The organism is Cytobacillus oceanisediminis (assembly GCF_007830235.1).
Taxonomy (GTDB): Bacteria; Bacillota; Bacilli; order Bacillales; family Cytobacillaceae; genus Cytobacillus; species Cytobacillus oceanisediminis.
The window spans coordinates 384,648-442,170 of record NZ_VLKI01000002.1 but is presented as its reverse complement, the minus strand read 5'-3'; the positions used below and the strand labels follow the sequence as shown (position 1 = coordinate 442,170).

Below are 57,523 nucleotides of genomic sequence, written 5' to 3'. Positions count from 1 at the left end.
TTCATAATATTTTATCACACAAGGCAGATGAAAAATTTATCGAACATATTTTTCTTCGGCTCTGTTAACTATTCCTGTTCTTCTTTGTCCTCGCTTACTCCCTTTTCCATTGCTTTCCATGCCAATGTGGCACATTTGATTCTCGCAGGAAACTGGGACACGCCTTGAAGAGCTTCGATATCTCCTAAATCTAAATCATCTTCATCATATTCTTTTCCCAGCATCATGTCAGAGAAAACTTTGGAAAGCTTTAATGCTTGTTCAATATTTTTGCCCTTGATGGCTTGAGTCATCATCGAAGCCGATGACATGGAAATGGAACATCCTTCGCCCTCAAACTTCGCATCTGCTACTTTGCCATCTTCAAGCTTTAACGTCAATTGAATTCGGTCTCCACATGTAGGGTTATTCATATTGATTGTCAAGCTGTCATCTTCGAGTACACCTTTATTTCTCGGATTTTTATAATGATCCATAATAACCTGACGGTAAAGGGTATCTAAATTTTTAGAAGACATCGCTGAAATACTCCTTTGTTTTGACAAGCCCTTCAACAAGCTTATCAATATCTTCTTCCGTATTGTACAGATAGAAGCTTGCCCGCGCAGTCGCTGAAGCCTTGAGCCACTTCATCAGCGGCTGTGCGCAGTGGTGGCCGGCACGAACAGCAATCCCTTCTGCATCCAATACAGTAGCCACATCATGAGGGTGAACATCATCAATGTTGAAAGTGACAAGCCCTGCACGCTTTGATGCTTCTTTAGGGCCGTAAATGGTCATTCCCTCAATCGTTGACATCTTTTCCATGGCGTAAGCAGCAAGCTTGTGCTCATGGGCTTCAATTTCATCCAAGCCAACTTGCTCAAGGAAATCGATTGCTGCACCTAAGCCGATGGCACCAGCAATGATTGGCGTACCGCCTTCAAACTTCCAAGGAAGCTCTTTCCATGTGGATTCATAAAGGCCGACAAAGTCGATCATTTCTCCGCCAAACTCGACCGGCTCCATCTTCTCCAGATGCTTTTTCTTTCCGTACAGAACACCGATGCCTGTAGGGCCGCACATTTTATGGCCGGAAAAAGCAAGAAAGTCGCAATCCAGATCCTGAACATCAATCTTCATATGTGGAGCGCTTTGCGCGCCATCCACAACCATGATTGCTCCATTTTCATGGGCAATTTTCGCAATCTCCTTAATCGGGTTCATGACGCCAAGCACATTTGATACCTGCATAATAGACACGATTTTGGTGCTGCTCGTTACAGTTTCCCTTACATCTTCTAGAGAGATTGTTCCATCTTCCTGAAGAGGAAGGTATTTAAGTGCAGCTCCAGTTTGTCTCGCAACCTGCTGCCAAGGGATAATGTTGCTATGATGCTCCATATAGGAAATAACAATCTCATCGCCTTCTTTCAGGTTATCACGCCCATAGCTGGCAGCAACCGTATTAATGGCTGTTGTCGTTCCTCTTGTAAAAACAATTTCCTCAGTCGACTTTGCGTTAATGAACTTGCGGACTTTTTCCCTTGCGCCTTCATAGCCATCCGTTGCTCTTGTTCCGAGTGTATGGACGCCTCTATGAACGTTCGAGTTGTATTCCCGATAGTATTTATCAAGCGCTTCGATTACAGGAACAGGCTTTTGGGAAGTAGCCGCACTGTCTAAGTAAACAAGAGGCCTTCCGTTGACTTCCTGATCCAGGATGGGAAACATTTGCCGAATATCCCCGACATTCATTATTTAACTTTCCTTTCAATGACGGCTGTCAGCTGCCTTTTAACTCCTTCAATTGGAAGAGCATTAACAACCGGTGCAAGGAAACCATGAATAACAAGGCGTTCTGCCTCTTTTTGTGAAATCCCGCGGCTCATTAAGTAGTAAAGCTGCAAAGGATCCACACGTCCGACTGAAGCTGCGTGTCCTGCAGTAACATCGTCTTCGTCGATCAATAGAATTGGGTTGGCGTCTCCGCGCGCTTTTTCACTTAGCATCAGTACGCGTGACTCCTGCTCGGCATTTGACTTCGTAGCGCCATGCTCGATTTTCCCGATTCCATTAAAGATGGAAGATGCAGAATCTTTCATAACACCATGCTTCAGAATATATCCTTCTGAATTCTTTCCAAAATGGATGACCTTTGTAGTGAAGTTTTGCGTTTGTTCTCCGCGTCCGACTACAACTGTTTTTGTGTCTCCAAAGGAGCCATCGCCAACAAGGTTTGTCGTATTTTCAGAAACCGTGTTGCCATCATTCATAAGGCCAAGAGCCCATTCAATGCGTGCATCGCGCCCAGCAACACCGCGGCGGTTCACATAAGCAGTTGTGCCTTTTGCAAGTGTATCAACTGCACCGTATTGAACTTTAGCGTTTGCATTGGCAATCACTTCAGTCACGATATTGAAAATTCCGTTTGCTTCTTCAACAGTTGAAACATAGTTTTCGACATATGTGACAGAGCTGTTATCATCAGCCACAACCAATACATGGTTGAAAAGGTTTGCTTCTTTATTATCGTGGATATATACAGCCTGAATAGGTTCTGCAATTTCCACGTTTTTAGGAACATACAAGAAAGCTCCGCCGTTTAAAAGGGCTGCATGCAGCGCAGTCAAACGGTGCTCATCTGTTTTCACGCCATCCTTCATGAAATACTTCTGCAGAAGGTCGCTATGTTCTCTTGCAGCAGTAAAGATATCAGTGAAAATAACGCCTTTTCCCTGAAGCTCTTTTGAAACAGACAAATGTGTCGGTCTATTATTGCGCTGAATGTAAAGATTCTGGTCGCCAGCTTCCAGGTCAATCAGATTTCTGACATCCTCAGGAAGGTCATTTAATGAAGCAAAGTCTTCGCTTCCTACAATGTGTTTTTCGAACTGTGTGAAGTTCCATTTATCTATTTTTGTTTTATCAGGCTTTGGCATTGCCAGGTTTTCCGCGTTTGCAAGCGCATTTAGACGGAGTTCTGTCAGCCATGCCGGCTCGCCCATATCTTTTGAGAAGGAACTAACATATTCCTTGTCAAATGGTAGTTTTATTTCCGTTGTCATAGTGATCCCCCTAACGCTTACGCTTCTTGCCCAACTGTTTCGTCTTCAATGCCCAATTCTTGTTTAATCCAGTCGTAACCCTCTGATTCTAGACGCTGTGCAAGCTCAGGACCGCCTGATTTTACAACGCGTCCCTGCATCATCACGTGTACATGGTCAGGAGTGATGTAGTTAAGAAGGCGCTGGTAGTGAGTGATGATTAAGCATCCGAAATCTTCTCCGCGCATTTCGTTAATTCCTTTAGAAACAACTTTCAAAGCATCGATATCCAAACCTGAATCGATTTCATCAAGGATGGCAATTTTCGGTTGAAGCATCATTAATTGAAGAATCTCATTACGCTTCTTTTCTCCGCCTGAGAAACCTTCATTTAAGTAACGCTGAGCCATATCAAGATCCATTTCAAGGAATTCCATTTTGCTGTCCATTTTACGGATAAATTTCATTAAAGAAATTTCATTGCCTTCTTCCATGCGGCTGTTGATTGCTGAACGTAAGAAATCGGCATTTGTTACACCGCTGATTTCACTTGGATATTGCATTGCAAGGAATAGGCCAGCTTGTGCACGCTCGTCAACTTCCATTTCAAGAACATCTTTACCATCTAAAGTAATGCTGCCCCCAGTCACTTCATATTTAGGGTGGCCCATGATTGCAGATGATAATGTAGATTTACCTGTTCCGTTAGGCCCCATGATTGCGTGGATTTCTCCGCCTTTAATTTCAAGGTTTACACCTTTTAATATTTCTTTCCCCTCAATAGCTACATGAAGGTCTTTGATAGTTAGTACTGATCCTGCCATAATATATACCTCCGTCAATAAAAGAAGATTTGTGTAAATCGGCTGTCTGCCGCAAATCTCTATTCTCATTTTATTCTCATTACAATCTTATAACAAATGAAATTGCATAGCAACTCTTTAAGACCCTTTAACAAACTTTTCAAACAAAAATGTTTAGAAAGCCTTTAAATGAAGATTTTATCATAGAACCTTTCCTTCTTCAAAGAGTGCCTTCTTTATAAAACAGGCATGTCCTATTTATTTTTTCCTCCGATGGTTGATTCATGTATGGAAAGCTTAAATGAGAATGGATTGAAGGGTTAAGTCAAAATATTTATTAAAAAAGCTCTGTTAGACTTGCCTGCTGATTTTTCCGCTCAGGCACAAGTAGTGAGGAGTAGTTAATTTCTCCAAGATGCTCAGCGAAACGCGGGGCGGTCGGTGAGCCTCCCGCAGGACTTTGAATAAGCATCCTCGAAGCATCACTGCACGAAGGAAATCCGAATGCATTTTCGAGGATCTCGCACATTAAGCTCCAATCAACCAACATTATTTATCCATGTTTCAATTACAAAATCTATTTAAAAACAACAACCTTTTAGAAAAGAGCTTTTATAAAAAAGAAAACCAGCGCATATAGCAGCTGGTTTCCATTTTTCTACTTAATTATATATAGTTTAAACCTAGGAATGAATTTTTCTTTCGAGATCCGCCACTAAACGCTGGCTTTGCAGATAATCTTCTTCACGCTTCTTTTCAACTTCCATACGAATATCATGTTTCCGGCTGTACACTTCATATCCAACTCCATGGGCAGCTTGCATCGCTTTCTCCATTTCACTCGTGTAGTTCAGCTGTAACTGACTGATAATGAATCAATCCTTTCAGTTTTTATGCTTTCGCATTTAGTTTTTACATCTAAAATCTTAACACTCACCATATACCCTGCACAAAGCGGAAAAAACCTGATTTTTTTAGCAAATTAAGGAATCAGAAGTGGTGAAACGCTTTCATCTCGCCTATTCTTAGAATAATGGCTATTTCCTCCTGATAAATGGTTGTTTCAAAAATTTTCTGAAATTATACATGCTATTTCTTTATTTATTATCTCTGTTAAAAACTTGTCCGTTAATTTCCGCTCCAATCAACAAGTCCAAAAATCAATAAGGAGCACTAACAAAAAAACTCCCGCTTTTGGGCAGGAGCTGAAAGTTTATTTATTGTTTAAGCTGATTTAATTCGGTCATTGCTTCCTGGACAAGAGTAACTGCCTGGCTCATCGCTGCACCGCCGCCGAAAGCTGCCGTTACACCCACCGCTTCAAGAATTTCTTCTTCTGAAGCTCCCTGATCCAGACACCCTTTTGTATGATAGATAATGCAGTATTCGTCCTGTGAATATAAGCTGATTCCAAGTGCAATGAGCTGTTTTTGTTTTTGGCTTAATGTCCCTTCTTTAAAGCAAGCTTCCGTAAATGCATTATAGTGTTGGGCTAAATCAGGCATTTTTTCAGTGAATACGCCCAATCCTACTTTATAATCATGAAGAGCTGCTTCGATTGAGTTTGAAGGTTCGTGATAATGTTCCATTTTGCTCCACTCCATTCAAATTAATATCAACGTTAGTATGTTTGATTGCTTTTCAAACTATGCGGATCAATAAGGCAATAGCCTGGGCATATAATGGAAACTAAAAGCATACAAAAAAAGCAGGCATTGGTGCCTGCTTTTTTAGCCGTATTATTCGGATACCGGTACAACGGCTCCTTCGTATTTTTCAAGAATGAAATCCTGGATTTCCTTGGAACGGAGCACTTCTACAAGAGCTTTAATTCCTTCTTTTTCTTCATCGCCGCTGCGGACTGCAATCACGTTTACATATGGTGATTCTTTATCCTCGATCGCAATTGAATCTTCTAATGGATTCAAGCCTGCATCAATCGCATAGTTGGAGTTGATTAGTACAGCATCGCCTTCACCATTGTTGTAAATTTGCGGAAGGAGGGAAGCTTCATATTCTGTATCAAACTTTAATTTCTTAGGGTTATCTTTAATATCTTCAAGAGTTGCTTCTGTTTTTTCTACATCTTCGTTTAAAGTAATAAGACCTTCTGCTTCAAGCATGGATAAAATACGGCCATGATCTGCTACAGAGTTGCTCATGATGATTGTTGCGCCTTCAGGAAGCTCTTCAAGGTTCTTATATTTTTGAGAATACACACCGATTGGCTCGATATGGATACCGCCTGCACTTGTAAAGTCATAGCCATGCTCTGCTTTTTGTGACTCAAGGTAAGGAATGTGCTGGAAATAGTTAGCATCAAGCTCTTCAGACTCTAAAGCCTGGTTTGGCAGGACATAATCCTGGAATGTAACAACATCAAGTTCAAAGCCTTTTTCTTCAAGAAGCGGTTTAGCTTCTTCAAGAATTTCCGCGTGAGGTACGTTGGAGGCTCCTACAGTAATTTTCGTGCTTTCTTTGCTTTCTCCGCCTTCACCAGCATTATTGCCTTCTTCTTCTGATGTTCCGCAAGCTGCAAGTACTAGTGCCACTGCTAGCGCAAGAACGAGTGATAACCACTTTTTCATGTTGATCTCTCCTATCGTTTGTCTAGTTTTGTTGTTATTAAATCACCTATAAACTGGATGATAAATACGATGATAAGAATAATGATGGTCGCCATCAGTGTGACATCATTACGGCTTCTTTGGAATCCTTCAAGGTAAGCCAGATTTCCAAGCCCTCCCGCACCGATAACCCCGGCCATGGCTGTGTAGCCAACAAGGGCAATGGCTGTTACGGTAATACCTGAAACAAGGGCAGGCATGGATTCAGGAAGAAGAACTTTCCAGATAATCGTGCTTGTTTTTGCTCCCATGGACTTGGCCGCTTCAATGACGCCTTTATCAATTTCTCTTAATCCAATCTCAACCATACGCGCATAGAATGGCGCAGCACCAATAATCAATGCAGGCAATGCTGCATCCTCCCCGATCATGGTTCCGATTAGGAACTTGGTAAAAGGTATTAAAAGAACAATCAAGATAATGAACGGAATAGACCGAAAAATATTGACGAAAGCTGAAATCACTTTATTGACCGCAACGTTTTCCCAAATATTCCCCTTGGAGGTCAGGAAAAGCAAGAGCCCTAAAATCGCTCCCAAAATAAATGTTGCGATAACAGAAATGGCAGTCATATAAAGGGTTTCCATGGTAGCTTCCCACATGGAGTCCCATTTCACATTTGGAAACCATTCGTTAAGCATTGGAGATCACCTCCACGCCAACCTGCTGGGATTGGATATAATCAATCGCTTTGGCAACTTCCTCTGCATCTCCATCAACATGGATGAATAAAGTTCCGTAAGAACCATTTTGCGTCTGAGAAATCTTCCCTTGAAGGATATTGACCGTAACTTGGAATTTTCGGATCAAATTCGTGATCAATGGCTGTTCAGCCTCTTCACCGACGAATCCCAATTGCACTACTTTTCCGCGCGGATATAAATCCACTAAATGATCAATCGTTTCTTTTGTCTCCTCAGGCTCTGTGACCTGCTGGACAAAACGTTTCGTAATCGTAGCTTTAGGATTTTTAAATACATCCAATACAGGGCCAATTTCAACAATCCGGCCGCCTTCCATAACAGCAACACGGTGGCATATTTTACGGATTACGTGCATTTCGTGGGTAATCAGAACAATTGTTAAACCTAAACGCTCATTGATATCAACAAGCAAATCGAGAATCGAATCAGTTGTTTGCGGATCGAGTGCAGATGTCGCCTCATCACAAAGCAGTACTTTCGGATTATTGGCAAGTGCTCTTGCAATCCCGACCCTTTGCTTTTGCCCTCCGCTCAGCTGAGAAGGATACGCATCCTCTCTGCCATCCAAGCCAACCAGCTTGATGAGCTCGTCCACTCTTTTCAGCCTTTCCTGCCGCGGAACACCTGCAATTTCAAGCGGAAATGCAATATTGTCCCTAACACTTCTGGACCATAACAGGTTAAAATGCTGAAAAATCATGCTTATTTCCTGGCGTGCTTTTCTTAATTTACTGCCTTTTATTTTTGAAACTTCATTGCCTGCCACGATTACACTTCCCTGCGTTGGAAGCTCAAGGCCATTCAGCATGCGTATTAAGGTACTTTTACCCGCGCCGCTATATCCGATCACACCAAAGATTTCTCCCTCTTTAATCTCCAGGTTTACTTCATCTACTGCTTTCACCTGGCCCTTTTTAGAAGAATAAATCTTCTTAACATCTTTTATGGAAATCAACGTGTTGTTTCACCTCTTTAATTGAAGATACAGATTATAATTAATAGACCGCTTATATTTCTCTAGTTTTCGACTGCTTTGCCGCTTTCATTCATGGGCAGAAGAACGGGCTGAGACCCGAAAAATAAAAATGCCTTTCTGCACATGAGCAGAAAGGCATTAAAATTTAAGTCCTTTCTCTCATCTATCAAAGCTATGCTTTGAGTGAATTGGCACCATTTCAAATTAATGACGGTTGCCGGGCTTCATAGGGCACTTCCCTCCACCTCTCTTGATAAGAGCGTAACGTTTATATTAAATTAACACTTTAAATGATGTAAGCAGCTTTTTAATTACGTTTGCTATCGTATCATAGCTTTTAAAAAGGTGTCAACGGTGAACTATTAATCTTTTTAAAAAAATGGACGGTAAATATTTCTTGCTGTGATTAAGCTTTTGCAGCCAAAGAAGTTATCCCTGTTGCAGCTTCAATAGCTTGCTCCAAATCCTCAATCAAATCCTCCACGTTCTCGATGCCAATAGAAATGCGAATTAAATCTTCTGGTACCCCCGCAGCCTTTAATCCTTCTTCATCCAGCTGCTGGTGGGTCGTGCTGGCCGGGTGAATGATTAAGCTCTTTGCATCCCCGACATTGGCAACATGGGCCCAAAGCAGAAGACTATTGATCAGCTTTGCACCAGCTTCCCTGCCGCCTGCAATTCCGAAAACAGCGACAGCTCCTGCTCCTTTAGGCAAATACTTATCTGCCAGAGCTTTATCCGGATGGCTTTCATGGCCTGGGTAAAGCACCCAGTTAACCGCAGGGTGGGCTTCCAGGAATTCAACCACTTTCTTCGTATTGGCAATATGTTCCTTCATTCTTACATGCAAAGTCTCAAGTCCCAATGTGAACTGGAAAGCACTTTGGGCACTCATAGCAGGCCCCAAATCTCTTAAAAGCTGAACTCGCGCTTTAATAATATAAGCAGCCTCACCAATTGCTTCACTATAAACAATATCATGGTAGCTTGGATCCGGTTCTGTGAAGCCAGGAAACTTCGGTGAATTCCAATTAAACTTTCCGCCATCAACGATAATGCCGCCCATTGTTGTTCCATTGCCAAGCAGCCATTTAGTCGCTGAGTGAATAACGATATCAGCGCCATGCTCAATCGGCCTGCATAAATATGGTGTTGCAAAGGTATTATCAATGATTAGTGGAACACCATTTTCATGAGCGATAGCAGCCACCTTTTCAAGGTCAAGAACTTTCAAACTCGGGTTTCCAATCGTTTCAGCAAAAACGGCCTTGGTTTTATCAGTAATGGCGCTGCGGAAGTTTTCAGGATCTTTTGGATCCACAAACTTAACCTCAATCCCATACTTGGGTAGTGTGACTGCAAACAAATTGTAAGTACCGCCATATAGATTGGAGGCAGCCACAATCTCATCACCTGCCTGAGCAAGATTAAGGATTGCCAGGGTGATAGCGGACTGGCCGCTCGCAAGGGCTAGGGCACCAACACCGCCTTCTAGCAAAGCCACTCTTTCCTCAAATACACTTACAGTCGGGTTATGTATCCGGCTATATATGTATCCAGGTTCCTTTAAAGCGAAAAGATCTGCCGCATGGTCTGTATTTTTGAATTGGTAAGCATTGTTCTGGTAAATTGGTACAGCCCTTGCGCCTGTAACCGGATCAGGCTTCAGTCCCCCATGTACTCCTAGTGTTTCAAAACGGTAGCTATTTTGTTTGTCAGTCATGTTCTCTCTCCTCTATTAAATATTTTTTAAAAAATAAATTCAGGCTCAAAAAGGAGGACTTCTATTTTCCCTGACTTTTTGAACTTCCCTTTAGAAGAGCCGAAAAAACCCTCTTCACAAGAAGAGGGTTCTACCATCTCTTCTTATCTTCCAGAGCCAAATTGCTCTGCTGGATTTGGCACCGTGTAAACTACCGGTTGCCGGGCTTCGTCGGGCCAGTCCCTCCGCCTCTCTTGATAAGAATATTCAGTTAATTTTTAAAGTTAAGGTGATATTATCATACTTTTTAAAAAATGGTCAAGTGTTTTCATATGAAATCTTTCCCAAACAAAAAAAGGACTCAAGCAGAAGTTTTTTTCGGAAGGTAGTGTCTATTGCTATATCTTTTCGGGATAGGGCTTCTCTAAGCTTGACCTTGCCGGCCATTATCGAAAGAATGGCCTCTTCAGAACCTGTTATCATAACATCAAATTTTTTTATTCGGCTAGCTTTCTTGATTTCCCCATTAGAGATCTGCAGAGGGATGTTTATATTTCCCGCTTGGATAAGCATCGAAAAAGTGGATTTTCTTAATAAATATCCTACATGGCCTTTTGCTTGGTTCTCCCTGATAAATACATCTGATAAATTTTCCATAGCCTCACCTCTCATAATGGGTCACTCCCTTTTATATTCAGTAATTATGTTTTACAGTCCTTTTATTTTTGTTCGACAAATACAGCATAAAAAAAATGACAATACCCCTTTTTTAAAAGGCATTGTCTTTTCATTTCCCAAGAAATATGTCAAATCATACTGCTTTCACTGCAGGATTTGCAGCTTTTGTCTTATTGTACCTTCTAAACATGAAAAAAAAGTAAAGAGAGCCTATTAGATACAGTGACGCAGTTATCGAGAATACAAGTGCGTAGCCCCAGTAAGCACCATATTTAATCACGATTCCGGTTGATACCGGCCCCATTCTCTGTAAAACGCCAACTTGATCCCATCCCTGCAATGTATGTAAAATATTTTTGATTTTATTTCGATTCCCTAAGTATCATACTCCTTTTCAAAAGGTGTTGTAAATATATTTTGAATATTTTAAAAGGTGAGTCACACCTGATTGTAAAACAGCAAAAAACCAGGTGTACTGAGCACCTGGCTTTTAACAATATTCGGGCGATGCCACGATCTGGAATGAAGTTACTAATGGCACCTATATACTCCTGATCTTCTCCAATAAGTAGGGGACAGACCGGAAGGCATAAAGCTTTTCGTGGATTTTTCCTTCTTTAAAGATGATGAGGCAAGGGACGCTTTCGACTCCCCACTGTTCAGCGATTTCCGGCAAATAGTTTAAATCCGCTTTCCCCATTTCTTTGTCTGGCACCAATTCAGCTGCTACAGCCAGCATCTTGCCTGCCATTTGGCAGGTTCCGCACATAGGCGTATACAAATATAAGAGAGCGTTTTTTTGCCCATTTACCGCTTCCTCAATCTCATGCTGCGACCATTCCTGCATTTTATCATCCTTACCTATCTAAGTACTGTGTGTAAATGTCAATATTGGCTCCCAGCAAAACCGTAGCCAAATGATGTTCCGGAGCTGTAGCTACCTCTCTGTACATCCTGTCGATGTAAAGGTGCTCTGCCTCGGGAAACTCCCTTTTAAACTGTTTTCTCAGCTTTTCCCCGGCTGAGTCAGCATCCACCAATATATATACATCCTTATCAAACAGTGTGTCAATTAATTCGTCCAGTTTCGTAATACTGATTGTTCCGTTGGTGCAAATAATCTCAACCGGCTCTCTTATGATATTTTTAACCTTCGTTTTATCCGACTTTCCCTCAACAATAATAACTTTTTCCGGAATTGCCTCATTCATCGTCATCACCTGAAAGGAGTTATTTTGAAGCTGAAATGCTTTATTTCCAAAAAACAGTAAAGCAGTTGGTATTTATCCTAATATATTCATTATTCTCGATTATGGTGTGAATCTCCTGCCTATTTTGAGCAGAAGGATCTGCTGATTTATTATATTAGATGCCCTTTGTCGGTACGGAAATGCTTTTTGAGTAAAATAATCATTTTACTGGCTCTGGTTTTTCAAACTATAATCCGTTCTTTAATTTATCAAGAGTGAAATCAAGTTTAACTAACATTTTTACGACTTTTTTAACTTAATCTTACATGTTTCGGAATTTATCGCTTATTTTCTTCTATTAGGGCTGCTTGTCTGATGTTATGTTCAATTTTTCGGTTTTGGTCCAATTCCGGATATAAACGCCCACTTTTCAGATTTATGAACTAACCTGGGGAATTCATGCACCAATTTTAAGAGTTATGAACCGGTTTCTGCAATTTATGTGCAACTTCCTAATCTGACGGGTTTCAGATACCTCAGCTACTCTAATGTATGCTCTTCCTTAATGCTTTAGCATATTAAATAAACAGCGGAAATACTCCCGCTGTTTACGAAATTAGCACCAGCCGCCTTCGTCACAGTCAGTGTAGCGCGCTTGCGCATCGTCTGTAACGGAAACGTTCTGATAAATTTTTTGCTGGTCAGTTTCGAAATGATGGTCCAGATTAAAAGAAGAGCCTTCAGGCAGGCTTATTTGGCCTATTTTTTCATTTTCAAGGTAAAGCTCTATTTGGTCATTTTTCAGCTTGCCGACAACCCGGTCTGTAATATCGATTTTTTGCTGCTTCAATGTCATGTTAACCAATCCTTTCATGCCTTTTCGTACTCATAGTTTTTCCCTATCTCTTAAAAAGAAATATAGCAATTAAAGGCAAGGGGGTTATTTCAGCAGCAAAAAACCGGCTCATATTGAACCGGTTTTTCAGTAAATTAATCTTCGTTTGTCATTTCCTCATATTGCTCAGCAGTCATAAGCTTGTCTACTTCGCTTAAGTCTGAAGGCTCAACAACGACCATCCATGCTTTTTCGTATGGAGATTCGTTTACGAATTCAGGGTTGTCGTTAAGGTCTTCGTTAACTTCAACTACTTTTCCGCTGACAGGTGCGTATAGCTCAGAAACGGTTTTAACAGATTCAACGCTTCCGAAAGGCTCGTCTGCAGTTAGCTCATCGCCAACCTCAGGAAGCTCAACGAATACGATGTCCCCCAGTTCCGATTGCGCAAAATGCGTAATCCCAATGCGGACTTTCCCATCTTCTGTTTTTACCCACTCATGCTCTTCTGAATAACGTAATTCTTTAGGTGTGCTCATAATGTATCCCTCCACTTTTTATATTTCAATTTATGATCGTAAAATCGATCGCTTCATTCATGATGGCCTAAAGGAGCATAATACAGCCCTTAAGATAGCCATGCCTTTTCATAATCCTCTTCTTTGAAGCCGACTGTTACCTTTTGGCCGTCTGTCAGAACCGGACGCTTAATCAGCATGCCGTCTGTTGCCAAAATATCAAACAACTCTTCTTCTGATGAGGTTTTCACCTTGTCCTTTAAGCCAAGCTCCCTATATTTCTGGCCGCTCGTATTAAAGAATTTTTTTATGTCTAATCCGCTGTTCTTATAAAGCGTTTCGAGTTCGCTTCGCGAAGGCGGATTCTCCACGATATGTACTTCTTCATAAGACAAGTTATGTTCATCGAGCCATTTCCTGGCTTTCCGGCATGTCCCGCATTTGGGATACCAGTAAAAAGTCAACGCCATTTTTTCACCACCCCATGTTAGCATATCCAGGCTTACTAGAAAAGCGCAAGGCGCCTGCCTATCGGCGACAAGCATAAGACAGCCGGCATGAAGGATGATTTTTACCTTCTTGAGGGATTGGCTTATGACCTCGAGCCGATGGCGCCTCCTCCTAAAAGCTAACGCTTTTAGTCGTGCGAGGTTTATGCTGCCGAAGCATTCCCTGTGGAGCTAGACACTATCTGGCTTCAGAAAGGTAGACTTGTCTTCTAAAAATTGCTGCCTTTTAATTGAATACTACCATAAATGGATAACAATTCATAACAATGAACACCAAGATAATATTCGACATTTTTCTTCAGATTCCTGCCGGCAGATTAAATTTCTTAAAAAGATTGGCTCTGTTACCCTTGGATGTTGATTTTCGCTGCAGGCACTCAGTGAACAGCTGGCTTCCGCTCCTCAGCGTTCTACGCCTGCGGGGTCTCCCTTGGTATGCTTTTTCTGTAAGACTTTGAAAGAGCACTCTTTATTAAACTCCGCACGGAAATGCCAAATGCATTTTCGAGGAATCTCACGCCTACACAGTGCCAAATCAAAAATAGCTTTAACAAAGCAAAAAAATTAAAGCCCCCTTCACAGGGAAGGGGGCCAATTTATAATCAAACGACGAAACGTTCAGCGTCAGTTAGCTTCTCGGCAGCTTCACGCTTTTTAGCAATAACATTGATTGGCGTGTGGCGCGTAAATTTGCGGAGCGCGGATATCATCATGCGAAGAGCATCGCCATTTTCAACCGCAACTAGCGTTTCTTTAGCATCCTGTTCGATTTTGTTGAACGCTTCCTGACAGAAAATTTGTGTGTAAAGAAGCTTTTGCTTGCTCTTTTCAATGCCCGATTTTTCAATGGCCTTTTCTGTACGAAGAACAACTGATTCCATTGCATATGCATTTGAAATAATATCAGCAATGTTTACAAGAACTTCTTGTTCTTTATCAAGAGCCTTGCCGTATTTCTGAGCAGCTAAGCCTGCAGCAAGCAAGCCAATCTTCTTCGCGTTTTTCACTAAATATTTTTCCTGTGCCAATGGCTCATCGCCAGGCTCTTCAGGCATCATCATCATGAGCTCTTCCTGCAGTGCTTGAGCTTTTTGGAATAATGGAAGCTCACCTTTTAAAGCTTTGCGAAGGTATGTGCCTGGCACCAATAGACGGTTGATTTCGTTTGTACCCTCAAAAATACGGTTAATGCGGGAATCGCGGTATGCTCTTTCGATTTCATACTCTGCCATGAATCCGTACCCACCATGGATTTGAACGCCTTCATCTACCACATAGTCAAGAACTTCCGTGTTGAAGAATTTGTTCATGGAGCACTCAATGGCATATTCAGCAATTGAATTGGCCACTTCTTTACCATCTTTCACTTCTTCATCAGTCAGCTTGCTCATACGATCTTCGAATAAACCTACTGTACGGTACACAGCACTTTCAGCTGCATAGATTTTGGAAGCCATTGTTCCGAATTTTTCTTTCGTCAGGTTGAACTGGGCGATAGGTGTTTTGAACTGCTGGCGCTGGTTTGCATATTGAACAGCTAGTTCGAATGCACGCTTTGCACCGCCTACAGCACCTACTCCTAACTTGTAACGTCCGATGTTTAAAATGTTAAAAGCAATCACGTGGCCCTTGCCGAACTCGCCCAGCAGGTTTTCTTTAGGTACTTGTGCGTCTTCAAGGATTAATGTGCGGGTAGAAGAGCTCTTGATACCCATTTTCTTTTCTTCTGCCCCTACAGATACACCAGGGAACTCTCTTTCAACAATGAAAGCGGAGAAGTGCTCTCCATCAATCTTTGCATATACAACGAATACATCTGCAAAGCCTGCATTTGTAATCCACTGCTTTTCACCGTTTAAAACATAATGAGTGCCTTCTGCATTCAGTTTTGCAGTTGTTTTTGCACCTAGGGCGTCTGAACCGGAGCTTGGTTCAGTCAATGCGTATGCAGCCAGCTTTTCGCCTGTCGCCAATGCAGGAAGGTATTTTTGCTTTTGATCTTCGTTACCGAAAAGTACGATTGGTAGGGAACCAATCCCTACGTGTGCACCATGGGAGATAGAGAACCCGCCGGCACGCGCCATTTTTTCAGCGATTAGGGCAGAGCTGACTTTATCCAATGCAAGCCCGCCGTATTCTTCAGGGACGTCCGCTCCTAAAAGGCCAAGCTCACCAGCTTGCTTTAACAGCTTAACTGAACGGTCAAATTCATGGTTTTCCAAATGTTCGATCTGCGGAACCACTTCATTTACGACATAGTCTTCTGTCGTTTTAGCAATCATAACCTGCTCATCTGTGTAGTCTTCTGGTGTAAACATACGATCATAGGAAACATCTTCGATTAAAAAGCTCCCGCCTTTAATTAGGTTATCAGTTTGATTTGCCATTTTTATTTCCTCCATTCTATTTGGGGGAGAAAGCCTGTAGAGGCTTTTCTCCGTTATTTTGTAAGTTGACCTTTATTCGGGGCACTCAGCGAACAGCGGGGAGAAATGAGAGCCTCCTCGGCTTCGCCTGTGGGGTCTCCCACTTCCTCTCCGCCCGCAGGAGTCAAGTGCCTTCCGCTACAATCAACTCAGGTGGTTAAAGTTAGTTAGCAGTTGAAAAGCAGCAAACTTTACGAAAACCGCCTTTAAGTATTATAGAAGTTCAAATACGCCAGCTGCGCCCATTCCGCCGCCGATACACATTGTAACGACACCAAATTGCTGGTTGCGGCGCTTCATTTCATGGATAAGGGATAAAGTCAGCTTTGCACCTGTACATCCAAGCGGGTGTCCAAGAGCAATCGCTCCGCCATTCACATTTACTTTTTCTTCGTCCAATCCTAGCTCTCTGATAATCTGGATGGATTGGGAAGCGAATGCTTCATTCAGTTCGAATAACCCGATATCGGAAAGCTCAAGTCCTGCCAGCTTAAGCGCTTTAGGAATTGCTACAACTGGTCCGACCCCCATGATTTCTGGAGGAACTCCGCCTACTGCGAAACTTCTGAATTTAGCCATCGGCTCCAATCCTGATGATTCTGCTTTTTCACGATCCATAACCATTACCGCTGCAGCCCCATCACTTGTTTGTGAAGAGTTTCCTGCTGTAACCGTACCGGTAACAGAGAATGCAGGGCGAAGCTTGCCTAGCGTTTCAACTGTTGAACCAGGACGCACACCTTCATCCTGGCTGAATTGGATTGTTTTTTCTGTTAGGTTATTGTCTTTTCCTACAGATCGTAAAATGACATCGACAGGAACGATTTCATCTTTAAATCGGCCTTCCTGAATGGCTTTTGCTGCCCTTTGGTGGCTTTTTACAGCAAAAGCATCCTGGTCTCGTCGTGAAATGCCATATTTCTTGGCAACTTCTTCTGCTGTATGGCCCATGCCCATATAATATTCTGGAGCAGTTTCCGCCAATTTGGCGTTCGGGCGGACCACATGCCCCATCATTGGCACAAGGCTCATCGATTCTGCTCCGCCAGCGATGATCGTATCTGCATGGCCGATCATGATTTTTTCAGCCGCATAAGCAATTGACTGCAAGCCTGAAGAACAATACCGGTTGATCGTAATTGCCGGAACCTCGTGGGATAGTCCTGCAAGCGCTCCGATATTCCTTGCCATATTCAAGCCCTGTTCTGCTTCGGGCATTGCACAACCAATGATCAAGTCATCGATATTTCCTTCGTAATTCCCCGCACGTTTCAATGTTTCCTTTACAACAAGCGCACCTAAATCATCCGGCCTTACATTCGCAAGCGTACCTTTTTTGGCTTTCCCGACCGGTGTCCGGGCCCCTGCAACAATTACCGCTTCTCTCATCTTATTCCCTCTCTTTCTCTCAATCTATTATCTATTAGTTGCGTAAAGGCTTACCTTTTAATAGCATGTGCTGCATACGCTGCTGTGACTTTGACTCAGCAACCAGGCTTAAAAAGGCCTCACGTTCAAGATCCAGCAAATATTGTTCATCTACTTCCGTTCCGTATGGCACTTTACCGCCGGCAATCACATATGCGAGTTTTTTTGCGATTTTTAGATCATGCTCGGAAATATAGCCTGATTGGAACATGGCATGTGCACCAAGCAGCAGGGTTGCATATCCTGTTTCCCCGACAACCGGCACCTTCTTGCGTACACGCGGCTTGTAGCCTTTTTCATGTAGAACAAGGACAGCCTGCTTCGCATCATGGAGGAGGTGGTCTCCGTTCACGCTGATGCCATCGGCAATATTCAGGAAGTTATTATCTCTTGCTTCTTCACCTGAAGTAGAAACCTTTGCCATAGCGATTGATTCAAATACTTTATTAGCAACCTTTTGAAGATCGAATTCCACACCATTCGGCATGCTTTCAAGATACTTAATATATAGCTCCTTGTTGCCGCTTCCGCCTGGAATCAGCCCGACGCCTACTTCAACAAGCCCCATATACGTTTCGCTTGAAGCCTGGATATGTGCTGCAGGCAGGCAAACCTCTGCCCCTCCGCCTAGCGTCATTCCGAATGGAGCAGCAACAACCGGCTTGGAGCTGTATTTGATTTTCATCATGGCATTTTGGAAATGTCGGACTACCATATCAAGCTCGTAAATATTGTCATCCTGCGCTTCCATCAGGATCATTCCCAGGTTTGCACCGACACAGAAGTTCTTGCCCTGGTTCCCGATGACAAGGCCTTTATAATTTTTCTCCACTTCATCAACCGCAAAATTAATCATTTGGATAATATCAAGCCCGATGGCATTGCTTTGTGAATGGAATTCCAGAAGGGCAACGCCATCGCCAAGGTCGATAAGGCTTGCGCCAGTATTCTTTTTAATAACTCCCTTTTGCTTTTTAAGCTGCTTTAGGTTGATCACTTTTGGATTTTCTTCAATTAATTTATATTCGCCATTGTGATAGAAATACTGCTGGCCCTCTTCTTCTTTATAGAAAGCAGTGAAGCCTTTTGCGAGCATGTCTTTTACCCATGCAGGCACTTCTTCGCCGGCTTCTTCCATCTTTTTCATTGATTTTTCTACCCCAATTGCATCCCATGTTTCAAACGGGCCAAGTTCCCAGCCGAATCCCCACTTCATCGCACGGTCAATTGCTATTACATCGTCTGCAATTTCGCCCAGCAATTGAGCTGAATAAAGAAGTGCGGGACTAAGTATATTCCATAAAAGCTGGCCGGCGCGGTCATCCGCATATACAAGCGCTTTCATTTTTCCTGCAGTACCTTTTCCCTGCTTGCTCATTTCTACTGAAGCTGTTTTAAGCTTCTTGCGAGGTCCGTATTCCAGGCTTTCCGGATCAAGCTCAAGAATTTCTTTTCCCTTTTTCAAGAAGAATCCCTGTCCAGACTTGCTTCCCAGCCAGCCTTTTTCCTGCATGGCTTTCATGAAGCCTGGCACTTCAAATACTTCCTTCTCTTTTCCTTCCACTTGCTCATAAACGTTGCCCGCAACGTGTATAAATGTATCAAGGCCTACCACATCAAGCGTTCTGAATGTTGCACTTTTCGGCCTTCCAATTAACGGACCTGTAATAGAATCAACTTCACCGACGCTATAGCCGCCTTTCAGCATTTCCTGTACAGTTACCAAAAGTCCATAAGTACCAATCCGGTTTGCGATAAAGTTTGGCGTATCCTTTGCTTCTACAACACCTTTGCCCAGTATATCCTCACCAAATTGCTTCATAAATGACAGCACTTTAGGGTCAGTGTTTTTAGTAGGGATTACCTCCAAAAGCTTTAAGTAGCGTGGCGGGTTAAAGAAGTGTGTACCTAGGAAATGCTTCTGGAAATCATCCGAGCGACCTTCCGACATTGCTTCAACAGAGATTCCTGAAGTATTCGAGCTGATAATGCTTCCAGGCTTGCGGTACTGGTCCACTTTCTCGAAAACCTGTTTTTTAATATTCAGATTCTCTACAACAACTTCGATTACCCAATCGACATCTTTAAGGCGTTCCATATCATCATCAAAGTTCCCTGCTTCAATCAAGGCAAGATTCTTTTTGGAAGTAAGCGGAGCAGGTTTTTGCTTCAATAATTTTTGGCGGTTGCTTTCACTGATGCGGTTGCGCACCGCTTTATCTTCAAGGGTAAGCCCTTTTGCTTTTTCAGCATCTGTTAATTCACGAGGTACGATATCCAGCAATAATGTTGGTATTCCGATATTAGCCAGGTGCGCCGCGATTCCTGACCCCATCACTCCGGAGCCCAAAACTGCCGCTTTTTTAATTTGTTGGATCAACTTTATTTCCCCCTTTTAGTTTTTTTGAATGAACACTCATTCATTTTATTGTCAAAAAAATATGCATCTGATCTGAATGAGTCCTGTTAGTTATAACTATAAAATATTTGCAAAATTTACGCAATGATTTTAAGCGGAAATTTGAAAATGTTTTGAAATTTTTTAATTAGACAAGATAACTGCTTAGTTCAATTAGGCGCAAGGATAAGGGTCGTTTTGGACATTCTAAAAGGGAACCTTCCATCAGCGCTCCGCTAATCTGCTGATTGGAAGTGAAGGATTGCTTTTTACGGAGGTGAAGAACGATGGGAAAAATGAAAAAGGATCCATCCAGAGCTGGAGTAAGCGCGGCGAGTGTACAGGGTGATGCAGGCCCCACAGTCGAGAGACAAGGTCCCAAAAAAGTGAACAGCCAGAATAATCAATATAAGCGATAATTCCGGGCTAGCCCAAAGCAACTGCTTACCGGCTCTCCAAGCTGGGAACCTGTTTAAATTCATTTATTTAAAGGCTGGCTGCTGTCAGCCTTTTTTACTCCTTTTCCATTATGGTTATAGGGTAAATTAGCAAATGCTCTTCCAATGGAATAGCATACGATCTTTAGAGGAAAGATATGTTCGAATAGAAATGCTTTTATTCCCCATGCCGCTTTTTATTTATGTGCGGCCTGCAATCAATTAAAATGGAGGGTTACTTATGCAACAGCAAAATATGAATATACAAAATCAGCAGGGCATTATGCAGCAGCCTCCTGCGGTTGTTTCCACTAAGGATTCCCTGTATTTAACGGATATGCTTTCCTGGAATCTCCTCGCACTTAAAAAGGCGCATTTTTACGCACAGCAATGCCAGGATCAAGAGCTGAAGACTCAATTCGAACAGTGCGGGCAAATGCATCAGCGTCATTATGAGCAGCTGCTTACCCATTTAAACCAGCAAAATCAGCAAAACTTTATGGGAATGCAATAAGAGGGGGAAAAATTAATGAATCAAAATCAGAACCAAAACCAAAATACTATTCAAAATCCTGAAACTCAGGTAAATAAAACTCCGCAAATGAACGACCGTGATTTTACAAATGACTTACTATCAACTGAAAAATATATGACCAATGCTTATTCTGTTGCTTTAAATGAAGCGAGCCACCAGAGCCTTTACCAGGATATGCTGACTGTTTTTAACGAAACACAAAACCAGCAGAGAGAGCTTTATAACCTTATGTTCAAAAAAGGCTGGTATAAAATTGAAGCTGCTGACCAGCAGAAGCTTCAGCAATCTTATCAGCAATTCCAGGGTTATTCCAATCAGTTTCCGTATGGAAATGGCCAAATGCAATAAAGACGAAAACCGCTGCATCGTGCCTGCAGCGGTTTTTTTAAGGAGTTGTAAATAAAATTTAAGGGACTTGCAAATATAACGGGAATTTTCAATTATAAAAGTACATCTGCAAATAAAACACATGGACCCTTAATTTCAGCCTTATACAGATTGGAAAGGGTTAAATCCCCTTAATTTGATTTTTTGCTTCTAAATTCTTCGTTCATTGTCTTGATTTCAGCAATTAGAGCCTTCATTTCCTCTTTTGCATCGGGATATGTATCGTTCCAGTGTTTGGCTAAAGGAGGCATAGATTTGGCGATAAAGGAGTACAGTGCCCACGCTTCAACCTTTTCTTTTCGTTCAGGATCGCTCTCGCCAATTAGGAGTTCAGTATATTTTTCAAGCAGTCCGTCCAGCTGCTCTTTTAATTTATCATTCATCACTTTTCCTCCTTTTTATAAGTTTTTGCAAACTTGAGGGCATGTGCCGCACCGTTTGCCGCTGTTCGTCAAGTAGGAAAAGCAGCATGTTTTTCGAGGTCTGATCACTTTCCCGGTGCTTTCAACAAAGATCTTCTTGTTATGATACCGTTTTAGCGGGTTTTCATTATAACGTCCGAATAAATCGCCAGATGCTTCTTCCATGATGAACTTGAAATCTTCAGAAGCTTCTCTTGCCAATAAGGGTTCTTTTGGCAAGACGTTTTCGTAAAGCCAGAATAGATAAATGGCGATATTTTCCCAAAGAATCAGCTTTGAAATCTTCGACTCTTTTGCAACACTGTCCAAAATTGGAAACACGTGAATACTGAAGAGGGAGCGAATAGCCTCTTCTCTCCATTGGTTTCTGTCCGCTCCGGCAGCTTTACCCCAAAGGTTTTTAAACCGGAAACCTGGCAGCCACAGCTCATTCTTCTCCTGGCTTTCCAGGGATAGATTCTCTTGCGAGATATCCAGCTTTAAATTCCAGGCTGTCATACTATATAAATAAATCACGGGCAGAAACGCGTATCTTTTAACCAGAATGGATGCGGCAACCTTTTCATCCTTTGCACCAATATGCTGTTTAAGTTTATGCAGGTACTCCCCCACTGCCTCGGGATCCAGCAATTCTTTTGCTTCTATAGAAAAAGAAGAGTTTACAGCATTTGAAACAAGCCTGAATTGCCTGAGGTCATCCTCCTGTTCTTTAGTAAGCCTATACATCCTTATAACCCCTGCCCTTTCAGGATGCACCTTCCTTTGCCGTACGGGATGCATAGCGGGGTGCCGAATAAAGGATCGATCGTGACTTCACAGTCCATACCAAATACATTTTTAACCAATCCGCAATTGATGACATGTTCAGGTTTGCCCTGGGCAAATACTTTCTGATCTTTTATGGCGACTATATTATGCGCATATCGGCAGGCCAGATTTAGGTCATGCAGCACCATGACAATCGTGCGCTGCTCTTTTTCATTTAATTCAAAGAGCAAGTCGAGAATCTCGATTTGATGAGTCATATCCAAATAAGTGGTTGGCTCATCCAGCAGTATGGTATCTGTGTCCTGGGCCAGCGTCATTGCAATCCAGGCTCTCTGGCGCTGCCCCCCAGATAAGGAATCAACAGTCCGATCCTTTAACCCCTCCATGCCAGTTGCTTTCAGAGCGTTCCTAACCTTCAGTTCATCTTCTGTTGACCATTGCTTCAGCCAGGTCTGATACGGATACCGCCCTTGTTTTACCAGCTGAAGCACTGTCAGGCCTTCAGGAGCGGCAGGAGATTGGGGCAGGATTGCCATTTTTCTGGCGACATCTTTCGTAGAAAGCCTGGCAATAGCCTCCCCTTCCAATAAAACACCACCTGATTTGGGCTTCAGCAACCGGGCAATGGATCTGAGCAAGGTCGATTTTCCGCAGCCATTTCCACCGATAAAAACGGTAATTTCTCCTTTTGGGATTTCCAAGTTAAGCTCGTTGATAATAATGGTGTCTCCGTAAGACAATGTTAAATCTTTTGTTGCGATCGCTTGCCCTGCTGTCATGCATGCCCTCTCCTTTTTTAAAAGTATCTTTATCTATAGGCTATCCAGTTACTTGTTCTATACGAGTTTCAAGCTTTTCCAACTTATGTGTTCCTTGTTCTAAAGAGCAAATAAATAAAGTAAGGTGCACCAATGCTGGCTGTAAAGACGCCGGCCGGGATTTCCAGCGGCGAAAATAAAGTTCTGCCGATTAGATCTGCTGCCATGACCAGGATTCCCCCGATCAGGGCGGAAGCCGGGAGCAGTGCGCCAAAAGCGGAACCAACCAGCCTCCGTGCCATATGCGGCGCCATTAATCCAACAAAGCCAATACCGCCGGCAAAGGCAACGGCTCCGCCTATTAAAGCGGTGCTCACCATCAAAAGCAGGAAGCGGTATTTTTGAACCGTGCTGCCGACACCTGTGGCAATATCATCCCCAAGCTCCTGGATATTGACATTTCTGGCTAAAATAAATGCCACAATCAAGAGAATAAGCGTCCATGGCACTAGAATGGCGACATTTCCCCAGTTAGAACCGTAAACAGTACCAGTTATCCAAATATTCGCCTGGCTTGCCTGGTAAATCGGGCCGAAAACCATCATCAAAGTAGTTAAAGCCTTCATTAAACTTGCGATACCGATTCCGATCAAAACGAGGCGGATCGGTGATACTCCATCTTTGTATGCTAAAAAATAGACAAGAAAAGCCACAATGGCAGCTCCCGCAAACGCAGCAAGAGGCATCCAATTTATACTTACGGTCAATGCATTGTTTTCATCACTAAAAAGGGCAAGAAAACCGACTACCGCTACAGAGGCACCCCCGGTTATTCCGATAATGTCTGGTGAAGCAAGCGGATTCCGGATCATCCCCTGCAAAATACCTCCCGCTACTGCAAGAGCAATCCCTACCATGAGGGCAACGATAATTCTAGGAAGCCTGAAGGACTGAATAACCAGCCTCTCCATATCCGAGCCCCCGCCAAAGAAGACCTGCAAAACCTTGAGGGGGCTAATTTTCATCTCACCCGTTCCGGTGCTAATAATAAAAACTCCAGCCACAGAAGCAGTCAGGATAAGGAAAACCATAAGTGCCCTGCGGTCGATCAAAAAGGAAACTTTTTCGCCAAAAAGGCGCATGTTATAGTATTTTTTCATTATTGATTGAACCCCCTTCTGGCTATGTAAACGAAGAAAGGAGTTCCAATCACAGCGGTCATAACCCCAACAGGAACTTCCTGCGGCATGATGATATATCTTGCTGCTATATCCGCAACCAGGAGGAGCATCCCGCCTAAAAGCCCTGCAAACGGAATGACCCAGCGGTGGTCAATGCCAACTACTGCGCGGGTAAGATGAGGAATAACTATGCCGAGAAAGCCAATTGGCCCTGCAACGGCTACTGCCCCTCCGGATAGAAGAACGATAATAATTCCGGCACCGAGCTTAAGCATTCCGGTTTTCAGGCCTAACCCCTTTGCTACATCCTCCCCCATGGAAAGAACATTCATTTTTCCCGCGATAAGCAAGGAAAAAATCCAGCCTGCTGCGAGATATGGAAGCACGGCAGTCAACGTTTCCAATTTACGTCCTGATACAGATCCAGCAAGCCAGAACAGCACCTGCTCAAGGGCAGTCTCATTTATTACAAGAAAGCCTTGAGTCATGGATGCAAACATAGCGCTCATCGCAGCACCAGCGAGGGTAAGTTTCATGGGGGTTAAGCCTTCCCTCCCAATTGAACCGATAATATAAACGAAAATAAATGAGACAGCTGCACCCAGAAATGAAACCCATGTAAAAAATTGAAGATTGCTTATGGAAAACAAGGATACAGCAATTACAACAGCAAATCCTGCTCCCGCATTAATTCCGAAAATTTCTGGAGCAGCCAAGGGATTCTTTGTCAATGTCTGCAAAAGCACCCCTGCTATTGCCAGGCTTGCCCCTACAGCAGCGGCGATTAATGCCCTTGGAAGGCGGACAGATTGTATAATGATATGTTCATTGGATCCATCAAATTGTGTAAACGCATCAATGGCCATCTTCCAGGTTGTGTCCGTATATCCGTATACAATACTGAAAGACATTAATACTAATAGCAGCAGCAAAGCCAAAAAAAGCCCTGCCCATCTAAGGGAATTCGTTTTTAATAGCATAGTGTTAACCTTTCTAGCTTCTATTTAATAAGAATTATTTACATTATCAGTCTATTGTACAGGCTTATGTACTGTCAATGAGTTTGAAAATCATTTTCACTGGCAATTTACCTGGTTTAAAGTAATGAGATGATTTTCCATAGCCTGGTGTTTCCAAACTTAATTAACGTTATTAAAGTCTCTAAAAAAATAATTGAAAATGATTTTCATTTATCCGTTGACATATCGAAAAATCCATTTTATTATAAATGTGTCAAATGAAAATGATTATCATTAACAATACATATTGGAGGATGCACTTATGAAATTTAAATCTTTACTTGCCATGTTTTCAGTATTGACTATCTTGTTCTTGGCCGCATGCGGAAATAATAATGAACAAGATGATCAGGCTGCTGAAAAAGAAAACGAAGGAAACAAAACAGAAGATACAAGCTATACAGTTGAGCACGCAATGGGAACTACTACGCTAGAGAAAGATCCTGAAAAAGTCGTAATCCTTACAAATGAAGGAACCGAAGCTCTTTTATCAATGGGTGTTACACCTGTAGGAGCCGTTCAATCCTGGACAGGTGATCCTTGGTATGAGCATATTGCAGACGATATGAAAGATGTTCAGGTAGTGGGAACAGAGAGTGAAGTTAATGTCGAAGCAATCGCAGCCCTTCAGCCGGATCTGATTATCGGAAACAAAATGCGCCAGGAAAAAATCTACGATCAATTAAATGACATTGCCCCTACCGTTTTTGCTGAAACATTACGCGGAGACTGGAAGGAAAACTTTGAGCTTTATGCCAAAGCAATCAATAAAGAAGAAGAAGGCAAAAAGGTTATTGCCGATTATGACAGCCGCATCGAAGAAATTAAAACTACCCTTGGCGACAAATTAAATCAGGAAGTATCGATTGTCCGCTTTATGGCTGGCGATGTCCGAATCTACCATAAAGATTCTTTCTCTGGGGTGATTCTTGACCAAATTGGGTTAGCCCGTCCTGAAAGCCAGAATGTAGATGATTTTGCAGAGAAAAATGCTACAAAAGAACGTATTCCAGCAATGGACGGTGATGTGCTTTTCTACTTCACTTATGAAACAGGCGATGGCGAAGCAAGCCAGCTTGAAAGCGAATGGATTGAAGATCCGTTATTCAAAAACTTGAAAGTTGCCCAGGAAGGCAATGTTTACAAAGTCGACGACACTATTTGGAACACAGCAGGCGGCGTCATTGCTGCAAACCTGCTGCTGGATGATATTGAAAAGTATCTTGTTAAATAAAAACATAGTGATTGCGCTCCCATAATACCCCCTCTTTTATGAGAGCTCATATATAAAGGAACCTGCCTTGAGCAGGTTCCTTTTTTGCAGCCGAATAAGCTCATTTAAATAATTTCAGGCTGCTATCTTCCCTTTTTCCAACTTAACCGGCTCTTTTTTATTGCCTGCCATTCATAAGTTTTCCAAAACCGGCAACAATAAGCGTAATGCCGAAAATGATGGTGATTTTCCTATGAAAAGATGGTTGAAAAATAAGCGAATTAAAGAGGATATTCAGCACAAGGAATGGGAACAATCCTTTATTAAATCCAAAGATTTCAAGAAAATTTTTTATTATAACCAAAAAACGAATGTGCGTTTTGGGCTTACTTTCATGGCTACTTTAGTGGATGAAAATATCATTCAGGAAGGCATTCTCCCAAATCTGCTGGATGAGGAATTCCGGGAAATTGAGGATATTAAACAGCTTGTACCCATTGCCGATGTCCAAATTTGTGATGATCCTTCTTTAATTGAACAGAAGATTATGAATGGCTATGTGATGCTGACAATTGAAACAGAGCTTAAGCATTTCGGCTTTATCGCAGCGCAAAAAGAAATTGTCAGGGCAATCAGCCAGCCGGAAGTTGAATTTTCCGTTATTGGGCCCAAGGAAGCGTTCGTCGAGTCGCTCGGGCAAAATTTGAATTTAATCCGTAAGCGGCTTCCCGTAAAGGAACTGATTATTGAAGAGTTTACTCTTGGCAGCTTGTCAAAAACTGGCGTTGCGATGCTGTATATGGAAAATATTACGAACGAAGACAATGTGAATACCGTCAGGCAGCGGTTAACAAATGTAAAGTTTGATGCCATAACAGACAGTTCCTATATTGTACAGCTCATTTCGGATAATTCGAACTCCCCTTTCCCGCAGCTGCTGGATACGGAAAGGCCTGACAGGGTTGCGGGAATTTTGGCTGAAGGGAAAGTTGCCATTGTAGTGGATGGGTCGCCTCATGTTCTCATTACGCCAACAACACTTGTTGAGTTTTTTAGTTCATTTGAAGATTATTTTTTAAATTACCTATTATCTTCCTTTTTCCGTTTGATCCGTGTATTTGCGGTTGCCTTTTCGATCCTTATTACACCTATTTATGTGGCTGCTCTGTCTTATCATTATGAGCTTATTCCAAAAGATTTGATGAGTACTTTAATTACATCAAGGAGAGAAATTCCTCTCCCTCCTATTCTTGAAGCCTTGTTTCTAGAACTGACAATTGAATTGCTGCGTGAGGCCGGAGCCCGGCTGCCTACGAAGGTCGGCCAGACAATCGGTATCGTGGGAGGAATTGTTATCGGGACAGCTTCAGTAGAGGCTGGCCTGACAAGTAACGTCCTCCTCATTATCGTTGCCCTTGCCGCTCTTGCTTCCTTTACGACGCCTGTATACCGGATGGGCAACACAATCCGTTTGCTCCGCTTCCCTTTCTTATTTTTTGCAGAGCTATGGGGGCTGCTGGGAATCGTGTTTTGTTTCTGTTTACTGCTAACCCATTTAGTGCGGCTGACTTCACTCGGAAGGCCGTTTCTGGAGCCGCTTTATCCTCCTCGGGTAGTAGATATGAAAGATGCATTAATCAGACTTCCATTCGAGAAACAGTCCAAGAGGCCACTATTTTTAAGAACGAAAAACCCAATCCGCTTTAGCAAGAAAAAGGCGCAAGAGAAAAAGGATATTGATGAATAACACGAAGTACGACCCCAGAACATAACAGCCAGATAACAAGGATTAAACGGAGGTGAACCAGATGCAGGAGCAGCCAATTCCAGACAGATTGAAGATATCTCCTTTTTTAGTCTTTTATTTAATTATGTCTATGCAAATTGGAATCGGGGTCCTTGGCTATCAGCGAATTATCGCACTGAAAGCGGGATATGATGCCTGGATGTCCATTCTATTTGCAGGGGGATGCATCCACGTCATTGTGTGGATGATGTATAAAATTGGCGATACAGTAGACGGAGATATTGTCACAGCACATAAATATATTGCCGGGAATTTTTTTGGCAAAGTGCTCAGCTCTATTTTTATCGGCTATTTTACCTTATACAGCTTAACGGTAATCCGGACATTCATTGAGGTGATCCAGGTTTGGATGTTCCCGGAAATGAGTACTTTCTGGTTCGCCTTTGGTTTTATGATTCTGTGTGTTTATATCATTTTTGGCGGGTTTCGGACTGTAGTCGGATTGGCTTTCTTCGGACTTGTCCTGCCTGCTTATCTGCTCTTGACATTTGGATGGGCAATCAAATTCGCCAACTTTTATAATCTTCTGCCCCTTTTGGACCATTCCATTAAAGAGCTGCTGACAGCATCCTATTATATGTCGCTTACCTTTATCGGGTTTGAGATCATATTGTTTTTTTACCCTTTTATAAAAGAACCAAAAAAATCCCAAAAGTGGGCACATCTGGCGGTTTTGACAACGACCCTCATTTACACTGTTTTAGCAATCATTACGTTTGCTTATTTTGCAGAGGAACAGCTTGCAAAACAAATTTGGGCAACCCTGGCCATGTGGAAAATAGTTGAGATGCCCTTTGTGGAACGATTCGAATATATCGGGATTGCAAACTGGAATTTGATCATTTTGCCCAATGTGTGCATTTCCGTTTGGATTGCTTCCCGCCTTATAAAAAGAATCATGAATGTCAGGCAAAAAATCGGCGTTTTTTTCATTGTTGGTGCGGTTTTAGTCTTAATCAATTTCCTGGATACCCGTGAGAAAATAAATATGCTTAACGACTATATTGGCAAAATGGGATTTGCTTTTACCTTTATTTATATTCCAATGCTCTTTGCCGCAGTTATGATAGCTAAGAAGGTAAAGAAGAAAAAGGGGAAGAAGAGATGAAAAGGTTAGTACTACTTTTGGTTGCCATCCTTCTAACCGGGTGTGTCGAAAAAGAAATCATCGATGATATCAATATTGAAGTAGCAGTTGGCTACGACAAATCCGAGGATGGGAAAGGATATAGAGGGACTGTTCTATTTCAGCAATTTCAGCCCGATCAGAGCGTGGAGAATGTAACTTTCACCGGTGGAGGCAAGTTAAGGCAGGACCTGCTATTGGAAGTGACAAAACAATCATCAGAACCCGTCGTTACAGGCGGTTTAAAACTTGCCATTTTCGGGCCAGAACTTGTGAAGGAGGGAATCTATGATCTTGTTGATTCTTTTCAAAGGGATCCCAGCATCGGTGCCAGATTATTTTTAGCAACCTCAGAGGGAAAAAGCGGAGATCTATTAAAGGGCGAATATGGTTCAAGAGGAAACTCCAAATATATATATAATCTCATTAACCATAATATTGAAAAAAGGGACATCCCCAAAACGAATCTTCACCTGGCAGCCCGGGATTTTTATCAAAAAGGAAAAGATCTTTTCCTCCCGCGTTTAAAGCAAACAGGCCAGGATAAAGTCGAAATAGTTGGCATCAGCCTGTTTCAGGAAGATAAGGAAGTAGATATCCTGCCTGTTGAGAAGATGTTCTTTTTTAAATTATTAGTGGATAAGTACAGTGAAGGGAATTTTGATGTGAAAACTTCAGAAGATGCTCGTGCTGCTATACAAAGCATAAGATCGAAGCATCAAATCAAGGTTTTAAATAGACGTGCGAAAATAAATATAGAAATTTACGGAATTATCCGGGAATATACCGGCAAAGTTCTAACACCTGAGATAATAAAGGAAGTTGAGAAAAAACTGGAGGATCAAGTGGAAAGAGAGTCCGTAAAACTGCTTAAAAGGTTTCAGGAGCTTGGGATCGACCCTGTAGGCTTTGGCCAAATGACGAAACAACAACACAGAAATTTTGATTTTAAAAAATGGGAAGATGAGTACAAGCAATTGACCTTTGATGTTAAATGCGATGTAGTGATAGGAGAAACAGGCGTTATTGAATAAAGAAGAGCGGGCCACTGGGTACCCGCTCTTTTTGTTTAATCACTGGTGGAGAACATATATTTTTTATAATGGTAGCGGATTGAGAATATGAGCCCCATAGCCAGCATATTGCCCATAAGCGAGCTTCCCCCGTAGCTAATGAATGGGAGCGGAATGCCTGTGATCGGCAAAAGGCCAATGGTCATGCCGATATTTTGAAAGACATGGAAGGTAACCATGCTAATGACCCCTACACAAATGTAGGTATAAAAGTTGTTTTTTGTTTCCATGCCAATCTTGGTAATATGGTAAATCAGCAGGAAGAAAAGGCTTACTACGATGCTTGCTCCTATAAACCCAAATTCTTCGCCTACAATACTAAAGATAAAGTCTGTATGGCTTTCCGGCAGGTATACTTCCCTCGTTCCATACCCTTTGCCGCTTGTTTCCCCTGATCCTATAGCCAGGAGAGAACGGGTAAGCTGGAAACCTGTTGAGCTTTGGTAATTATAGGGGTCAATCCACGAATAAATACGCGCAAACTGATATTCCTTAACCCCTAAATACTTCTCAAGAATATTGGGATGCCATAGGACGAAATAAAAGATCGTACCAGCCAGTGCCGCTCCTGTGCCAAAAATCGGAGCCAGCAGCTTCCAGCTGATTCCCGATATAAAAATCATGCCGAGCATAATCGCCAGAAAAACGAGGCTTGTTCCCAAATCCGGCTGCTGCATGACCAGCATGAGCGGCACCATGGTTAAACCGGCCAGTTTAATAAGCAGCCATAAATCAGTCTGCATCGTTTTAATGGCATTTTTTTGATGATGGTCATCAATCGTTTTTGCCAGAACAAGGATAATAAACACCTTAACGAGCTCCGCCGGCTGCAGAGAGCCCATCCCAGGCACCTTGTACCAGGCCTTGGCTCCGTTTATAACAGGAGCAATGCTGCTTGGCGCAATAATCAAAAAGCCCAGCAGCAGGATTCCCATGCCATAGACATACCAGGAAATTTTCTTTAGCTGGTCAGAGTCAAGCGTAATGACCGCTGCAATGATCCCAGTACCAACGATATACCAGACAATCTGCTTTAGCAGGAAATTTTCGGTGTACTGTCCCGTCGTCTGGGCGCTGTAAATCGAGATCGCGCTCACTAAAAATAAAAGCATCAATATTAATACTAAGCCCCAATCAAGCTTAGGCGGTGTATGTCGATTAGAAGTCATAATCATTCTCCTTTTAAAAAAACCATCTGCCTTTAGGATTTTTTCCAGGCATAACGGAGTATGACGCAGCTTAAGGGCTGAAATGAGGGGAATAGTGATATTCCTTATGTACCTCTCATATTTCCTCGCTACAATATTCCATTATATTTTTTATTGAGATAAATCACAACTTCTAAAGAGACAATGGGTATTATTTCAAGTTTTTGCAAAAATAAAGAATGATTACTTTTTCCTAGTACTCATTGGGGAGGGAAGATATAGGTGCCCAAAGCAGATTTCTTCAGGTGCATTAGGACCTATTTTTAAAATCCCCGCTGAAATAACGAACTTTTATATCATCTCTCATCCATTCCAGGTTATTGGGTACCTGCGGAATGCTATAGCCGATAAAAATGGGAGTGGTTACATAACGCGGAACAATTTTAGCGTAAATATCCTTGCCCAGTTTGTAAAAGAACAAATTGTAACTGTTGCTTGGGAAAGGAAAGGCATTCAAAATATAATGGGCAGCAGCTTGAATGCATTTGGCGAAGTACGGAATATCATCCTCATCGGCAAGCTTGACATTGAATTCATAAAAGCCGATTCTCGGTGAAGTCGATAACGTGAAGACCGTTCCGCTTTCTTCATGGATGAGAAGCCCTTCAAAATCGCTTGCATGGACTTTTTCCTTATAATCAATATTTTTCAGCCCGACAATCTGCATATGAGGATGGGCAATGCTCCCTCCCGATAATGGCCCATGATTTTTAAAGAACAAAACAGATTCATATTCTCCGCTTTCTTCCATCTCAAGCCAATGTTTTAAGCCAAATGAAATGAGCCTGATCAAATGCTCCTCGGGATAAACGGACAGCTCGCTGGCACACTCATCCGTTTCAACGAGAACCGTTTGATAGGCATTTTCCAGTACAGGGTATTTATTTTTCAATAAAATGATTGAATCCTCTACCTCGATAATATCTGTAAGCTCCTCCCTCGCACAAAAAGGGCAGCTTATATCTTTATTCCGAATACTATTAGGCTTCTGAACTCCAATCCCGGTATTAAAATGCAAATGCGTATCTGACATCACTCTGACACCTGCTTTTCTATAATCTCTCCTTTTATTTTATCATGAAAACGAGTACCAGGTACCTATACCAGTTTGGCGAACTGGTATAGGTACCTGGTACTTTTATTTAACCGTTAACTCAGTTTCGGTGTGCTCGTGGATATCATGGCCTTTTTCGGCATGGATGGTGATGAAGTATGTGCCGGATTCGAAAAATTGATGGCCAGCAGTGTATTTGCCTGGTTCAGTTTCGGACAGGTTCACCCATTGGGGTGTTGAACCATCAAGTGAAATTTCAAGCTTCACTTTTGCATCTGTCAAGGGTTCCCCTTCTTTTTCAAGCATGACAGATAACGTCGTTTGTTCTTTTGCATGGATATGATCCGGTGCAAGAAGCATTATTGATACTTCTCTGTCATGGCCGTGGGAGTGGCTTTCTTCATGGCCTTCTTCCTCATGTTCATGCTGATGTCCATCCGCCTCAACATTTACCTCGCCAACTTTGATTGAAGCCTGTGGCATCGTATGCTGCCTTCTGGCGGTAACATGGGATTGTACATAGTAGATACCTTCCGCCGTGAACACATGATCAGCCATGTATTTCCCCTCTGAATCATGCTTCGCTTCCACCATTTCACTATTTTCTTTTTGGCCATCGATCCAAACCTCAAATTTCACTTCATCCGCATCCGTTACGGCCTCATTTCCTTGTCTCACGGTAACAGCGAGGGAAGCTTCTTCACCTGCATCGATTGTTTCAGGTACCTTCAAGTCAGCCTCAATGACTTGTACAGCTGATTCTTCACGATCTTTGGATTTCCCCTGCTCAGGCTTGCTGCTGCATCCTCCAAGGATAAAGATGCCAGCCATCATGATCAACAACACATTTCTCATTCTGTATTCCTACTCTCTTTTATATTTACTGTTAATAACCTAAATATAAAGGCAAATTGTGATAAAAAAATGAAATCCTTTTAAAAAGGCTGTTTTCTCATAGATTGTTGTTTTTGCTTATCAATTTTTCCCGTTGATTTCCGTTGCGGGCACTTGCTTTCCGCGGGGAGCGATGTGAGCCTCCTCCCGCAGGAGTCTCGCGCCTTCCGCTCCAATCAACAGGGTGGTAAAATCAACAATAACTTTAACACCAAAAATAATAGACCCCTTTTGAGGTCTTTTAAATTGCAAATTATGCTTTGGCTACTGTCTTGCACAAGATTGCCATATTTGAAAAAGGTTAATCTAGATAGACGCAAGGTCATTCAGGACAACTTTTTTGTACCTTTCTTTTTCAATCTGCCTAACAGCTTCATAGGCCAGCTTTTTATAATGCTGGGTGTTTTCTCATACACATAGCACTAAAGGCCGTTGCCAAGCACGTGCTATTGGTCTTCCTTGGCCTCTACCAACATGGCATTCATCTTACATTCTCCTTTTATAAAAAATGATTAAAAAACAGAAACAGCGCCGTTCCCCAAATGATCAAAGCGGATACTTTATTGATAGCAACAAGGATAACCGCTGATTTCAGCTCTCCAGTTACCTTTCCCGCCCATGCCAGGCCAGTGAACCAAAGCCAGGATATGAGAATACAAGCTGCTGTAAATGCCCATCTATCCGGAACGCTGTAGCTGATGGAACTTGTGCCGATGACCCCGATTGTATCCAGAATGGCATGCGGATTTAATAAAGAAACGGATGCGGCGAATAGGATTTGTTTCCGCGGGGAATATATGGCAGCTGCGGGATCTTCCTGGCTGGCAGGTTTGCTTTTAAAAATTACAAACCCCATGTAGATCAAAAACAGAATTCCCGCACCAAGAAGAACGGTTTTAAAAACGGCATTCGCCAGTACAACGACTGATACGCCCAGTACAGCCAGCAAAATCAGCATCGTATCACAGAGGGAAGCCGTAACAACGGCGGGAAGGGCTTTTACAAATGGTTTTTGCTGTGCTCCCTGATTAAAGATGAAAACATTTTGGACACCAAGCGGCAAAATCAATCCAAACGCCAGCACAAAACCATGGATAATCGCAGTAAACATACTAATAATTCCTTTCTTGTTTCTTTACAATGGACCTTCTTTTATTCGTCTCCCACCTCCTTTTTTCCTTCCTGCTCATCTTCTAAATTAGCTTATCCGTCATATAATTTGAAGAGATGGAGGGATCCAAATGAATTCAAAATTAAGAATCCATTCTGTTTTCTTTTACATAAACAGCTGGCTGTTCAGTATTTGTGCGGTTGTAGTTCTCGCCGGGATTATTACGGTTTATCCATCCGCCTTTACCTCATCCCATGTAAATTTACTGCTTAAAGATATTAAGGCAGACCAGCTGTTCATCCACTTCCTGAAAGCAGAGAACCATTATTTTTACCGGGATATGCCCACGGAAAGCTACTCCCTTCCTGGAACTCTCTTTAAGCTGGCCACCAACACCCAGCCACAGGATGTCAGAACGTTCCTGGGCCGTGAGCTGCCTGGTTTTTCTATCTTTGACACTGGCATTGCCGTTGCCGGAGAAGGAACCGATTTTACCAACCTTCCAGTAGAGTCGGCACCGCCTCTTGAAGTTCTTTTAAAAGAAAGAGAGCTTGCTTTGGATAATGGGGATGGCGGGAACACCTCCGCCCCGCCAGCCATTCCGGATAAAAAAAGTGTCCTAATCTATCATTCTCATAGCTGGGAGTCGTTTGCACCGCTTTTAAAAGATGTGAAGGATTCAAATGAAGCGGTTAGCCCAAATGAACAGGTTAATGTGATAGCTGTCGGGAAAAAGCTGAGTGAAGAGCTTGCGACAAAAGGCATAGGCGCTGAGCATGATAAAACCAATACAGCAGCAGAGCTTAAAAAGAAGGGCTGGAGCTGGGAAAGCTCTTATTCTCTTGCGCGGGAGACTGTGCAAGCAGCCATGGCTGAGAATAAGGACGTAAAGTTTTTAATTGATATCCACAGGGATTCACTTCCTCGGGAGGAAACAACTGCTTTAATCGGCCAGAAGCAGTATGCACGCCTGTTTTTTGTCGTAGGAAGAGAGCATAAAAATTACGAGCAAAACCTGAAAGTAGCCTCGGAGCTCCATAAAGCACTTGAGGCAAAGTATAAAGGGATCAGCAGGGGTGTATTTGTAAAGGGAAAAAGCGAGGGCAACGGCATTTATAACCAGGATCTTTCCGAGCGAGCCCTTCTGCTGGAATTCGGAGGAGTGGAAAATAACCTGGATGAGCTGAATCATTCGATTGAAGCTTTTGCTGAAGTCTTCAGCGAATATTACTGGAAGGCAGAGACAGTCAATGCGGAAGGAAATTAAAGCAAGCCATTACTGCCTCCTGTTTACATTTTTCAGCACCCTAATCACCTACCTTTTGTTTGGCTTCAGCACCATCACAGTTTCCTGCCTGTTCTCGGGAGTCATTCTCTCGATTATCAACTTAATTGAAGACGAAATGAAACAATACGGGCCAGACCGCAATAGCTGATACAGGCAAAATTTATTATTTTCTGTTTTAATAGACATAATAAGATAGGAAATAGGAGTGATAGAATTGAAACTGGCCATTATTACAGGCGCCTCCAAAGGCCTTGGTGCTTCCATTGCAAAGAAAATGATAAAAGAAGGAACAGCCATCATCTCTGTTTCAAGAACAGAAAACCCGGAACTAATTGAGCTTGCAGCAGAAAACCAGGTCTTCTACGGACACTATTTCTGCAACCTGGCTTCGCCTGAGGAAGTGGAATCTGTATTTAGGGAAGTTACAGCGCTATTGCGGGAGAAGCAGCCGGAAGCTCTTTATGTTTTTAACAATGCAGGGGTCATTGATCCGATTGGAACAGCGGGCAACCTGGATCATAAGGCTTTAATCCAAAATGTGCACGTCAACTTGATCGCACCTTTTATGATCTCTAATATGCTCCTAAATGAAGCTTCACGGGATATGACAATCGTCAATATTACTTCTGGCGCGGCAGAAAGGCCAATTCAGGGCTGGAGCGCTTATTGCAGCACAAAGGCCGGAATGAATATGTTCACAGAAACAGCGGCACTCGAACAGCAAACAGCAGGCAGCAGCCATAAAATCATCGCTTACAGTCCTGGTGTCATGGACACAGATATGCAGAGTATCATCCGTTCATCGGCAAAGGAAGATTTTCATGACCTTGAAAAGTTCCAGACATACAAGGAAAAGGGCATGCTGAGAGATACAGATACCGTGGCAAATGCATTGATCGATCTTCTGCTGAAGAAGGAGATTGAAAGCGGAAAAGTTTATTATGTGAATGATTTGATCTGATTTTGGCGCAAATAGCGATGCCGGCCGTTCTTTAAACAGCCGGCTTTTTAATTAGAAAATCGCAAGGCGCCCACCCTATCGGCGACAAGCATATGACGAGCCCTGTAAGGGTGCTCTTTCCTTCTGCAAGGGATTGGCTTATGTCACGGAGTCCCTAGGAGCCGAAACTAGGCATGCTTATGACCTCGAGCCGATGGCGCCTCCTCCCAAAAGCTGCCGCTTTTAGTCGTGTGATGATTACGCTGCCGTAGATTTCCTTGTGGAGCTAGACAGTTATCGAAGTTATTCTTTTCCTAAAATATCACTGTCCACGACACCATGGTGAATCCGGACGACTTCATGGTTTTTATCTTTTTGAATAACGAAAAATCCGTTCGAGAAGTCTGAAGATAATTCTTTAAAGAAAATTCCGTCGATACCCTTCTCATGCTTTTCGCCGATTGTTAAATGGTATTCAGAACCTTTTTTGACAAGCTGGGCCGGAAAGCCTTTATCCCAATCCTCTGATGGATCATGGATCTTTCTGGTTACCTCCACTACATGGACGTCCACCCCTTCGAGCAGCTCGAATAAATCATTGATCAACGAATGCTTAACCAATCGTTCAAGCTTGGTCTGGACAGCCTGCCCAAGAATAATCTGGGTGATCTTATATTGCTGTGCCGCGTCCGCTATCACTTTGGCAATTTTTTTGCCTTCTGAATACTTCGATAGCATTTGCAGTCCGTATTTTTCTGCTAAACTTTCGAATAGAAACTTTGTTTGCAGCTCATTAAAGTCAAGATCTTCATCCTTCTGGTTTTCTACCGAGAGAATATACCCTTCCCCCTGAAAAGCGTCTTTTAAGATTTTTCCTCTTTGGGCCAACCTTTCCGCATTGTTGGGATTGCTGACACATACTAAAATATTTTCTCTCATCTCCACACCTCTCTCACCTGATCCTATAATTAGTATAGCACGCAAACATGGGAATAAACCTTATTCTTCCAGAACTAAGCCTGTGATGTTAGCGGATGCTTAAAATTGGCCGGAAGCATCAGTTCTTTTTGGGTACGGATAAAAAGCACCTCATCCGGATGAAAGCTTCTTGCTGCTGGATTAATATCCGGAAAGCCTGGGGTAAAATGGAACAAGATTTCTTTCGTCCTCCCGGAAATGAATTTGGAAAGGACAGGTTTTAGATCTATCTTTGCTTGGGAGATCACATCGTAAACATGCAGCGTTTCCTGCTCTTCTTTTAATAGAACGATCGCTCTTTCATCCTCAAGCCAGTAAATATCCTCATTGAAAACATTGCTGCAGTAAAACATAAGAATGTTATCCGTATCCTCAGCTGCCAGGCTGGGTGAGACGGGAATTCTCTTCGAGGCAAATTCATGAATGAATTTCAGGTCATTGCTGTTCATACCATTTAGCTTTCGGACGCCATTTGCTGGTGAAGGATCAAGGTCATCTGTTCCGATCCGAAACTGAATTTCTTCATAAGGCTTAAACCCAAACTTCGGGTAGAAGTTAAGCACAGACCTGTTGGCAAATAAGTACATTAGATCGCATTGATTTTCATAATCACTGATCACTTTAGTCATCAAACCTGCGGAAAGTCCTCTGCCCCGGTAATCCGGATGTGTCATCACGGTCCCGATTTGGATCGCTTTATAGGTTTCCCCCTGAACCAATAAGTTAACAAGATTGACAGATACATTGGCGACAATCTGATTTCCGTCCGCATATGAATACGGGATATAGCGATCTCCCCAAAACCCTTGCCTATACCAGCTTTCAAAAGTAATTCCAAATACTTTACAGGCAAGGGTGTTAAAGCTTTCCCGGTACTGTTCATAGTCCTTATAGTCTTTGATAAAATTCAGCATAGGCAAGCTCCTTCCTCCTAAGTATTTAGAATAGCAGATTTTTTTGAATTTTTTATAGAAACATGAATAAAGGATATACGGGCTGGCCATACTATTCCTACAAGTGTAAATCCCCCTTTTTTTCGCTTCCAATTTGGAAGCATTTTTTTTTGCAAGGCTTTGTTAAAGCTTATTGTTGTTTTTTAGCAAACGCAGATAATATGTAAAAACTCCGCTGTTTATCAGCGGAGTTTTTGTTTATTGGATCAGGTTTAAAAATTGTTTGGTGCGAGCCTCTTTTGGATTAGAGAATATCTGTTCAGGATTGCCGCGTTCCACGACCACCCCGCCATCCATGAAAATGACTTCATCTGCTGCTTCTCTGGCAAATCTCATTTCATGGGTTACAACGACCATTGTCATTCCTTCATTGGCAAGATCCTTCATCACCTTCAGCACTTCCCCAACAAGCTCAGGGTCAAGGGCAGAAGTGGGCTCATCAAAGAGCATGACCTTTGGTTCCATAGCAAGTGCCCTTGCAATCCCTACCCGCTGCTGCTGGCCTCCCGAAAGCTGAAAGGGATAAAAATGGATCTTATCACCCAAACCTACTTTCCCTAAAAGCATTTCGGCCTTTTTTCTAGCAGCCTCCTTCTTTTCACCTTTAACTGTTACAGGTCCTTCCATAATATTTTCGAGTGCAGTCATATGGGGAAAGAGATTGTAGTTCTGAAAAACCATTCCGGTAAGGCGGCGAAAAGAAGGGATCTTCTTCTTTGGCACTTGCTGTGAGAAATCAAGAACTTGATCCTCAATCGCAATTTGCCCAGATGTGGGCTGTTCCAGCACATTCAGGCAGCGCAATAATGTTGTTTTGCCTGATCCAGACGGTCCAATTACCACTACAACTTTTCCTTTAGCCACTTCAAGATTAATTCCTTTTAATACTTTTAGCTGATCAAACTGCTTATGCAAATCCTTTATCTTAATCATTGAATTGCTCCTTGTCTAGCCTTTTCATGAAGAAACATACCGGTCAAGGCGGTTCTCAATCCTTCCCTGCACGACAGAGAGCAAAAAGCAAATGACCCAATAAATGAGGGCAGCCTGCATGTACAGGAGCAAAAATTCATAATTGGTTGCTGCTATTTCCTGTGCTCTTCTGAACATCTCTGTAACCAAGATCATGGAAGCCAGAGATGTATCCTTTACAAGACTGATAAATGTGTTAGAAAGAGGCGGTATCGATACCCTGGATGCCTGCGGAAGAATAATCCTCTTAAGGGTTTGCGGATATGACATTCCAATTGAGTATCCAGCCTCCCATTGCCCTTTGGGAATCGATAATATCGCTGCACGTATGATTTCTGAAGCATATGCCCCTACATTTAACGAAAATCCTATAATAGCAGAAGGGAATGGGTCAATAATGATTCCGATTGTCGGAAGCCCATAAAAGATAATAAAAAGCTGAACAAGCAACGGGGTTCCTCTTACTGCTGATACATACATTCTAGCTACTGTCTGCAGCACCTTATTGCCTGAAATTCGTGCAAGAGCCGTTAAAATCGCCAATGCCAAACCGCACACAAATGAAATCAGCGTTAATGGAATGGTATAAATAATGGCACCTTCAAGTAAAGGCTGGAATGAATTCTTTCCAATCTCCATAAGCCTTGCGACCCTTTCCGGGTCTAAAAAAATACTACTTAAGAACATCTTCGCCAAACCATTTTTCCGAGATTTTTAGATACGTGCCATCCTCAATCATTTCATTTAAGGCTTTGTTAACTTCTTCCACTAATGTGTCGCTTCCCTTTCGGAACATCAAGCCGCTTTGAGAAGCATCTTCAGATTCCGCAACTATTTTAACAGGAGCATCAGGTTTTTGTTTTTTGAAATCTAAAAACGATAAATTATCGTTAATTGTAACATCTGCACGCTTTGAGTTTATTAGCTCAATTGCTTGATTAAATCCTTCCACACCCACAATTTCTGCTCCATTGGACTTTGCAAGATCGGCATAATTACTTGTCATGGATTGGGCAGCTTTTAATCCTTCAATATCTTCAAAGCTCGAAACAGTATTATTGGATTCATGAGTGATCAGTACTGCGGCTGAAGAAATATATGGATCCGAAAAGTCGTACTTTTCCTGACGGTCAGGTCGAATTCCAACTTGGTTTGCAATCATATCAAAACGTTTTGAATCCAAACCGGCAAACATTGCGTCCCATTGCGTTTCCAGGAATACTGGCTCCACATCAAGCCTATTGGCAACTTCCTTCGCAATTTCAACATCAAAACCGGTAAGTTCCCCTTTATCGTCATGGAATGTAAATGGAGGGTAGGTCCCTTCCGTTCCGATTAACAACTTTCCTTCATCCTGAACTTTTGCCCATAAATCCTGGCCTTCCGTTTTTTCTTCTGAAGCATTTTGCTTCTGAGTTTCTGGATTCGCTTTATTTGTTCCACATCCTGAAATTAATAAGACAAAACTAAATAAAATGGCAAAATTGATAAAAAACTTTTTCATTTTGTATACCTCCTATTTCTGATTGGATTAATCAGTATTTATATACTATTATAGGGTTTTTCTTCTGTCAAAGAAAAAATTTCATTACTATTCTTTCCCAAAGAACTTACTTTACTACTTATCTTTTTTGCATCAGAATAAAATAAAACCCTTCTTTTTATAAGAAAGGTTTAGAAAATGCCACTTTTTAATAAGAAGGCTTTTTCAGCGAGCATTTGGAAGCTTCTTCAGCCAGCTCCGGAGCGTAATAACTTAGCTTTTTTATTAAATAGCAAGCTTCCGGAAAATGGTGCTCGAGGAATCTTAACGTCGTTTTATTTAGGATCCTTTTACCGGCATATTTTTCGACAATTCCTTTAATATATTCATTCATTTCAATCACAGCCAGGCCGACATCCCGGGCCAATTCCTGCTGGCGTGCAAATCCTGGCTGGGTGAACCTAAGATATCCCTTCATATGGCGGTTCTGTACCATGAAGCCCTGGAAGATCCGTGTATAGGTTTCTGCCTGCTCCTCTATAAAAACCTCAATCGGATCAATCGAATTTCGCAGCAGGACAATATGACCAAGCTGGTCCTCCAGCCATAAATCCAGCAAGTCAACAAGAGACTGCGGCGGCGGTATTAACCCTTTCGCGTAATAGGTCAGAAGACGTAAGTATTCCTGATTCTCGCTTAATGTACCGTTGAAGTATGTCGGCGAAAGGTTAATATTGATCACATTATTAATCCGTAAATTCTGCAGCTTCCCTTCGAATTGAAAATAGCCGTTTGCAATCGGCCAGATTTCCATCGCCATCGCGATTGCTTCTTGTGAGCCTGGCTCTGAAGAAGCCGGAATTTGGTTCATCCTGGCGCGCAGACTCCGAAAAGCTTGTCTATATTCATCCGCTCTCTTTACGTATTTGCTTTCTGTCGGTGAAAGATGGTCTCTTACAAAAATCGCATGGTCCTCGAGAATTTCCAGCCAAAAGGCATGCTCCTCCCAAGGCGTCAACCCTATTTCATTCATCCTGCTATCCCCCCATAATAATCCTTTTAGATGTATATGCTTTTCGAAAAGGAATCATGAATGGGACAGCCCGGATAAAAAAGGATTGAATTAGAGAAAATAAGGGAGCATTTTTAAAGAAAGGAGAATCAGTATGACGAAAAAATACAACAAAGGCAGCAAAAACCAGAACTCGCCAAGAGGAAACCAATCACCGATAAGCGGAGATAACAGCAAAGGCAATAAGAGAAATAAGGATCAAAACGATAAAACGGATATGGATTAAAAGAAAAACCGGCTTTCAATTGCAAGCCGGTTTTTCCTATTCGTCATCGCCTGTAATTTTAATAGCAGGCGTTTCATTATACAGATATGTCGGAGCCATGTTCTGGTATTTCTCCCTATTATTCATTGCTTCCTGAAGCTTAAGATTGGCGTCCTCTGTTTCCGTTTTGGCGCTCATTTTCGAATGAACATTCTGATCTTCCAGCTTTTCATTCAGTTTTATATTCGTTTCAGCAGTTTTCTCATCCATTTCCGACTCCTCCTTTTTCGTTTTAGTGTGTGATAATTAAGTATTAAATATTTACCACATCTGTATGCCGGTAAAACAAAAAAGCATAGAACGCAGTGTCCTATGCTAAAAGTTTTCCATAACAGAATTTTCCGGAACCTTGAATGGGTCGTTTTTGTCGATTCTGTCATAAAATATGATCCCGTTCAGATGATCGATTTCATGCTGCATAATAATGGATGGGACGCCCTTGAATCGGAGAATCACTTCTTCTCCGTCCAGGTTATAGGCTTTTACCTTAATGCGTTCATAACGCGGTACATAACCTTTAACATCTCGGTCTACAGACAGGCAGCCTTCCCCATCCCGCAGGAAAATCACACCCACTGAGTGGCTGATGATTTTCGGGTTAATCACATAATGTTCCTGCGGCTCGCCTTTTTCATTGGTAAAATACGCTGCAAACATGCGCTTGTTCAGGCCGATTTGGTTTGCAGATAAACCGACCCCCGGGCGCAAGCCATATTTTTTTGCCGTCGCAGGATCCTGGCTGTTTTTCAAATACTGCATCATTGCGATTAAGGTTCCACGGTCCTCTTCAGTAAGCGGTATTGGAACCTCTTTGGTTACCTCGCGCAGAATTGGATCGCCTTCTCGAACAATCTCTTTCATGGTGATTATCGTATTTGCGTCAAATTTACTCATAAATAAATAATTCATCTACCTTTACATTTAATGTTTTGGAAATCTTGAATGCCAGCTCCAGGGTGGGGTCATATTTATCATTTTCAATGCAATTGATCGTTTGCCTGACCACGCTGCACTCATTTGCGAGCATTTCCTGAGTAATCCCCAGCTTTTTCCGCATTTCTTTTATTTTATTCTTCATACTATCACCTTTTTGGGCTGAAACTGTATTTATCGTATCATTTTGGCTGCGGGGATGTCCAATCATTTGGACATTCTTCTTCGTGGAAAAAATTTATCCGCGAAAATTCAGATATATCCGTGAAAAATTAAAAATAACCGCGAAATTTTGATTTTATCCGCGATTTCTTTACAGATATCCGCTAAAATCTCAATATATCCGCGCACGGCTTTTTAGCAAAAAACCAGTGTGATCGCTCACACACACTGGTATAAAATTACTTAACACTCAATTTCACATCACCTTCAATCCAGGCAGGAAAGAAAGAGAGTTCCAATCTTAAAGGATTTTTATAATCGGCTTCCTCTTTTGAAGGGAGTGAGATGCCGACCATCTGCTTATTCTCTTCTTCCCGGTACGACATCCCCCTGTCTCCGAAAATATCTTTTCCTTCAGCATCTTTTATACCGTTAAAAATCATGTAATTAAATTCCTCGCTAGTATCCAGCGTAAACATCAGCATATCGTCTTCCCATCCGACATGGGAGAGCTTCGACCCCTTTGGCTGCTTGAGAATTTCTTTTTTATCCGTGTCAACTAAGACGTAAGCTTCATCCTTATCAACAGCCTGAATCTTATTTATGACCAGGTATAATTCTTTCGGTTCCTTAAAGTAATTGCTTTGGAGGTAAAGAATATCCTCGTTATCGCTGACATGACTGGCTGTTATGCCATTGGAAATCTTCGTCCAGGACTCTCCGTTTTCATCGACCAGGCGGATATCCTGAAACTCAAAGATTTTCTTGCTGTTATTCGGATCATAAGCAAGATGGACCGCTACTCGGAGCGGATACACCGTTATGTCCTTTACCGTAATTTTCTGCCCTTCAAGTGTCACCGTTTCGTTCAATTCAAATGTTTTTTTGACTTTCACAGGCTTTTCAATGGAAAAAGAAAATTGAAACGTTTCATTGAAGTCATCCGTTGTTACTTTTATAGATAGATTAAACTTCTTCGTTACCAGCTTCTCCTGGAAAAATAATTCTAGAGCAGAGGATACTGACCTTCGCGGCTGGTCCTGATATGGTGAATGCGAACCATGACTGGAAGACCCTAAAACAAATTTTGTACCATCTGCTGGTGTTAATTCCACATCTTCAACAAAAAAATTACTCTGCTTCTTTTCTGCTTCCATTGTATAAAAAATGACTAATCCGGTTTCATCTGCAATGACTGAATCCACAGTAACTTTCAAGCCGTTCTTTTCCTCGGTTATGCCTATTTCTTGCAAATAATCATTCTCCACTGCCGACATTAGCCCTTTATCAAAGCGGATCAGATCAACTATTTTTTGCATGCCTGGAAGTTCGGCCACATAATGGGCAAATGCCGGGGATACCCTAATGCTGGTCAGAAAAACAATTGCCAGTACAGCTGCTGCCACACTGGGAAGAAGCCACGGTTTCCTGCGCCGGCGGGGTTTCTTTTCAGTCCTTGAAGGTACTTCCGGTGTCTCTTCCTTTTTTGCTTTTTGGAATCCGGACAAAATAGCTGAATTAATTTTATCCTCTGGAATCGTTAGTTCATCAAAACTTTTCTTCATTTTTGCAAGGCCTTGTTCCTCTTTTTTAAACATGAGACATTCCCCCTTTCTCCTCGAGCTTCTCTCTTAGAGATTTAAGCGCTTTGTTCAGCCAGGTTTTCACGGTTCCTTCCGGACAATCAAGCGTGCCTGCGATATCTTTAATCTTCAGATCATGAAAATATTTAAGTGTCAGGATTTCACGCGAGCGCTCATCAAGAGACTGCATCGCATCCTGTATCTCCATCAAAGAATAATTCTCCGACTTTCCCATTGTCAGGAGTAAATCCTCATTCAAAACCATCCGCTTTTGCATTTTCAATGTATCGTTGCAGTAATTGATCATGATGCGGATCAGCCATGTTTTAAAATAAGAAGCTTCCTTTAATTCCTTAAGCCCTTTATAGGCGCGAAATGTTACTTCCTGAATCGCCTCAATTGCATCTTCCTCATTCCGCAAATAAGAAAGAGCGGTTTTATATAAATCTATTTTTAGCACGCTGATGATTTGCAGAAAGGCCTCATCATCGCCTTCCTTTGCCTTCAGCACAAGCTGATCGATCGCCAAACCGGGGTCCCCCCTTCAATTCTCTCTGTACATTAGACTTACAAAACGGAAAAAAGTTTTATCTATTTTATTTTCTTTTTAAATAAAGGCTGTGTTAAAGCTAATTGTTGATTTTGGCACCCTGTTGATTGGAGCGGAAGGCGCAAGACTCCAGCGGGAGGAGCGTGTCAAAGGGAGACCCCGCAGGCGCGAGTGCGCCGAGGAGGCTCCCGGAACGTCCGCGTTCGCTGAGCTCCTGGAGCGGAAATTAACAGGCACATTTAACAGAGCCTAACTAAAAAAAGACCTGCCCATCACAGACAGATCTTTTACTTGGCTACGCTTCTGCCTCTGCCAGTTCTTCGGGCAGTTTTTTCTTTTTCAGCAGCTGCTTGAGCTCCTTTTTATATTTTCTTTTTGTAAGGATATAAAGAAAGTCACCCTGCTCAATAGTCGTGTTTCCTGTCGGTGTAATGAGCTCATCTTTGCGGATGATGGCATTGACGAGGGCACCTTCAGGGAAAGGAATCTCCAGGAGTGTATGCCCGATAATAACGGCATCTTCTTCTATTTCATATTCGATCATTTCCGCATCAGCCTTGCCCAGGGAAACAAGCTCAAGAGAGTGCATAGGCGTTGCTTTTTCAGGGCCTGAAAGACCAAGTTTTTCAGCAAGGATGGTGATTGTGGACCCCTGGACAAGGGCGCTGGTCAAGACAACGAAAAAGACAACATTGAAAATTTCGTGGCTTCCTTCCACACCCGATAGCAGCGGAAAAGTGGCTAGTACGATTGGTACTGCTCCCTTCAAGCCAGCCCATGATAGAAAAATTAATTCTTTATGAGTGTAGCCCATTTTAATGGTAGAAAGGTAGACTGCTGCAGGTCTGGCAACAAAAATAAGAAGAGCAGAAATGGCAAGACCCTTTAACAATATGTCCGCGTGAAAGAGCTCATCCGGAAAAACAAGAAGCCCGAGAATGACGAACATCGAAATTTGCATCATCCATGCGAAGCCTTCGGTAAAACGAAAGACGGAGTGGCGGTAAGCAATATCCGTATTTCCAATGATAATTCCAGCAACATATACAGCCAAAAGGCCGCTACCACCGAAAAAAGCAGTAATGCCATATGTCAGCATCGCAAAGCCGGTTGCGAATACAGGATAAAGTCCGCTGGAATCCAAATTGATCCTGTTGAGCGCAAAGACAGCCAATTTACCAAACAGCATCCCGAGCAGCAACCCGACGCCCATCTGGATAAAGAAAGAACCTATGAGAGAAAACATGCTGGATTCGGGAATCGTAATTAGTTCAATCATGGCAACTGTCAGGAACACAGCCATGGGATCATTGGATCCTGACTCAGCTTCCAGCGTTGAAGCGATTCTCGGCTTAATATTTTGGCCTTTTAATACGGCGAAAACGGCAGCGGCATCTGTTGAACCGACAATCGCGCCAAACAGAAGGGCAACCACCCAATCCACCCCGAGAATGAACTTGGCAGCGGCTGCAACGAGCCCTGTTGTGATAAGAACTCCAAGGGTTGCCAATGATAAGGAAGGTGCAACAACGGTTCGAACCGTTTTCCAATTTGTCTGCAGCCCGCCCTCAAACAGAATAATGATAAAAGCAAGTACGCCAATCATCTGTGCCAGTCTCGCATTATCAAAATAAATGAAATGCCCCAAAGCCATTCCAACTGCAATAAAGAGAACAAGGGCCGGCACACCAAGGCGCGCGGAGAACTTCGTTGTCAGAACACCGATTATAAAGAGTATGGCAGCCAATAAAATAAGTGCATCAGTTTGCCAAATAAACTCAGCCAATTTAATCACCTTCTTTCTATAGATTTACATCAAGAACAATTGGAATAGAGTGGCGGTCAGATATTCCGAGGTAAGCCAGGGTTTCTGCAGGCGAGGATTGCTGCAGCCTTTTTTGAATCAGGGAAATCGCTATTCCCTTTCGGTAAGCATGCAAGGCAAACGTTTTTCGTAAGGTATGAGTGCCAATAGGACCTTCTATTTCCGCTTCTTTTGCTGCTTCATTTAAAATACGGTAGGCCTGCTGGCGTGTAATCGGCGCATTCGCCTTTCTGGATTTAAATAAGTAATCATCTACTGTAAGGGACCCTTCATCAATCCAGCTTTGGATGGATTGACGGACATTCGGATTTAAATAAACGGGCGGATTATTGTATTGAGCCGAATTAAGAAAGGGAAGAACATGATCGTTCTCATCGAGCACATCCTTGACATGGAGGTTCAAGAGGTCATGGATGCGCATACCGGTGTTTATGCCAAAAAGGAATAAACAGTAGTCCCGGGAAGATCTGCGCCCCAGGTATTTTTTCATCACTTCCAGCTTTTGAATATCTTTAATCGCTTCAACTGACTTCATTAGATCACCCTGTAATGTAACATAAGTTTATTATACTCTATATTATGTAACATTACATTTCATATGCACACTGAACATACACAAAAAAGGACCTGCCCCGAGGCAAATCCGTTAAATCGATTTGGATAGATGGATCATCCCTTCTTCCTGTAAATATTCCTTATATCCGCAGCTTTTATAGAGTGTAACTGCGCTATCCCAGGCATTCATCTCCTGTTTTTTCCTTTTATGATAAAATATAGATTGCGAAAAGAAAATCCTTTTTTACAAGTCTATTAAGCCTCAAGTCTTAGCTGAAATTAAATCTTCGGCTCAATGTGCTCAGCTTAGTATTTTCATAAAATAAACATAAGAAATCTAAAGAATGAAAGCAGGGATTATGTTGAAAAGGACTTTTATGATTTTTATTATCTTGGTCGGCTCCTATCTATTGTTCACTGGCGTCACTAGCTGGATGACATTCGGAGGCGGCGCAACGGAAGCTTCCATTAATGATCGAACGGACTTGATCAGCATCAATGTTTCCGGTTCAGATACAGTGATTATTCCCGAAAAGCGCAGTGATGTCAGCGCTGAGCTTGATGGAAAAGGCAACGTAACAGTAAATAAGTCCGGGAATGAAGTTCATGTGGAATACAAACGCAGATGGCTGGACGGCTTCCAATTTTTCAACAGCAAAAGCAACTTGAAGATCTATATTCCGGAAGATTACAGCAACTCCATGTCGATTAATATTGGATCTGGGCGTTTAGATTTTGCAGGTGAATCTGAGAGCAAACCTTTCGAGCTTGAAAAACTGAATGTCGATATGAGCTCTGGAAAAGTCAGCCTTTCAAATATTAAAGCGGATGAATTTGAGCATGAAGGTTCCTCAGGGATGATGGATGCCGATCATTTAATTACCCGCAGCGGGGAAATTGATATGAGTTCGGGAAGAGTGAATATCCGAAACTACCAAGGAAAACTGGATGCAGAAGTTTCTTCTGGGCAGCTTGATATAATGATTGATAAACTAACTGATTCCGTAAATGTAGAAGCAAGCTCGGGCTTCGTTCGCCTTGATTTGCCTGATGACGCTGACTTTACTTTGAAAGGGAAAGCCAGCAGCGGACATATTATCAGCAAATTTGAATTAGAGGATGAATCCCGCAATAAAAATGACATTTCCGGCAAGCATGGGTCAGGAGAACATGATATTAATGTGTCCGTATCGAGCGGGAAAGCGGAAATTCAATAGAGTGAGTGGTTAGGTATAGCCCGGGGCAGCCGGGCTTTTTTATGTGCTTTATGACAATTAACAGCAGATCCCATGGGAAATAGTCTTATAACTGATATTTTGATAATCGATATCGTATGTGGAGTGAGAAATGATTCTGGGAGGAAAAACCTGCGATTGGGGATAACTTTTGGGAAGTGAACAAGTGGTGGATTATTATGTTGTGGATTACTTTTCGAAAAAGAAGTAAATATGCTGGTTATCCACCAATTGTGGATTATTTTAATTGAAAATACTATTTATTGTGGATAATTTCTGAAAAATTAAAAAAATCATGTGTTAGTTATGCACAATTAGAAAGAATCCTCTAGTTTGGATTACCTTTCCCTCATATGGTGGATAAGTTGTGCATAATTAGATTAGGTTGGATATGCTTAATGAGTTTATAAGTGAAAAAAACCGATTCCTTGCATTTTATAAAATGATACTTATCACCGTGCAGTGGATTACTTGTGCATAAAGAAAAAAGATCCCCGTTGCGGGGATCTTTTTTACGTTAAGCGAAAGCTTCGGACAGAAGTCTGTAGGAATTCAGCTTGTCCTGAAAATCATATATATTGGTGATGACCATGAATTCATCTGTTTGATAGATCTCGCTGAGCAGCTGCAATTCTTCTTTTACCTTTGCAGGAGTGCCGATGATCATCCGCTTGCGGTTTTCAGCTGTTTTTGCTTTTTCCTCCGGTGTCAGAGTGATGCTTTTTGCCTCTGCGGGTGAAATAATCCTCGTATCCTTCCCCTTTTCTACCGCCAGCAGCCACATATCCTGGCTTAATGCCAGCTCTTCCGCCCTTTCCTGCGTTTCGGCACATACGACAAAAATGCACACATTTGCCTTTGGTTTTGATAGGCCGGCTGAGGGGTGGAATTGGCTAAAGTACGTTTCCATAGCTCTTTTTCCGTTGGCAGGAGTTATGAAGTGTCCGTATGTAAATGAGGTTCCGTACTCGGCAGCCAGCCGCGCACCCCGATGCGTTATACCCAGCATCCACATTTGGGCTGGATCTTCCACCTGTGGAAAAGCTTCGACACTCCGATAAGGATGCCCTTCCGGCAGTTTCTTGTATAAAAAATCCTGGAGGTCCTTTACCTGCGTCGGAAATTCGTTCAGGCTTTTTCTTAATCCATCAGTCAGCGCAAGCCGGGTTGATGCAGAGCCTCCGGGTGACCGGCCAATACCGAGATCAATCCTGCCCGGGAAAAGGGTTTCTAGCATATTAAAATTTTCGGCAATTTTATACGGGCTATATTGAGGCAGCAGAACTCCTCCTGAACCTACCCGGATTTTGCTGGTGCTTGACGCAATATGGGAGATGAGGATTTCGGGAGAAGAACCTGCAATGCCATTGGAGTTATGGTGCTCGGCTACCCAGAATCGAGTGTAGCCAAGCTTTTCCGCGATCTGGGCCAGCTTTACCGTTTTGCGGAGAGCACCCCTTGCAGATTCCCCTTTTGTGATGACTGATTGGTCCAATACACTAAGTTTCATGGGCGGCCCTCCTTTTGTTGAAAATGATCTTACCATACGGAGAGCGCTGTTCTCAAATATTCAATTTGAGCAAGCGGTTTATTAGGAAATTTACTTTCTTTTTGGTAGTATTATGAATGATTTTTTTAGAGGAGGAAAAACGATGCATACATTAAAAGGCAAAACAGTACTGATTACCGGAGCTGGGAGAGGAATCGGGCGGGCAACAGCTATTGCGCTTGCAAAAGAGGGTGTTAATATCGGATTACTGGGCCGCACAATTGAAAATCTTGAAAAAGTGGCGGATGAACTAAGCCAGTACGATGTGAACGTTTCAGCGGCTGCGGCAGACGTTGCCGAACTTGAAGCTGTTACTCATGCTGTTGAGCATATTAAATCGGATCTTGGCACTGTGGATATCCTGATTAACAACGCGGGCATTGCCAAATTCGGCGGCTTCCTTGAACTTTCTCCAGAGGAATGGGAAAGTATTATCCAAGTTAATTTAATGGGTGTGTATAATGTTACAAGAGCAGTTCTGCCAGATATGATTGAACAGAAATCCGGCGACATTATCAATATTGCATCCACAGCCGGCCAAAAAGGCGCTCCTGTTACAAGCGCATACAGCGCATCCAAATTTGCCGTTCTTGGCTTAACCGAATCTCTCATGCTTGAAGTGAGAAAACATAATATCCGCGTAAGTGCACTGACTCCAAGCACAGTTGCAACTGACCTTGCGATTGAAACAAACCTGACTGACGGCAACCCTGAAAAAGTGATGCAGCCAGAAGACCTTGCAGAATTTATCGTGGCACAGCTGAAATTGAATCCGCGTGTGTTTGTGAAAACTGCTGGCATGTGGTCGACAAATCCATAAAAAAGTAATGGCAGATCCGGAATGGGTCTGCTTTTTTTAGAGAGTATAGCGTTTGCCTTTATTTTTGCCGGTGGACTCTTTGGCGGCGGAGCGGAGGAGTCTTGATGTTAAGTGGATATCTGAAATGTTGAGGAAATCTCTAACCTCACTACTCGACGCTTCGGAATTGATTAATAGGGAGTAATCTTTTAATGAGGAAAGGTGAGCGTCCTTTGATAGAAGGCTGCAATTTGGGCAATGCCAATTGCCGTAAATTCTTGCAAGAGGAATAAATTCGCAAACCGGGCAATGAATCCCTTTCCGTAATTGCTCCCGAGTTACGTTAAACCTTTCAAGGATTGAATGATCAGCCGCCTCATGTTGCTTTTTTAGCTGACGTATCCATTTTTTTAGTTCCTTTTCAGAAAGCTGATTTTTTAGATATAATTTTTCAAGCTGACGAATTCTTTCAGGAAGATAGTCGCGATGAATCACTTTTTGCGAGAGGCTTTTATATTGGGGTGATGTTCTGATGATTGAACCCGGGTTGCTAATGATAATTAAAGAATGGATAGGAACTGCGGGCAAACGATTAAGCGCCATCCAGTTTTTCAGTTGTGCCTCCTGCCGTTGAACTTGAATAAGCGGGTCTGGAAAAGCTTTTTCAATTCCATTTTTAGTCCGTATCAGCTGGTTGAATTCCTGATCGAAGTATAAGGTTCCAGCTATGTTTTTCACCTCTAGAATTAGAATGAAGTTTTGGGATAGAACCAAAGTGTCGATTTGGAAAAAATGCTTGGAATCTTTAAGCCTTAGGTCGTGTAAAATAAAGTATTTATTCTCCTGAAGAAAGCTTAGTGGATAATCGAGGGAGGTTTCGCCTTTATGGCCAGCCATGGTTTTCGAGAGGTTCTCCTGAATTAAGGGGTATTTTGGATGATTTCGGGGTGTTCTTCTTACTAAAGCCTGCAATTTTTGAATTGAGAGTGAAACTTCTCTCTTTTTTATAATCATTTTACTGCTCCTTTCGTGGATTAGCAGGAGATTTCGCTTTTTAAAGCTGGAAATCCTTCTTATGAGCAGTAAAATTTCATTATATTAGCAAGTTGGATGATTATATTAGCAACTTTCTAATTTTATTAGCAACTTCCCCCTGTTTTTTAGCAACTTCTTTATTTTATTTGCAGCTTGTAATTATTCTAAAAAGAGGTTATCCAACAAGGATAGCCTCTTCCCTCTTTAATTAGCGCTTCTTTTAAACGGCCACCAGTTCGCCTGGCCAAAGTTTTTGACCATGACCGGGATGAAGAGCGGCAGCATGACTAGTGCGTATAGCATGAGTCCGATAAGGACGATGGATGCGATCTGTAATAGTGATAGCATTCCGGATGGCATCATGGCGGCAAATGTTCCGCCAAGGATGACAGCAGCCGAGATGATGACGGTACCCATCTTTTTCATGGATAGCAGCATGGCATCTGCGATTGATAGATCACGATATTCGTTAAAGCGGTCCATTAAGAAAATACTGTAGTCTACGCCAAGCGCAACTAAAATAACAAATGCAAAGAATGGAACCGCCCAGCTGATGCCTGTGTATCCAAGAAGGTTCACGAAAATGGCTTCGTTCATCGCCATGCTCGTATAGTACGTCAAAATCAATGAACCAATAAGGTAAATCGGCATAATAATGGATCTGAAAAGGAACACAAGGATGATGGAAATACCAAGAAGCATCAGCACAACCGTACGGGAGTAATCCTGATCTGACATCGTGCTCAGGTCAGCATTCGTACTGGTTATACCTCCGACTGCCACTACGGCATTTTCAAGTTTTGTTCCTTTTGTTGCTCTTTCCACCGCTTCTTTTATCTCATCGACCTGGCCGATAGCTTCATTGGAATACGGATTAGCTTCCAGCACAACGTCCATTGTCATAACTTTGCGGTCTTCAGACATATAAGTATCGAATACTTGAGCAAACTCTTCATTCTCCAGAACTTCCGGCGGCAAATAGAAACCATCCATATTTTCTGAACTTGATAGACCTGCTAAGTACTCCTGTGCAGAGCCAAGGCCTTCAGATACCTGTTCCAATCCATCCGCACTCTGGCCAAGCCCATCTGTCAGCTGGCTGATTTGCCCGCCCAAGTCTCCAAAGCCGGCAAGGAGCTGTTCCTGACCGCCATTGATTCCAGCTAAACCGTTTGTCAGCTGAGGGAAGCTATTGACGATTTGCCCCTGGCCGTTGGCAAGCTGATTCAAGCCTGCCTGCTGGGCTTCGATTCCCTCAATTAGTTTTTGTAGTCCTGCGGCTAAGTCCTTTTGTCCAGATATGGCATTTTCAAAGTTTGTGTTAGCTGTATCGAGGCCAGCCTGCAATTGTGTTAATCCTTTATTGGCTGCAGTGATTCCTTCAGAAACATTAGACAGCTGCTGCTGGAGACCTGATACCTTCCCCTTGATTCCTTGATACTCTTGATCTTGTTCCAATTCAGGATATTTTCCCTCAATATAGTCATATAACTCCAAATTCGCCTGTTCAATATTAAATACCAGCTGATTCAAGTTTGTCTGGATTTGTTCATAACCTGCAATTAAGTTAGGAATGTTTTCTTCTGCAGATTCATATCCAACTAAAAGCTGCTGGTAGCCTGCTAGAAGTTCTTCCGCTCCTGCTTTCGTCTTAGCCAATCCGGCTTTAATTTCTGCTGAACCTGCAGATCCCTGGCGAATACCGTTTTCAATTTTAGCAAGGTTCGTTTGGATCTCGCCCAATCCGGACTTAATTTCATTTGTACCGGAAATTAGATCATTAATACCTTTTGTGGCACCCTGCAGTTCCGGCTCCGACTTAGCCAGTTCACTGCTTGCTTCATTCAAACCTTCTGAGATTTTATTAAGTCCATCTTTTCCTTCGCCAAGTCCTTCTTCAAGCGTTTCTGCCTGTTTGGCAACAAAGAAGTCTTCTATCGGCTCCCCCGTCGGTCTTGTGAAAGAGCGGACTTTATCAACTAAGTTTACTTTTTCGACTTCACGGCTAATTTTTTCAGCCAGGCCTACATATTCAGCTGAATCCATCGCCTCGTCATTTTTCAAAACGATTTGCGTTGGCATGGATTCCCCTGGGCCAAAGCTATCGGCAATCGCATTAAAAGCCATGATGGAGTTTACATCCCCGCCAATTTCCTCGAGTGAGTTATAAGAGAGTTCTCCATCGTACGTAACCAGGAACGGTAGGCAAACGGCAGCCACGATAAGCAATGCCAGGAATGGGCGTGCCAATGAAAAGCGGCCGACTGTGCCCCAAAGCTTGCTCTCGCCGTGCTCCGCGTTTTTTTTCGATGGCCAGAAAACCTTCTGACCTAATACAGCCATAAAGAAAGGCACAATCGTAAACAGGGCAATCAGAAGAATCGCTACCCCAATAGCAACAGCTGCTGCAGATTGATAAAGGATAAATTGTGAAAAACCAATGGCAGCAAAACCGATCATAACGGCCACACCGCTGAAAAAGACGGTGCGCCCCGCATTGCGGTAAGTTGCTACAATGGCATCTGCTGTGTTTTCGTTATGTGAAAGTTCTTCTTTAAAACGGCTCAGCAGCAAAATGCAATAGTCTGTTCCGATTCCGAACAAAATAGCAACAAGGAAGATCTGAGTATAGTTTGAAATCGGGAAGTCGAGCTTATCGACTAAAAACGAGACAATTGATTGAGAAGCAAGGTAAGTGAACCCTACTGTCAATAATGGAATGACAGGTGCAATGACTGATCTGAATACCAGCAGCAGGACACCCAAAATAAAGACAACGGTGATGCCTTCTGTCTTTTTCAGCCCTTCTTCTGAACTCTTCATCAGATCTTCATTAATAAGCCACTCGCTTGTATAATAGTAATCTACTTTTACATCTTGAATCGCAGAATATAAATCCTCGCGAAGCTCAGTTGGCTCGCGATCATTCCAGCTGACACTGACTGAGGAAAGAATTGATTTTCCGTCCGCTGAAACCAGCTGTTCCTTTAAGCTTTCTTCGTTAAAGTGAGTGAGGATCTCGGTAATGCCAATCTCATCGCTTTTTTCTTCAAGCGTTCGGATTGCTTTTTCCGCTTCTTTTACTTCTGCATCTGTGAGCTTCTTATCATTATGAAAAACAAGTGCGACCTGGGTTTCATCGCCGCCGCCTTCCTGCTTCTGCACTTCTTCCATAATCTCACCGGCAAGGGTAGAAGAATACTCATCAGGAACGGTAATCTGCCCTTTTTCACGGACAAGCTCGGCCATGTTTGGAGCCGCTATAAATAAACCGGCAACAACAGCAATCCAGGCAACAATGACAAGCCATTTTCTTTTAATAATCGTATGCACTCTTTATTCCCCCGCTTTAAAATCTTTGCTTTCTAAAAGGACCTTGTTCAGTTTTTCAAAGGTTTCAATAAACTGCTGAATTTCAGCCTGATCAAATCTCGTAATCAGCGATTCTACAAGCTTATGGATCTTTTCCTCTGTTTTGGCATATAGCTCATTGCCTTTTTCAGTAAGAGTCAGATAGACAACTCTGCGGTCATTTTCATCGCGCGTCCGCTGGATCAGCCCCTTCTCCCACATCCGCGTAATCATCGCGGTAATTGCACTCTTTTTCACATCAAACACTTCCGCAAGCTCGGACGAAGTACAAGAACCCACCTGATTTATGTACCTCAGCGTATAATGCTGATCATTGGTAAGATCACTGCCAATCTGATCCTTCACAAGCGACGCTGCCTTTTTCTCCACCGAAAAAGAAACCGCTATATACCGGTCCACCAGCTCTTTAATATTCGGCACACTCACTTATATATTCACCTCACACTTAAATTATTCTATCATTTAACTGTTCAACTATTTAACTATTAACGTTGTTAACGTTAATGGATAGAGGGATGGTTGTCAATATTTATAAAACTTTCCACCCTAAAAACAAAAAAGACCCCAACACTGGAGCCTCTCCCTTTAAAAATCAATCTTAATATTTTTGGCGTCTTCAATCTTTTTCCCTTCAGTATTGAAGACATCACTTGTAGTAATTTCAATATTGTTCAAGTCGGATTTTTCTATGATAAAGCCAATGTTGCCGGCTTTGGTTTCGTTTGGTTGGATTTCTTCATTTAGTCCATCAAGGTAAATGTCATTTTCCCAGGTGATTTGCTCTCCTTCGCTTGTTTCCAGGATAGCAGCTGGGGCAAAGTTTACTTCTTCATCTGATGTGTTTTTGATTTCTACAAAGACTTTGACAAAATCGAATTCTTCGTCATGGGTCAGGGTATGAAAGTAGTCAACTAAGCTGTAATCTGGTTTTAAATGCATCACTTTGGCTTCCGCGATTTTCATTTCAATTGGACCAATGTTATAGGTTCCATTTACATTTTTAACTTTTTTTAAAGTAATTTCGCCTTTTTCATCCGTATGGGATTGTCCAGCCTTCTCCAGTGGCCGGTCATCCGGAACCTGAGGGTTTGGTGCATAGTTTTTCATTGCTTCATTTTCTGCCGGAGCTTCAGCGCTGACATCTGCAGGCTGTTCCGGTGC

At 42.4% G+C, this 57,523-nt stretch carries 59 protein-coding genes and 2 riboswitches (1 of these 61 running past the window's edge); of the genes, 13 read left to right on the top strand and 46 right to left on the bottom strand.

The genetic code is table 11. From position 1 onward, the window contains the following. Positions 1 to 68 precede the first annotated feature (68 nt). The 19 genes from sufU to IQ19_RS05855 all read right to left on the bottom strand — a co-directional run bounded on the left by sufU (position 69) and on the right by IQ19_RS05855 (position 19,799). The gene (sufU, locus tag IQ19_RS05945; RefSeq protein WP_144540950.1) at positions 69 to 518 is read right to left on the bottom strand and encodes a Fe-S cluster assembly sulfur transfer protein SufU; all 450 of its coding nucleotides are present in this window, start codon (positions 516 to 518) and stop codon (positions 69 to 71) included. Then, positions 508 to 1,737, bottom strand: a complete 1,230-nt coding sequence (locus IQ19_RS05940) for a cysteine desulfurase (RefSeq protein ID WP_144540948.1) — start codon at positions 1,735 to 1,737, stop codon at positions 508 to 510. Before IQ19_RS05940 ends, sufU begins: the two co-directional genes overlap by 11 nt. Then, complete coding sequence (gene sufD, locus IQ19_RS05935) at positions 1,737 to 3,047, bottom strand: Fe-S cluster assembly protein SufD (RefSeq protein WP_144540946.1); 1,311 nt, start codon at positions 3,045 to 3,047, stop codon at positions 1,737 to 1,739. The genes IQ19_RS05940 and sufD overlap by 1 nt, the downstream gene beginning before the upstream one ends. Positions 3,048 to 3,064: 17 nt before the next feature. After that, on the bottom strand, positions 3,065 to 3,850 hold the full coding sequence (sufC, locus tag IQ19_RS05930) for a Fe-S cluster assembly ATPase SufC (RefSeq protein ID WP_144540944.1): 786 nt from the start codon (positions 3,848 to 3,850) through the stop codon (positions 3,065 to 3,067). Between the two features lie 662 nt (positions 3,851 to 4,512). Beyond that, a complete protein-coding gene (locus IQ19_RS28025) occupies positions 4,513 to 4,653 on the bottom strand; it encodes a YuzK family famiily protein (RefSeq protein WP_019382728.1) in 141 nt (46 codons plus the stop codon). 393 nt (positions 4,654 to 5,046) lie between these two features. Then, positions 5,047 to 5,418: a carboxymuconolactone decarboxylase family protein gene (locus tag IQ19_RS05925; protein WP_144540942.1), complete on the bottom strand. Its 372-nt coding sequence runs from the start codon at positions 5,416 to 5,418 to the stop codon at positions 5,047 to 5,049. Positions 5,419 to 5,568: 150 nt separating this feature from the next. Continuing rightward, a complete protein-coding gene (locus tag IQ19_RS05920; RefSeq protein WP_144540940.1) occupies positions 5,569 to 6,417 on the bottom strand; it encodes a MetQ/NlpA family ABC transporter substrate-binding protein in 849 nt (282 codons plus the stop codon). Between the two features lie 11 nt (positions 6,418 to 6,428). Then, complete coding sequence (locus tag IQ19_RS05915) at positions 6,429 to 7,097, bottom strand: methionine ABC transporter permease (RefSeq protein ID WP_144540938.1); 669 nt, start codon at positions 7,095 to 7,097, stop codon at positions 6,429 to 6,431. Next, on the bottom strand, positions 7,090 to 8,115 hold the full coding sequence (locus IQ19_RS05910; RefSeq protein ID WP_144540936.1) for a methionine ABC transporter ATP-binding protein: 1,026 nt from the start codon (positions 8,113 to 8,115) through the stop codon (positions 7,090 to 7,092). Before IQ19_RS05910 ends, IQ19_RS05915 begins: the two co-directional genes overlap by 8 nt. A gap of 177 nt (positions 8,116 to 8,292) precedes the next feature. Next, positions 8,293 to 8,396, bottom strand: a riboswitch (SAM riboswitch). A gap of 146 nt (positions 8,397 to 8,542) precedes the next feature. After that, positions 8,543 to 9,859 carry an O-acetylhomoserine aminocarboxypropyltransferase/cysteine synthase family protein gene (locus IQ19_RS05905; RefSeq protein WP_144540934.1) on the bottom strand — a complete coding sequence of 439 codons (1,317 nt, stop codon included), beginning with the start codon at positions 9,857 to 9,859 and terminating at the stop codon, positions 8,543 to 8,545. Between the two features lie 140 nt (positions 9,860 to 9,999). Further along, positions 10,000 to 10,102, bottom strand: a riboswitch (SAM riboswitch). Between the two features lie 54 nt (positions 10,103 to 10,156). Then, complete coding sequence (locus IQ19_RS05900) at positions 10,157 to 10,495, bottom strand: hypothetical protein (RefSeq protein WP_144540932.1); 339 nt, start codon at positions 10,493 to 10,495, stop codon at positions 10,157 to 10,159. Positions 10,496 to 11,057: 562 nt separating this feature from the next. Next, positions 11,058 to 11,363 carry a thioredoxin family protein gene (locus IQ19_RS05890; protein WP_144540930.1) on the bottom strand — a complete coding sequence of 102 codons (306 nt, stop codon included), beginning with the start codon at positions 11,361 to 11,363 and terminating at the stop codon, positions 11,058 to 11,060. A 10-nt stretch (positions 11,364 to 11,373) separates the two neighbouring features. Further along, entirely contained in the window at positions 11,374 to 11,727 is a 354-nt protein-coding gene (locus tag IQ19_RS05885; protein ID WP_110064686.1) for a toprim domain-containing protein, read from the bottom strand. 595 nt (positions 11,728 to 12,322) lie between these two features. Further along, positions 12,323 to 12,562, bottom strand: coding sequence for a YusG family protein (locus IQ19_RS05880; RefSeq protein WP_144540928.1), 240 nt, complete (start codon positions 12,560 to 12,562; stop codon positions 12,323 to 12,325). A gap of 134 nt (positions 12,563 to 12,696) precedes the next feature. Then, positions 12,697 to 13,080, bottom strand: a complete 384-nt coding sequence (gene gcvH, locus IQ19_RS05875; RefSeq protein WP_144540926.1) for a glycine cleavage system protein GcvH — start codon at positions 13,078 to 13,080, stop codon at positions 12,697 to 12,699. 89 nt (positions 13,081 to 13,169) lie between these two features. Continuing rightward, entirely contained in the window at positions 13,170 to 13,529 is a 360-nt protein-coding gene (locus IQ19_RS05870; RefSeq protein WP_144540924.1) for an arsenate reductase family protein, read from the bottom strand. A gap of 641 nt (positions 13,530 to 14,170) precedes the next feature. Continuing rightward, on the bottom strand, positions 14,171 to 15,955 hold the full coding sequence (locus tag IQ19_RS05865) for an acyl-CoA dehydrogenase family protein (RefSeq protein WP_144540922.1): 1,785 nt from the start codon (positions 15,953 to 15,955) through the stop codon (positions 14,171 to 14,173). A 252-nt stretch (positions 15,956 to 16,207) separates the two neighbouring features. Next, complete coding sequence (locus IQ19_RS05860) at positions 16,208 to 17,383, bottom strand: acetyl-CoA C-acetyltransferase (RefSeq protein ID WP_144540920.1); 1,176 nt, start codon at positions 17,381 to 17,383, stop codon at positions 16,208 to 16,210. A gap of 34 nt (positions 17,384 to 17,417) precedes the next feature. After that, positions 17,418 to 19,799 (bottom strand): 3-hydroxyacyl-CoA dehydrogenase/enoyl-CoA hydratase family protein, encoded by a 2,382-nt coding sequence (locus IQ19_RS05855; RefSeq protein ID WP_144541168.1) that lies wholly within the window; start codon positions 19,797 to 19,799, stop codon positions 17,418 to 17,420. A gap of 308 nt (positions 19,800 to 20,107) precedes the next feature. Here IQ19_RS05855 and IQ19_RS05850 point away from each other — a divergent pair, with 308 nt between their 5' ends. The 3 genes from IQ19_RS05850 to IQ19_RS05840 all read left to right on the top strand — a co-directional run bounded on the left by IQ19_RS05850 (position 20,108) and on the right by IQ19_RS05840 (position 21,140). Beyond that, entirely contained in the window at positions 20,108 to 20,239 is a 132-nt protein-coding gene (locus tag IQ19_RS05850) for a YuzL family protein (protein ID WP_110064680.1), read from the top strand. Between the two features lie 259 nt (positions 20,240 to 20,498). Then, positions 20,499 to 20,771, top strand: a complete 273-nt coding sequence (locus IQ19_RS05845; RefSeq protein ID WP_144540918.1) for a hypothetical protein — start codon at positions 20,499 to 20,501, stop codon at positions 20,769 to 20,771. 15 nt (positions 20,772 to 20,786) lie between these two features. Continuing rightward, positions 20,787 to 21,140 (top strand): spore coat protein, encoded by a 354-nt coding sequence (locus IQ19_RS05840; protein ID WP_144540915.1) that lies wholly within the window; start codon positions 20,787 to 20,789, stop codon positions 21,138 to 21,140. 170 nt (positions 21,141 to 21,310) lie between these two features. Here the strand turns inward: IQ19_RS05840 and IQ19_RS05835 are convergent, their stop codons facing one another. From IQ19_RS05835 to IQ19_RS05815, 5 genes are all read right to left on the bottom strand, one after another. Next, positions 21,311 to 21,562, bottom strand: a complete 252-nt coding sequence (locus tag IQ19_RS05835) for a YusU family protein (RefSeq protein ID WP_144540912.1) — start codon at positions 21,560 to 21,562, stop codon at positions 21,311 to 21,313. Positions 21,563 to 21,577: 15 nt separating this feature from the next. After that, positions 21,578 to 22,327 (bottom strand): IucA/IucC family C-terminal-domain containing protein, encoded by a 750-nt coding sequence (locus IQ19_RS05830; protein WP_144540911.1) that lies wholly within the window; start codon positions 22,325 to 22,327, stop codon positions 21,578 to 21,580. Between the two features lie 2 nt (positions 22,328 to 22,329). Continuing rightward, entirely contained in the window at positions 22,330 to 23,148 is an 819-nt protein-coding gene (locus IQ19_RS05825; RefSeq protein ID WP_144540908.1) for an ABC transporter ATP-binding protein, read from the bottom strand. An 83-nt stretch (positions 23,149 to 23,231) separates the two neighbouring features. Continuing rightward, complete coding sequence (locus IQ19_RS05820) at positions 23,232 to 24,287, bottom strand: FecCD family ABC transporter permease (protein WP_144540907.1); 1,056 nt, start codon at positions 24,285 to 24,287, stop codon at positions 23,232 to 23,234. After that, positions 24,287 to 25,288, bottom strand: coding sequence for a FecCD family ABC transporter permease (locus IQ19_RS05815; protein WP_144540905.1), 1,002 nt, complete (start codon positions 25,286 to 25,288; stop codon positions 24,287 to 24,289). Before IQ19_RS05815 ends, IQ19_RS05820 begins: the two co-directional genes overlap by 1 nt. A gap of 301 nt (positions 25,289 to 25,589) precedes the next feature. Between IQ19_RS05815 and IQ19_RS05810 the strand changes: the two genes are divergently transcribed. The 4 genes from IQ19_RS05810 to IQ19_RS05795 all read left to right on the top strand — a co-directional run bounded on the left by IQ19_RS05810 (position 25,590) and on the right by IQ19_RS05795 (position 30,507). Beyond that, entirely contained in the window at positions 25,590 to 26,561 is a 972-nt protein-coding gene (locus tag IQ19_RS05810; protein WP_144540903.1) for an ABC transporter substrate-binding protein, read from the top strand. A gap of 232 nt (positions 26,562 to 26,793) precedes the next feature. Continuing rightward, positions 26,794 to 28,287, top strand: a complete 1,494-nt coding sequence (locus IQ19_RS05805) for a spore germination protein (RefSeq protein ID WP_144540901.1) — start codon at positions 26,794 to 26,796, stop codon at positions 28,285 to 28,287. 61 nt (positions 28,288 to 28,348) lie between these two features. Then, complete coding sequence (locus IQ19_RS05800; protein WP_144540899.1) at positions 28,349 to 29,455, top strand: GerAB/ArcD/ProY family transporter; 1,107 nt, start codon at positions 28,349 to 28,351, stop codon at positions 29,453 to 29,455. Further along, positions 29,452 to 30,507 (top strand): Ger(x)C family spore germination protein, encoded by a 1,056-nt coding sequence (locus IQ19_RS05795; protein ID WP_144540896.1) that lies wholly within the window; start codon positions 29,452 to 29,454, stop codon positions 30,505 to 30,507. Before IQ19_RS05800 ends, IQ19_RS05795 begins: the two co-directional genes overlap by 4 nt. Before the next feature lie 35 nt (positions 30,508 to 30,542). Here the strand turns inward: IQ19_RS05795 and rodA are convergent, their stop codons facing one another. The 4 genes from rodA to IQ19_RS05775 all read right to left on the bottom strand — a co-directional run bounded on the left by rodA (position 30,543) and on the right by IQ19_RS05775 (position 34,813). Beyond that, the gene (gene rodA, locus IQ19_RS05790; protein WP_144540894.1) at positions 30,543 to 31,715 is read right to left on the bottom strand and encodes a rod shape-determining protein RodA; all 1,173 of its coding nucleotides are present in this window, start codon (positions 31,713 to 31,715) and stop codon (positions 30,543 to 30,545) included. A gap of 289 nt (positions 31,716 to 32,004) precedes the next feature. Beyond that, positions 32,005 to 32,787 (bottom strand): DUF4931 domain-containing protein, encoded by a 783-nt coding sequence (locus IQ19_RS05785; protein ID WP_144540892.1) that lies wholly within the window; start codon positions 32,785 to 32,787, stop codon positions 32,005 to 32,007. Positions 32,788 to 32,892: 105 nt separating this feature from the next. Next, positions 32,893 to 33,663, bottom strand: coding sequence for a FixH family protein (locus IQ19_RS05780; RefSeq protein ID WP_242020909.1), 771 nt, complete (start codon positions 33,661 to 33,663; stop codon positions 32,893 to 32,895). 538 nt (positions 33,664 to 34,201) lie between these two features. Continuing rightward, a complete protein-coding gene (locus tag IQ19_RS05775; RefSeq protein ID WP_144540890.1) occupies positions 34,202 to 34,813 on the bottom strand; it encodes a LysE/ArgO family amino acid transporter in 612 nt (203 codons plus the stop codon). Positions 34,814 to 34,943: 130 nt separating this feature from the next. On the opposite strand from IQ19_RS05775, the gene spoIIP reads away from it, so the two are divergent. The 3 genes from spoIIP to IQ19_RS05760 are packed head-to-tail and all read left to right on the top strand — an operon-like array spanning position 34,944 to position 37,062. After that, a complete protein-coding gene (gene spoIIP, locus IQ19_RS05770) occupies positions 34,944 to 36,080 on the top strand; it encodes a stage II sporulation protein P (protein WP_144540888.1) in 1,137 nt (378 codons plus the stop codon). Then, positions 36,064 to 36,249, top strand: a complete 186-nt coding sequence (locus IQ19_RS05765) for a hypothetical protein (RefSeq protein ID WP_144540886.1) — start codon at positions 36,064 to 36,066, stop codon at positions 36,247 to 36,249. The genes spoIIP and IQ19_RS05765 overlap by 17 nt, the downstream gene beginning before the upstream one ends. A gap of 57 nt (positions 36,250 to 36,306) precedes the next feature. After that, on the top strand, positions 36,307 to 37,062 hold the full coding sequence (locus tag IQ19_RS05760) for a (S)-benzoin forming benzil reductase (RefSeq protein WP_242020908.1): 756 nt from the start codon (positions 36,307 to 36,309) through the stop codon (positions 37,060 to 37,062). 282 nt (positions 37,063 to 37,344) lie between these two features. On the opposite strand, the gene IQ19_RS05755 is transcribed toward IQ19_RS05760, so the two are convergent. The 6 genes from IQ19_RS05755 to IQ19_RS05730 all read right to left on the bottom strand — a co-directional run bounded on the left by IQ19_RS05755 (position 37,345) and on the right by IQ19_RS05730 (position 42,460). Continuing rightward, a complete protein-coding gene (locus IQ19_RS05755; RefSeq protein WP_144540882.1) occupies positions 37,345 to 37,980 on the bottom strand; it encodes an adenine nucleotide alpha hydrolase family protein in 636 nt (211 codons plus the stop codon). Between the two features lie 74 nt (positions 37,981 to 38,054). Further along, positions 38,055 to 38,933, bottom strand: coding sequence for a GNAT family N-acetyltransferase (locus tag IQ19_RS05750; RefSeq protein WP_242020920.1), 879 nt, complete (start codon positions 38,931 to 38,933; stop codon positions 38,055 to 38,057). Positions 38,934 to 39,170: 237 nt separating this feature from the next. Beyond that, entirely contained in the window at positions 39,171 to 39,905 is a 735-nt protein-coding gene (locus IQ19_RS05745) for an amino acid ABC transporter ATP-binding protein (RefSeq protein WP_144540878.1), read from the bottom strand. 24 nt (positions 39,906 to 39,929) lie between these two features. Next, positions 39,930 to 40,631 (bottom strand): amino acid ABC transporter permease, encoded by a 702-nt coding sequence (locus IQ19_RS05740; RefSeq protein ID WP_144541164.1) that lies wholly within the window; start codon positions 40,629 to 40,631, stop codon positions 39,930 to 39,932. Further along, positions 40,618 to 41,448, bottom strand: a complete 831-nt coding sequence (locus tag IQ19_RS05735; RefSeq protein ID WP_144540876.1) for an amino acid ABC transporter substrate-binding protein — start codon at positions 41,446 to 41,448, stop codon at positions 40,618 to 40,620. Before IQ19_RS05735 ends, IQ19_RS05740 begins: the two co-directional genes overlap by 14 nt. A 187-nt stretch (positions 41,449 to 41,635) precedes the next feature. After that, positions 41,636 to 42,460: a DUF2935 domain-containing protein gene (locus IQ19_RS05730; protein ID WP_144540874.1), complete on the bottom strand. Its 825-nt coding sequence runs from the start codon at positions 42,458 to 42,460 to the stop codon at positions 41,636 to 41,638. A gap of 133 nt (positions 42,461 to 42,593) precedes the next feature. Between IQ19_RS05730 and IQ19_RS28920 the strand changes: the two genes are divergently transcribed. Next, complete coding sequence (locus IQ19_RS28920; RefSeq protein ID WP_277875282.1) at positions 42,594 to 42,725, top strand: hypothetical protein; 132 nt, start codon at positions 42,594 to 42,596, stop codon at positions 42,723 to 42,725. 36 nt (positions 42,726 to 42,761) lie between these two features. On the opposite strand, the gene IQ19_RS05725 is transcribed toward IQ19_RS28920, so the two are convergent. From IQ19_RS05725 to IQ19_RS05690, 7 genes are all read right to left on the bottom strand, one after another. After that, a complete protein-coding gene (locus IQ19_RS05725; protein WP_144540872.1) occupies positions 42,762 to 42,974 on the bottom strand; it encodes a hypothetical protein in 213 nt (70 codons plus the stop codon). 105 nt (positions 42,975 to 43,079) lie between these two features. Further along, entirely contained in the window at positions 43,080 to 43,658 is a 579-nt protein-coding gene (gene def / locus IQ19_RS05720; protein ID WP_144540870.1) for a peptide deformylase, read from the bottom strand. Beyond that, on the bottom strand, positions 43,651 to 43,842 hold the full coding sequence (locus IQ19_RS05715) for a helix-turn-helix transcriptional regulator (protein WP_144541162.1): 192 nt from the start codon (positions 43,840 to 43,842) through the stop codon (positions 43,651 to 43,653). Before IQ19_RS05715 ends, def begins: the two co-directional genes overlap by 8 nt. Positions 43,843 to 44,098: 256 nt before the next feature. Next, a complete protein-coding gene (locus IQ19_RS05710; protein WP_144540868.1) occupies positions 44,099 to 45,457 on the bottom strand; it encodes a DUF4179 domain-containing protein in 1,359 nt (452 codons plus the stop codon). Beyond that, complete coding sequence (locus IQ19_RS05705) at positions 45,450 to 45,971, bottom strand: sigma-70 family RNA polymerase sigma factor (protein ID WP_242020907.1); 522 nt, start codon at positions 45,969 to 45,971, stop codon at positions 45,450 to 45,452. Before IQ19_RS05705 ends, IQ19_RS05710 begins: the two co-directional genes overlap by 8 nt. A 316-nt stretch (positions 45,972 to 46,287) precedes the next feature. After that, positions 46,288 to 47,778: a potassium/proton antiporter gene (locus IQ19_RS05695; protein WP_144540864.1), complete on the bottom strand. Its 1,491-nt coding sequence runs from the start codon at positions 47,776 to 47,778 to the stop codon at positions 46,288 to 46,290. Positions 47,779 to 47,794: 16 nt separating this feature from the next. Continuing rightward, entirely contained in the window at positions 47,795 to 48,352 is a 558-nt protein-coding gene (locus IQ19_RS05690) for a tyrosine-type recombinase/integrase (protein WP_144540862.1), read from the bottom strand. A gap of 379 nt (positions 48,353 to 48,731) precedes the next feature. Between IQ19_RS05690 and liaG the strand changes: the two genes are divergently transcribed. Next, positions 48,732 to 49,589: a LiaG family protein gene (gene liaG / locus IQ19_RS05680; protein WP_242020906.1), complete on the top strand. Its 858-nt coding sequence runs from the start codon at positions 48,732 to 48,734 to the stop codon at positions 49,587 to 49,589. Positions 49,590 to 50,124: 535 nt separating this feature from the next. Here the strand turns inward: liaG and IQ19_RS05675 are convergent. Then, positions 50,125 to 51,117: an LLM class flavin-dependent oxidoreductase gene (locus IQ19_RS05675; RefSeq protein ID WP_144540860.1), complete on the bottom strand. Its 993-nt coding sequence runs from the start codon at positions 51,115 to 51,117 to the stop codon at positions 50,125 to 50,127. Between the two features lie 142 nt (positions 51,118 to 51,259). Here IQ19_RS05675 and IQ19_RS05670 point away from each other — a divergent pair, with 142 nt between their 5' ends. Further along, positions 51,260 to 51,976 carry a 3-ketoacyl-ACP reductase gene (locus IQ19_RS05670; protein ID WP_144540858.1) on the top strand — a complete coding sequence of 239 codons (717 nt, stop codon included), beginning with the start codon at positions 51,260 to 51,262 and terminating at the stop codon, positions 51,974 to 51,976. A gap of 36 nt (positions 51,977 to 52,012) precedes the next feature. On the opposite strand, the gene IQ19_RS05665 is transcribed toward IQ19_RS05670, so the two are convergent. The 4 genes from IQ19_RS05665 to IQ19_RS05650 all read right to left on the bottom strand — a co-directional run. Then, positions 52,013 to 52,969 carry a nuclease-related domain-containing protein gene (locus tag IQ19_RS05665; RefSeq protein ID WP_144540856.1) on the bottom strand — a complete coding sequence of 319 codons (957 nt, stop codon included), beginning with the start codon at positions 52,967 to 52,969 and terminating at the stop codon, positions 52,013 to 52,015. Between the two features lie 225 nt (positions 52,970 to 53,194). Continuing rightward, positions 53,195 to 56,323, bottom strand: coding sequence for an MMPL family transporter (locus IQ19_RS05660; protein WP_144540854.1), 3,129 nt, complete (start codon positions 56,321 to 56,323; stop codon positions 53,195 to 53,197). A 3-nt stretch (positions 56,324 to 56,326) separates the two neighbouring features. After that, positions 56,327 to 56,788: a MarR family winged helix-turn-helix transcriptional regulator gene (locus IQ19_RS05655; RefSeq protein ID WP_144540852.1), complete on the bottom strand. Its 462-nt coding sequence runs from the start codon at positions 56,786 to 56,788 to the stop codon at positions 56,327 to 56,329. A 159-nt stretch (positions 56,789 to 56,947) separates the two neighbouring features. After that, on the bottom strand, positions 56,948 to 57,523 hold the 3' portion of the coding sequence (locus IQ19_RS05650; RefSeq protein WP_144540849.1) for a DUF4352 domain-containing protein. Its footprint extends 60 nt past the window's final position; 576 of the gene's 636 nt are visible here — the last part of the coding sequence; the start codon falls outside the window, past its right edge; it ends in the stop codon at positions 56,948 to 56,950.

Coding starts and splice junctions, on each gene's coding strand:
- IQ19_RS05840 (WP_144540915.1), top strand. CDS start 20,787: ATGAATCAAAATCAGAACCAAAACCAAAATACTATTCAAAATCCTGAA.
- IQ19_RS05690 (WP_144540862.1), bottom strand. CDS start 48,352: ATGAAGTCAGTTGAAGCGATTAAAGATATTCAAAAGCTGGAAGTGATG.
- sufC (WP_144540944.1), bottom strand. CDS start 3,850: ATGGCAGGATCAGTACTAACTATCAAAGACCTTCATGTAGCTATTGAG.
- IQ19_RS05835 (WP_144540912.1), bottom strand. CDS start 21,562: ATGAATGATAAATTAAAAGAGCAGCTGGACGGACTGCTTGAAAAATAT.
- IQ19_RS05940 (WP_144540948.1), bottom strand. CDS start 1,737: ATGAATGTCGGGGATATTCGGCAAATGTTTCCCATCCTGGATCAGGAA.
- IQ19_RS05740 (WP_144541164.1), bottom strand. CDS start 40,631: ATGTTCTTAAGTAGTATTTTTTTAGACCCGGAAAGGGTCGCAAGGCTT.
- IQ19_RS05905 (WP_144540934.1), bottom strand. CDS start 9,859: ATGACTGACAAACAAAATAGCTACCGTTTTGAAACACTAGGAGTACAT.
- liaG (WP_242020906.1), top strand. CDS start 48,732: ATGTTGAAAAGGACTTTTATGATTTTTATTATCTTGGTCGGCTCCTAT.
- sufU (WP_144540950.1), bottom strand. CDS start 518: ATGTCTTCTAAAAATTTAGATACCCTTTACCGTCAGGTTATTATGGAT.
- IQ19_RS05830 (WP_144540911.1), bottom strand. CDS start 22,327: ATGTATAGGCTTACTAAAGAACAGGAGGATGACCTCAGGCAATTCAGG.
- IQ19_RS05710 (WP_144540868.1), bottom strand. CDS start 45,457: ATGTTTAAAAAAGAGGAACAAGGCCTTGCAAAAATGAAGAAAAGTTTT.
- IQ19_RS05715 (WP_144541162.1), bottom strand. CDS start 43,842: ATGAAGAATAAAATAAAAGAAATGCGGAAAAAGCTGGGGATTACTCAG.
- IQ19_RS05750 (WP_242020920.1), bottom strand. CDS start 38,933: ATGCTGAATTTTATCAAAGACTATAAGGACTATGAACAGTACCGGGAA.
- IQ19_RS05665 (WP_144540856.1), bottom strand. CDS start 52,969: ATGATTATAAAAAAGAGAGAAGTTTCACTCTCAATTCAAAAATTGCAG.
- IQ19_RS05865 (WP_144540922.1), bottom strand. CDS start 15,955: ATGGCAAATCAAACTGATAACCTAATTAAAGGCGGGAGCTTTTTAATC.
- IQ19_RS28025 (WP_019382728.1), bottom strand. CDS start 4,653: ATGCAAGCTGCCCATGGAGTTGGATATGAAGTGTACAGCCGGAAACAT.
- IQ19_RS05850 (WP_110064680.1), top strand. CDS start 20,108: ATGGGAAAAATGAAAAAGGATCCATCCAGAGCTGGAGTAAGCGCGGCG.
- IQ19_RS05920 (WP_144540940.1), bottom strand. CDS start 6,417: ATGAAAAAGTGGTTATCACTCGTTCTTGCGCTAGCAGTGGCACTAGTA.
- IQ19_RS05810 (WP_144540903.1), top strand. CDS start 25,590: ATGAAATTTAAATCTTTACTTGCCATGTTTTCAGTATTGACTATCTTG.
- IQ19_RS05670 (WP_144540858.1), top strand. CDS start 51,260: ATGCATACATTAAAAGGCAAAACAGTACTGATTACCGGAGCTGGGAGA.
- sufD (WP_144540946.1), bottom strand. CDS start 3,047: ATGACAACGGAAATAAAACTACCATTTGACAAGGAATATGTTAGTTCC.
- IQ19_RS05675 (WP_144540860.1), bottom strand. CDS start 51,117: ATGAAACTTAGTGTATTGGACCAATCAGTCATCACAAAAGGGGAATCT.
- IQ19_RS05805 (WP_144540901.1), top strand. CDS start 26,794: ATGAAAAGATGGTTGAAAAATAAGCGAATTAAAGAGGATATTCAGCAC.
- IQ19_RS05745 (WP_144540878.1), bottom strand. CDS start 39,905: ATGATTAAGATAAAGGATTTGCATAAGCAGTTTGATCAGCTAAAAGTA.
- IQ19_RS05860 (WP_144540920.1), bottom strand. CDS start 17,383: ATGAGAGAAGCGGTAATTGTTGCAGGGGCCCGGACACCGGTCGGGAAA.
- IQ19_RS05765 (WP_144540886.1), top strand. CDS start 36,064: ATGCGGAAGGAAATTAAAGCAAGCCATTACTGCCTCCTGTTTACATTT.
- IQ19_RS05820 (WP_144540907.1), bottom strand. CDS start 24,287: ATGAAAAAATACTATAACATGCGCCTTTTTGGCGAAAAAGTTTCCTTT.
- spoIIP (WP_144540888.1), top strand. CDS start 34,944: ATGAATTCAAAATTAAGAATCCATTCTGTTTTCTTTTACATAAACAGC.
- IQ19_RS05845 (WP_144540918.1), top strand. CDS start 20,499: ATGCAACAGCAAAATATGAATATACAAAATCAGCAGGGCATTATGCAG.
- def (WP_144540870.1), bottom strand. CDS start 43,658: ATGAGTAAATTTGACGCAAATACGATAATCACCATGAAAGAGATTGTT.
- IQ19_RS05890 (WP_144540930.1), bottom strand. CDS start 11,363: ATGCAGGAATGGTCGCAGCATGAGATTGAGGAAGCGGTAAATGGGCAA.
- IQ19_RS05725 (WP_144540872.1), bottom strand. CDS start 42,974: ATGGATGAGAAAACTGCTGAAACGAATATAAAACTGAATGAAAAGCTG.
- IQ19_RS05825 (WP_144540908.1), bottom strand. CDS start 23,148: ATGACAGCAGGGCAAGCGATCGCAACAAAAGATTTAACATTGTCTTAC.
- IQ19_RS05730 (WP_144540874.1), bottom strand. CDS start 42,460: ATGAATGAAATAGGGTTGACGCCTTGGGAGGAGCATGCCTTTTGGCTG.
- IQ19_RS05800 (WP_144540899.1), top strand. CDS start 28,349: ATGCAGGAGCAGCCAATTCCAGACAGATTGAAGATATCTCCTTTTTTA.
- IQ19_RS05815 (WP_144540905.1), bottom strand. CDS start 25,288: ATGCTATTAAAAACGAATTCCCTTAGATGGGCAGGGCTTTTTTTGGCT.
- gcvH (WP_144540926.1), bottom strand. CDS start 13,080: ATGAGCACACCTAAAGAATTACGTTATTCAGAAGAGCATGAGTGGGTA.
- IQ19_RS05885 (WP_110064686.1), bottom strand. CDS start 11,727: ATGAATGAGGCAATTCCGGAAAAAGTTATTATTGTTGAGGGAAAGTCG.
- IQ19_RS05915 (WP_144540938.1), bottom strand. CDS start 7,097: ATGCTTAACGAATGGTTTCCAAATGTGAAATGGGACTCCATGTGGGAA.
- IQ19_RS28920 (WP_277875282.1), top strand. CDS start 42,594: ATGACGAAAAAATACAACAAAGGCAGCAAAAACCAGAACTCGCCAAGA.
- IQ19_RS05735 (WP_144540876.1), bottom strand. CDS start 41,448: ATGAAAAAGTTTTTTATCAATTTTGCCATTTTATTTAGTTTTGTCTTA.
- IQ19_RS05775 (WP_144540890.1), bottom strand. CDS start 34,813: ATGTTTACTGCGATTATCCATGGTTTTGTGCTGGCGTTTGGATTGATT.
- IQ19_RS05900 (WP_144540932.1), bottom strand. CDS start 10,495: ATGGAAAATTTATCAGATGTATTTATCAGGGAGAACCAAGCAAAAGGC.
- IQ19_RS05925 (WP_144540942.1), bottom strand. CDS start 5,418: ATGGAACATTATCACGAACCTTCAAACTCAATCGAAGCAGCTCTTCAT.
- IQ19_RS05870 (WP_144540924.1), bottom strand. CDS start 13,529: ATGGCGTTGACTTTTTACTGGTATCCCAAATGCGGGACATGCCGGAAA.
- IQ19_RS05795 (WP_144540896.1), top strand. CDS start 29,452: ATGAAAAGGTTAGTACTACTTTTGGTTGCCATCCTTCTAACCGGGTGT.
- rodA (WP_144540894.1), bottom strand. CDS start 31,715: ATGACTTCTAATCGACATACACCGCCTAAGCTTGATTGGGGCTTAGTA.
- IQ19_RS05755 (WP_144540882.1), bottom strand. CDS start 37,980: ATGAGAGAAAATATTTTAGTATGTGTCAGCAATCCCAACAATGCGGAA.
- IQ19_RS05780 (WP_242020909.1), bottom strand. CDS start 33,663: ATGAGAAATGTGTTGTTGATCATGATGGCTGGCATCTTTATCCTTGGA.
- IQ19_RS05880 (WP_144540928.1), bottom strand. CDS start 12,562: ATGACATTGAAGCAGCAAAAAATCGATATTACAGACCGGGTTGTCGGC.
- IQ19_RS05785 (WP_144540892.1), bottom strand. CDS start 32,787: ATGTCAGATACGCATTTGCATTTTAATACCGGGATTGGAGTTCAGAAG.